The 57671-nt window shown below is 29.2% G+C and carries 44 protein-coding genes, 1 pseudogene and 3 riboswitches (1 of these 48 running past the window's edge); of the genes and pseudogenes, 33 read left to right on the top strand and 12 right to left on the bottom strand.

Features of this window, described 5'->3' with window-relative positions; all coding sequences use genetic code 11:
• Nucleotides 1-348, bottom strand: partial view of a putative sulfate exporter family transporter gene (locus CDLVIII_RS20270; RefSeq protein WP_009171344.1) — the beginning only. 984 nt of this gene lie to the left of the window's left edge; the window shows 348 of its 1332 coding nt (coding positions 1-348); it begins with the start codon at nucleotides 346-348; its stop codon lies beyond the left edge, outside the window.
• A gap of 608 nt (nucleotides 349-956) precedes the next feature.
• Between CDLVIII_RS20270 and CDLVIII_RS20265 the strand changes: the two genes are divergently transcribed.
• From CDLVIII_RS20265 to CDLVIII_RS20245, 5 genes are all read left to right on the top strand, one after another.
• Nucleotides 957-2399, top strand: a complete 1443-nt coding sequence (locus tag CDLVIII_RS20265; RefSeq protein WP_009171343.1) for a HAMP domain-containing sensor histidine kinase — start codon at nucleotides 957-959, stop codon at nucleotides 2397-2399.
• A 314-nt stretch (nucleotides 2400-2713) separates the two neighbouring features.
• Nucleotides 2714-2802: riboswitch (cyclic di-GMP riboswitch) on the top strand.
• Nucleotides 2803-2878: 76 nt separating this feature from the next.
• On the top strand, nucleotides 2879-3241 hold the full coding sequence (locus tag CDLVIII_RS20260; RefSeq protein WP_009171342.1) for a response regulator: 363 nt from the start codon (nucleotides 2879-2881) through the stop codon (nucleotides 3239-3241).
• 29 nt (nucleotides 3242-3270) lie between these two features.
• Complete coding sequence (locus CDLVIII_RS20255; RefSeq protein WP_009171341.1) at nucleotides 3271-5424, top strand: chemotaxis protein CheA; 2154 nt, start codon at nucleotides 3271-3273, stop codon at nucleotides 5422-5424.
• A 21-nt stretch (nucleotides 5425-5445) separates the two neighbouring features.
• Nucleotides 5446-5940: a chemotaxis protein CheW gene (locus tag CDLVIII_RS20250; protein WP_009171340.1), complete on the top strand. Its 495-nt coding sequence runs from the start codon at nucleotides 5446-5448 to the stop codon at nucleotides 5938-5940.
• Between the two features lie 36 nt (nucleotides 5941-5976).
• Entirely contained in the window at nucleotides 5977-7809 is a 1833-nt protein-coding gene (locus tag CDLVIII_RS20245) for a HAMP domain-containing methyl-accepting chemotaxis protein (protein ID WP_009171339.1), read from the top strand.
• A 67-nt stretch (nucleotides 7810-7876) separates the two neighbouring features.
• Here CDLVIII_RS20245 and CDLVIII_RS20240 read toward each other — a convergent pair whose 3' ends face one another.
• Together CDLVIII_RS20240 and CDLVIII_RS20235 are read right to left on the bottom strand one after the other, a co-directional pair.
• On the bottom strand, nucleotides 7877-8167 hold the full coding sequence (locus CDLVIII_RS20240; protein WP_009171338.1) for a hypothetical protein: 291 nt from the start codon (nucleotides 8165-8167) through the stop codon (nucleotides 7877-7879).
• A 4-nt stretch (nucleotides 8168-8171) separates the two neighbouring features.
• Nucleotides 8172-9755 carry a glycosyltransferase family 39 protein gene (locus tag CDLVIII_RS20235; protein WP_009171337.1) on the bottom strand — a complete coding sequence of 528 codons (1584 nt, stop codon included), beginning with the start codon at nucleotides 9753-9755 and terminating at the stop codon, nucleotides 8172-8174.
• Nucleotides 9756-10005: 250 nt separating this feature from the next.
• Here CDLVIII_RS20235 and CDLVIII_RS32630 point away from each other — a divergent pair, with 250 nt between their 5' ends.
• The 3 genes from CDLVIII_RS32630 to CDLVIII_RS20225 all read left to right on the top strand — a co-directional run bounded on the left by CDLVIII_RS32630 (nucleotide 10006) and on the right by CDLVIII_RS20225 (nucleotide 11940).
• Nucleotides 10006-10134: a hypothetical protein gene (locus CDLVIII_RS32630; RefSeq protein WP_009171336.1), complete on the top strand. Its 129-nt coding sequence runs from the start codon at nucleotides 10006-10008 to the stop codon at nucleotides 10132-10134.
• 121 nt (nucleotides 10135-10255) lie between these two features.
• Nucleotides 10256-10942: a YukJ family protein gene (locus CDLVIII_RS20230; protein WP_009171335.1), complete on the top strand. Its 687-nt coding sequence runs from the start codon at nucleotides 10256-10258 to the stop codon at nucleotides 10940-10942.
• Between the two features lie 71 nt (nucleotides 10943-11013).
• Nucleotides 11014-11940 (top strand): exonuclease domain-containing protein, encoded by a 927-nt coding sequence (locus CDLVIII_RS20225; RefSeq protein WP_009171334.1) that lies wholly within the window; start codon nucleotides 11014-11016, stop codon nucleotides 11938-11940.
• A gap of 312 nt (nucleotides 11941-12252) precedes the next feature.
• On the opposite strand, the gene CDLVIII_RS20220 is transcribed toward CDLVIII_RS20225, so the two are convergent.
• On the bottom strand, nucleotides 12253-14595 hold the full coding sequence (locus tag CDLVIII_RS20220) for an ATP-binding protein (RefSeq protein WP_009171332.1): 2343 nt from the start codon (nucleotides 14593-14595) through the stop codon (nucleotides 12253-12255).
• 598 nt (nucleotides 14596-15193) lie between these two features.
• Between CDLVIII_RS20220 and CDLVIII_RS20215 the strand changes: the two genes are divergently transcribed.
• From CDLVIII_RS20215 to CDLVIII_RS20205, 3 genes are all read left to right on the top strand, one after another.
• Complete coding sequence (locus CDLVIII_RS20215) at nucleotides 15194-16264, top strand: HD domain-containing phosphohydrolase (RefSeq protein WP_009171331.1); 1071 nt, start codon at nucleotides 15194-15196, stop codon at nucleotides 16262-16264.
• Nucleotides 16265-16281: 17 nt separating this feature from the next.
• The gene (locus CDLVIII_RS20210) at nucleotides 16282-19119 is read left to right on the top strand and encodes a response regulator (RefSeq protein ID WP_035301862.1); all 2838 of its coding nucleotides are present in this window, start codon (nucleotides 16282-16284) and stop codon (nucleotides 19117-19119) included.
• 63 nt (nucleotides 19120-19182) lie between these two features.
• Entirely contained in the window at nucleotides 19183-19545 is a 363-nt protein-coding gene (locus tag CDLVIII_RS20205; RefSeq protein WP_009171329.1) for a response regulator, read from the top strand.
• 280 nt (nucleotides 19546-19825) lie between these two features.
• On the opposite strand, the gene CDLVIII_RS20200 is transcribed toward CDLVIII_RS20205, so the two are convergent.
• Nucleotides 19826-20461, bottom strand: a complete 636-nt coding sequence (locus CDLVIII_RS20200; RefSeq protein ID WP_009171328.1) for an aldehyde dehydrogenase family protein — start codon at nucleotides 20459-20461, stop codon at nucleotides 19826-19828.
• A gap of 568 nt (nucleotides 20462-21029) precedes the next feature.
• Here CDLVIII_RS20200 and CDLVIII_RS30150 point away from each other — a divergent pair.
• Together CDLVIII_RS30150 and CDLVIII_RS20190 are read left to right on the top strand one after the other, a co-directional pair.
• A pseudogene (locus tag CDLVIII_RS30150) lies at nucleotides 21030-21359 on the top strand (spore coat protein).
• 588 nt (nucleotides 21360-21947) lie between these two features.
• The gene (locus tag CDLVIII_RS20190) at nucleotides 21948-22478 is read left to right on the top strand and encodes a 3D domain-containing protein (RefSeq protein ID WP_242835775.1); all 531 of its coding nucleotides are present in this window, start codon (nucleotides 21948-21950) and stop codon (nucleotides 22476-22478) included.
• 160 nt (nucleotides 22479-22638) lie between these two features.
• On the opposite strand, the gene nrdJ is transcribed toward CDLVIII_RS20190, so the two are convergent.
• Complete coding sequence (gene nrdJ / locus CDLVIII_RS20185) at nucleotides 22639-24732, bottom strand: ribonucleoside-triphosphate reductase, adenosylcobalamin-dependent (protein ID WP_009171325.1); 2094 nt, start codon at nucleotides 24730-24732, stop codon at nucleotides 22639-22641.
• Nucleotides 24733-25521: 789 nt separating this feature from the next.
• Nucleotides 25522-26280 carry an IS630 family transposase gene (locus tag CDLVIII_RS20180; protein ID WP_035301713.1) on the bottom strand — a complete coding sequence of 253 codons (759 nt, stop codon included), beginning with the start codon at nucleotides 26278-26280 and terminating at the stop codon, nucleotides 25522-25524.
• Nucleotides 26281-26381: 101 nt separating this feature from the next.
• Between CDLVIII_RS20180 and CDLVIII_RS20175 the strand changes: the two genes are divergently transcribed.
• The 5 genes from CDLVIII_RS20175 (at nucleotide 26382) to CDLVIII_RS20155 (ending at nucleotide 34120) form a co-directional block, all read left to right on the top strand.
• Complete coding sequence (locus CDLVIII_RS20175) at nucleotides 26382-27509, top strand: SGNH/GDSL hydrolase family protein (protein WP_009171324.1); 1128 nt, start codon at nucleotides 26382-26384, stop codon at nucleotides 27507-27509.
• Between the two features lie 245 nt (nucleotides 27510-27754).
• Nucleotides 27755-28606, top strand: coding sequence for a 4Fe-4S binding protein (locus CDLVIII_RS20170; RefSeq protein ID WP_009171323.1), 852 nt, complete (start codon nucleotides 27755-27757; stop codon nucleotides 28604-28606).
• 165 nt (nucleotides 28607-28771) lie between these two features.
• Complete coding sequence (locus CDLVIII_RS20165) at nucleotides 28772-29581, top strand: DUF2935 domain-containing protein (RefSeq protein ID WP_085959803.1); 810 nt, start codon at nucleotides 28772-28774, stop codon at nucleotides 29579-29581.
• A 797-nt stretch (nucleotides 29582-30378) separates the two neighbouring features.
• Complete coding sequence (argS, locus tag CDLVIII_RS20160) at nucleotides 30379-32142, top strand: arginine--tRNA ligase (RefSeq protein WP_009171321.1); 1764 nt, start codon at nucleotides 30379-30381, stop codon at nucleotides 32140-32142.
• Nucleotides 32143-32359: 217 nt separating this feature from the next.
• Nucleotides 32360-34120: an HD domain-containing phosphohydrolase gene (locus CDLVIII_RS20155; RefSeq protein ID WP_009171320.1), complete on the top strand. Its 1761-nt coding sequence runs from the start codon at nucleotides 32360-32362 to the stop codon at nucleotides 34118-34120.
• A gap of 148 nt (nucleotides 34121-34268) precedes the next feature.
• Here the strand turns inward: CDLVIII_RS20155 and CDLVIII_RS20150 are convergent, their stop codons facing one another.
• Entirely contained in the window at nucleotides 34269-36011 is a 1743-nt protein-coding gene (locus CDLVIII_RS20150) for an FtsH/Yme1/Tma family ATP-dependent metallopeptidase (protein ID WP_009171319.1), read from the bottom strand.
• A 195-nt stretch (nucleotides 36012-36206) separates the two neighbouring features.
• Entirely contained in the window at nucleotides 36207-37112 is a 906-nt protein-coding gene (locus tag CDLVIII_RS20145; RefSeq protein ID WP_009171318.1) for a LysR family transcriptional regulator, read from the bottom strand.
• Nucleotides 37113-37292: 180 nt separating this feature from the next.
• On the opposite strand from CDLVIII_RS20145, the gene CDLVIII_RS20140 reads away from it, so the two are divergent.
• The 7 genes from CDLVIII_RS20140 (at nucleotide 37293) to CDLVIII_RS20110 (ending at nucleotide 44939) form a co-directional block, all read left to right on the top strand.
• Nucleotides 37293-38267 (top strand): ABC transporter ATP-binding protein, encoded by a 975-nt coding sequence (locus CDLVIII_RS20140; RefSeq protein WP_009171317.1) that lies wholly within the window; start codon nucleotides 37293-37295, stop codon nucleotides 38265-38267.
• A 78-nt stretch (nucleotides 38268-38345) separates the two neighbouring features.
• Entirely contained in the window at nucleotides 38346-39383 is a 1038-nt protein-coding gene (locus tag CDLVIII_RS20135; RefSeq protein WP_009171316.1) for an ABC transporter substrate-binding protein, read from the top strand.
• A gap of 23 nt (nucleotides 39384-39406) precedes the next feature.
• On the top strand, nucleotides 39407-41071 hold the full coding sequence (locus CDLVIII_RS20130; protein ID WP_009171315.1) for an iron ABC transporter permease: 1665 nt from the start codon (nucleotides 39407-39409) through the stop codon (nucleotides 41069-41071).
• Nucleotides 41071-41676 (top strand): HD domain-containing protein, encoded by a 606-nt coding sequence (locus CDLVIII_RS20125; RefSeq protein WP_009171314.1) that lies wholly within the window; start codon nucleotides 41071-41073, stop codon nucleotides 41674-41676. The genes CDLVIII_RS20130 and CDLVIII_RS20125 overlap by 1 nt, the downstream gene beginning before the upstream one ends.
• A 147-nt stretch (nucleotides 41677-41823) precedes the next feature.
• Complete coding sequence (locus CDLVIII_RS20120; protein WP_009171313.1) at nucleotides 41824-42741, top strand: ComEC/Rec2 family competence protein; 918 nt, start codon at nucleotides 41824-41826, stop codon at nucleotides 42739-42741.
• 287 nt (nucleotides 42742-43028) lie between these two features.
• A complete protein-coding gene (locus tag CDLVIII_RS20115; RefSeq protein WP_009171312.1) occupies nucleotides 43029-44141 on the top strand; it encodes a tetratricopeptide repeat protein in 1113 nt (370 codons plus the stop codon).
• Nucleotides 44142-44327: 186 nt separating this feature from the next.
• A complete protein-coding gene (locus tag CDLVIII_RS20110; RefSeq protein ID WP_009171311.1) occupies nucleotides 44328-44939 on the top strand; it encodes a sugar O-acetyltransferase in 612 nt (203 codons plus the stop codon).
• Between the two features lie 338 nt (nucleotides 44940-45277).
• On the opposite strand, the gene CDLVIII_RS20105 is transcribed toward CDLVIII_RS20110, so the two are convergent.
• Entirely contained in the window at nucleotides 45278-46036 is a 759-nt protein-coding gene (locus CDLVIII_RS20105; RefSeq protein WP_035301713.1) for an IS630 family transposase, read from the bottom strand.
• A 273-nt stretch (nucleotides 46037-46309) separates the two neighbouring features.
• On the opposite strand from CDLVIII_RS20105, the gene CDLVIII_RS20100 reads away from it, so the two are divergent.
• Both CDLVIII_RS20100 and CDLVIII_RS20095 read left to right on the top strand, forming a co-directional pair.
• The gene (locus CDLVIII_RS20100) at nucleotides 46310-46783 is read left to right on the top strand and encodes a hypothetical protein (protein WP_035301860.1); all 474 of its coding nucleotides are present in this window, start codon (nucleotides 46310-46312) and stop codon (nucleotides 46781-46783) included.
• A gap of 160 nt (nucleotides 46784-46943) precedes the next feature.
• On the top strand, nucleotides 46944-47243 hold the full coding sequence (locus CDLVIII_RS20095) for a SoxR reducing system RseC family protein (RefSeq protein WP_035301859.1): 300 nt from the start codon (nucleotides 46944-46946) through the stop codon (nucleotides 47241-47243).
• Nucleotides 47244-47294: 51 nt separating this feature from the next.
• Here the strand turns inward: CDLVIII_RS20095 and CDLVIII_RS20090 are convergent, their stop codons facing one another.
• Nucleotides 47295-49010, bottom strand: coding sequence for a methyl-accepting chemotaxis protein (locus CDLVIII_RS20090; protein ID WP_009171308.1), 1716 nt, complete (start codon nucleotides 49008-49010; stop codon nucleotides 47295-47297).
• Nucleotides 49011-49417: 407 nt separating this feature from the next.
• Here CDLVIII_RS20090 and CDLVIII_RS20085 point away from each other — a divergent pair, with 407 nt between their 5' ends.
• Nucleotides 49418-50017 (top strand): tyrosine-type recombinase/integrase, encoded by a 600-nt coding sequence (locus CDLVIII_RS20085; RefSeq protein ID WP_035301858.1) that lies wholly within the window; start codon nucleotides 49418-49420, stop codon nucleotides 50015-50017.
• 342 nt (nucleotides 50018-50359) lie between these two features.
• Here the strand turns inward: CDLVIII_RS20085 and CDLVIII_RS20080 are convergent, their stop codons facing one another.
• Complete coding sequence (locus CDLVIII_RS20080) at nucleotides 50360-51910, bottom strand: nitrite/sulfite reductase (RefSeq protein WP_009171306.1); 1551 nt, start codon at nucleotides 51908-51910, stop codon at nucleotides 50360-50362.
• A gap of 248 nt (nucleotides 51911-52158) precedes the next feature.
• Here CDLVIII_RS20080 and CDLVIII_RS20075 point away from each other — a divergent pair, with 248 nt between their 5' ends.
• The 5 genes from CDLVIII_RS20075 to CDLVIII_RS20055 all read left to right on the top strand — a co-directional run bounded on the left by CDLVIII_RS20075 (nucleotide 52159) and on the right by CDLVIII_RS20055 (nucleotide 57380).
• Nucleotides 52159-52740, top strand: a complete 582-nt coding sequence (locus tag CDLVIII_RS20075; RefSeq protein WP_009171305.1) for an NUDIX domain-containing protein — start codon at nucleotides 52159-52161, stop codon at nucleotides 52738-52740.
• A 186-nt stretch (nucleotides 52741-52926) separates the two neighbouring features.
• On the top strand, nucleotides 52927-53526 hold the full coding sequence (locus tag CDLVIII_RS20070) for an ECF transporter S component (RefSeq protein ID WP_009171304.1): 600 nt from the start codon (nucleotides 52927-52929) through the stop codon (nucleotides 53524-53526).
• 400 nt (nucleotides 53527-53926) lie between these two features.
• Nucleotides 53927-54031: riboswitch (purine riboswitch) on the top strand.
• 19 nt (nucleotides 54032-54050) lie between these two features.
• A complete protein-coding gene (locus CDLVIII_RS20065; RefSeq protein WP_009171303.1) occupies nucleotides 54051-55457 on the top strand; it encodes an FAD-dependent protein in 1407 nt (468 codons plus the stop codon).
• A gap of 105 nt (nucleotides 55458-55562) precedes the next feature.
• Entirely contained in the window at nucleotides 55563-55748 is a 186-nt protein-coding gene (locus tag CDLVIII_RS20060) for a hypothetical protein (RefSeq protein ID WP_009171302.1), read from the top strand.
• Nucleotides 55749-56782: 1034 nt separating this feature from the next.
• Nucleotides 56783-56866, top strand: a riboswitch (cyclic di-GMP riboswitch).
• A gap of 130 nt (nucleotides 56867-56996) precedes the next feature.
• Nucleotides 56997-57380 carry a response regulator gene (locus tag CDLVIII_RS20055; RefSeq protein ID WP_009171300.1) on the top strand — a complete coding sequence of 128 codons (384 nt, stop codon included), beginning with the start codon at nucleotides 56997-56999 and terminating at the stop codon, nucleotides 57378-57380.
• Nucleotides 57381-57671: the final 291 nt, after the last annotated feature.

Raw genomic sequence — 57671 nt, 5'->3', positions numbered from 1 at the left:
CCAAGCACTAAAAGAATTGATTAAAACACTTAAAATAAATAAAACTATAAAGCCTAGGAAAAATTCTTTAAATTTATAGTGCAAAAATAAATTTGATATAGAAAACAATATTAAAAATGTGATAAACAAGAGAATAATTGAACCAATATTACCTCCTAGTGCAGAAAACAAATCATTTATGTTTGTCCATTTTGGTATTTTAGCAGTAATGATCTTAATTGAATTACCAGATAACCAAAGAAGAATTCCAGCAACTACTAAAATTAATCCAATCCATACTGCCCACCAATCTTCCTTTCTTACTAAATCTGTCAAACCATTTTCTTTTGAATAACTTTTACTACCCATTATAACAACTCCTTTTATTAATTTTAATGGTTATTAGAAAAATATAAGTTCACCTCCAAGAATTAATAGTGTATATAAAAATAAAAAGACCACTCTCTCTTTAAGAAAAGCAGTCTTTATATATAAAAGATAATAAAGAGGTCGCTTCCTAAGTAGAATATTTAATTTTTATATGAATCAATCCTAATATATTTAATATTGGTCGAAGAACTTAAAGAAGTAATTATGATTGTTTACAATATATACTGAAAACATGACTATTATTATAGGAATTATACAATTATAATATTACCATGGTTTTTTACTAAGTCAATAGGTTTTATCGGTTATTTTGAAGAAATTAGATGGCATTGATTATTTTTCTTATGAAATTATTCATTTTGGAAAATTGCATAAATTTTATGCATTATTATAATAAAAAATAGATTTTTTATGTCGTAAAAAAAAATAATTTGCAATTCTTTTTTTATTTTAATAAAATAAATACTTAAAAAGACAAAATATGATATAATTACAGAAACGTAATTGTAGAAAAAAGTGAAAAAATAGACAAAATCTTTGATGGATTTTGCATTTTAAATTGATTTTCTTTTCAGGAGGTAAGGTATATGTTTCAACATATATTCGAGCAAGAAGCAGATTATATTTTAGAATCGAAAAAAAGATGTAAAGAGGCAGGTATGGATCCGGATGTGCCTAGAATGCCTCAAAGCATTATGTCAGAATTAGAGTTGGCCCAAAAGAAAGAGACTTATAAAGAAATTTTAGATGTTGTAAAATTTTTTAGTAATAAAATGATTGAATCCTTAAAAGGAACTTCGATATTAATTGCTATTTCTGATGAAAACGGATATTTATTAGATACATTAGGAGATGAAGATGTAAGAGGAACGATGTCTCAATTAGGAATTAAGCCGGGTATCCAGTTTAATGAAGAAGATATGGGAACAAATGTAGTTAGTTTAACTCTCAAGGAAAATCATCCAGTGCAGTTAATAGGAACTAATCACTATCATACATATTTACATAATAGTGCTTGTTATGGAGTACCATTTCACTATTCAGATGATGATAATCTGCTTGGAAGTATATGTATAATGACTACTGTAATACTTCATAATCCATTTTTTTTGATGACATTAACTACTGTGGTTGATGCTATAGAACGTGAGCTTATACTTAGAAAACAAAATCGCAAAATTAGCAAGCAGCAAGAATTATTATATCAATCTGAAAAAAAACAGAGAGAGCTTCTTGAAAAAGATCTTATTATGAAGGATGAGTTTATAACACTTATAACTCATGAGTTTAAAACACCAATAAATGTTATATATTCAGCCCTACAACTGATAGAACACGTATACGTTGATGAGGTATCTCAGCCTGTTGAAAAACTTTTAGGAAGTATAAAACGAAACACTTTCAGGCAATTGAGACTCGTTAATAACTTATTAGATATTACAAGACTACATTCCAATCAGTTTAAATTAAATTTAAAAAAGTTTGATATTGTATTTATAACGAAATTAATTACTGAGTCAATAAAAATATATGCAGATCAAAAAAAAATAAAGCTTCAATTTAAAGCAAATATAAGTAGCAGAGAAATTGCATTAGATGAGGAAAAGTATGAACGGATTATTCTTAATCTTTTGTCAAATGCCATAAAATTTACTCCTGAGGGAGGTACGATAGATGTTGAAGTAAAAGAAAACAAAAGGAAAAAGACAATATCTATTGCTGTAAGTGATACTGGAATAGGAATTCCAAAGGAAAAGCATGAGATGATATTTAAGAGATTTGGACAGGTTGAAAACAACCTCTCAAGGCAGGCTGAAGGCAGTGGTATTGGGCTAGCACTTGTAAAAATGCTGGTAACAATTTTAAATGGAAGCATAAATCTAGATAGTGAGTTAGGTGTTGGCAGTACATTTACTATAATATTACCTATTAAAGAAAATGCGAATTACGATGAAAATAAAGTATTTATAGCTTCTGATAATGGTTTGGTAGATGCCATTAATGTTGAATTTTCAGATATATATTTTTAATATTTTTATATGAAATTATTATTAATACATAAAGGTAAGAAGCGTGGTACTGAATATAATATTCAGTATTGCGTTTTTTTTGAAAAAATTATTGTGAATATAATTACAAACGAACTTGTTGTTGGAATAATTGTAAATATATATAATTATTCATAAAAATTTTAAATTATTTACTATATACTTCATAATTAGTCATGAAATTTATTGATTCGACTTTTACGATATGTTATCATGATGATAGTGAATATAATTAGTGGTTTAAATGCTAAAGTTTTCAATAATAAGAATTATGTGGAATTAAAATTAAATATATAAAATGTAAATAGCAAATTCATTGAAAGGTGAAGACGCAAAGCCATGAGTCTAAAGTAATTTCGATTGCCATGATAGTCAGGTTGCCAAAATAGAAAGTGATTTATTCATGGCAGGCAATATTTTTATTGTCTGCTTTTTTATAAATTTGAAAGGGGATTTAATTAATGAAAAGAGTTTTAATAGTTGATGACGCAGCATTTATGAGAGTAACACTTAAGACGATGCTTGAAAGAAATGGGTTTGAAGTAATTGGTGAGGCAGAAAGCGGAATATCTGGAGTACAAAAATACATGGAATTAAATCCGGATGTTGTAACTATGGATATTACAATGCCTGAAATGGATGGAATAACAGCTTTAAGAGAAATTAAAAAAGTTGACCCAAGAGCAAAGGTAGTTATGATCTCAGCAATGGGTCAGGAAGAATCTATTCGTGATGCCGTAATAGCTGGTGCGAAGTCCTTTGTAGTAAAGCCTTATAAAGAGGAATTTGTTGTAAAGATATTAACGCAAGTATTAGGGCTTTAATTTATGTATTTTGGAATGGGGTGAAGTAATTGTCGGATAATTTTAGTCAAGAGCCAATGCTATTGGATATTTACATATTTGAAACTACGCAGCTTATTGAGCAGCTTGAACAAGTCATAATAAATAATGAAAAAGCCGGATCTTTCACAATAGAGGCTATTAATGAAGTCTTTAGAATAATGCATACTATAAAAGGATCATCGGCTATGATGATGTTTAACAACATAACAACCGTATCACACTCAATAGAAGATTTATTCTATTTTCTCCGTGAAAATAAACCTGAGAATACTGATTATTCAAGACTTTCAGATATTGTTTTAGATGGAATTGATTTTATTAAAACAGAAGTAGATAAGGTTATTGAAAAGAAGAATCCAGATGGAGATGCCTCAGAACTTATTTTAGATATAAAAAAATTTTTGGAAGAATTGAAAGGAAATAATGAATCCTCAGAGGAAAGAGTAATTAACGAAAAGATTATTGAAAGTATTAATGAAACTGAAAATTTAATAGATATAGAAATGATTAAGGATTTAGGAAAGAATAGTTTTAAAGCTAAAGTTTATTTTGAAGAAGGCTGTGAAATGGAAGATATTAGAGCCTTCGGAATAGTAAATAGTATGCAAGAGTTATCAGAAAATATTCACCATATTCCTAAAGAACTTTTCGGGGATGATAATTGTGTAGAAACTATTCGTAAGGATGGTTTCATCATATCTTTTACTACAGATAGAGAATATGACGAAGTACGTAAATTTTTAGCTGAGACAATCTTAGTCAGAGATGTAGAACTTACTGAAGTTAAAGATGATAATGAATCTAATAAGGCAAGTGAAAATACTCTAGAAGTTAAAGAAATTTCAGAAGATTTAAAGAGCAAAAGTGATAAGGAATATTTAGAGAATAAAAAGGTTTTAGATAGTCATAAAATTTCAGAAAATCAGAAGGTTACAGAAGCTGTAAGCAAAGATAAAAAAGATGGAAAAACGGATAAAAAATCTGGATCTTCTCATCAGAGCATTATTAGTGTAAATGTATCTAAACTTGATATGCTCATGGATATGATTGGAGAATTAGTTATTTCAGAAGCCATGGTTATTCAAAATCCAGATCTAAAAGGGTTAAATCTTGGAAATTTTCAAAAGGCATCACGCCAATTAGAGAAAATTACTGGTGAACTACAAGATATTGTTATGTCAATAAGAATGGTACCATTAGTTGCGACTTTCCAGAAAATGAATAGAATTGTCCGTGATATGTCAAAAAAGCTGTCAAAAGAAGTAAAGCTAAAAATCATAGGAGAAGATACTGAAGTTGATAAAAATATAATAGAACATATATCAGATCCACTTATGCATTTGGTAAGAAATTCTATAGATCATGGTTTAGAATCTCCAGAGGAGAGAATAGCAAAAGGTAAGCCTGAAATTGGGACAATTACTCTAGAAGCAAAAAATGAAGGCGGCGATGTATTTATAATTGTTAGAGATGATGGTAAGGGATTAAAAAGAGAAAAATTACTTACAAAAGCAAGAGAAAATGGGCTTATAAATAGACCAGAAGAAGATATTACTGATAAAGAAGTCTTCTCATTTATTTTTTTACCGGGTTTTTCCACTAAGGAAAAAGTAACAGAATTTTCAGGGCGTGGTGTTGGAATGGATGTAGTGGCAAAAAACATAGGGTCAGTTGGCGGAATTATTTCAGTAGACAGTGCTCCTAACATAGGAACTACTATGACATTAAAAATACCCTTAACTCTTGCCATTATGGATGGAATGATAATAAAAGTAGGTAAAGCGTCTTATACAATACCGATTAAAAGTATTAAAGAATCTTTTAGAGCAAAGGAAGAGGAAATAATAACTGATCCTGATGGCAATGAGATGATCATGATAAGAGGAAAATGTTATCCAATCTTAAGATTACATAGTTTGCATAAACTGAAGACTGAAGTGGAAAACATTCCAGATGGAATCATAATAATGGTTAGCAGTGATGATAAGAGTCTTTGTATATTTGCAGATGAACTAATAGGGCAGCAGCAGGTAGTTGTAAAGGCTCTGCCAGAATATATTAAGAAGTTTAATAAAACAAACAATGGACTATCAGGTTGTACACTATTAGGCGATGGAAGCATCAGTTTAATACTTGATGTTGCAGAACTAGTTAAGTATTAGGGAGAAGGAGTGAATAGAAGTATGGAGAATATGTACGAAGAAAATTTAGAATTTGAAGAAGATACTCAAAAAAGCAGATATTTGACATTTTCAATCGGTAAAGAAACATATGGCGTGGAAATTAAGTATGTTATAGAAATAATAGGTATTCAGACAATAACAGAAATTCCTGAACTTCCAGAGTATATTAAAGGAATCATAAATCTTAGAGGTAAGATAATTCCTGTGATGGATGTAAGACTACGTTTTAAGAAAGAGCCTATTGAATATAATGATAGAACCTGCGTTATAATTGTAGATATCAATAATACTTCTATTGGGCTTATAGTAGATAAAGTGGCCGAAGTAATTATAATTCCGGATCAAGATATTGTAGAACCGCCACAGATGAATAAAGGTATGAAAAATAGGTATATAAAAAATATGGGTAAGGTTGGTGATGATGTGAAGCTGCTTCTTGACTGCGAAAAGCTTTTAACAGAAGATGAGCTTGGGGAGCTAAACGAAGCGTTGTAAGAATAACAAGCAAGCATATTGTGGGGGGATTAAATAATGAAATGGTTCTATAATTTAAAGATTGCAACAAAATTGATAACTGGTTTTATTATTGTAGCTTTTATTGCAGGAGTAGTAGGAGCAGTAGGAATTATGAATGTTCATAAAATTAGCAGCCTTGATACTGAATTATATGAAGATCATACTGCAACGATGCCAGATTTAACTAATATAGCAAGTGATTATGAAATGGAAAGAGGGTTAATAAAGGATTTATTAATAGTAAAGGATGGGAATAAAAGACAAGAAAACACAAATAAATTGAGAAGTCTAGATGAAGAGATAGACAGCAGCTTAGTTCATTTTGAGAATAATGCACATGAGGATGAGGTGGTTAAAGAACTAGCGGATTTAAAAAAATTAATAGCTTTATTTAGACAATTAAGGGATAAAGAACTAAGTTTTATAACAGCAAATCAAGAACAACAGGCAATTGATATTATGTATAATGAAGGAGCAGCAACTTCTGATAATGTACAAGAAGCCATCGATAATTTAACAAAGCTAACGACAGATTTAGCAAAAGAGGCATCAGATACCAATTCAGCTTCTGCAAATACGGCAACTGTAACAATGCTAGTTGTAATAGTTATTGGAATAATTATTGCGGTTGGTCTTGGTATACTTATATCAAATATTATAAGCAGGCCTATAAAGAAAATGGTTGAGGCGGCAGATAAGCTTTCGATGGGCGATATAAATGCTAATGTTGAAGCAGATACGAAAGATGAAATAGGAAGTCTTGCAGAATCTTTTGTAAGAATGATAGAAAATATCAGGGAACAGGCTCGTGCAGCTGAAAGAATAGCTTCTGGTGATTTAAGCTTTGATGTTAAGATTAAATCAGAACAGGATCTTCTTGGTAAGAAGTTATCTGAAATGATTGAAAATAATAATGAAATCCTAGGGAGTATTAACGATGCATCAGAGCAAGTAGCCTCAGGTTCGAAGCAGATATCTGATTCAAGTATAGCACTTTCTCAAGGTGCAACAGAGCAGGCAAGTGCAATTGAAGAATTAACTGCATCTCTTGAAGAAATATCGTCTCAAACGCAATTAAATGCTCAAAATGCGAACAAGGCAAATGAATTAGCTGAAGGAGCTAAGGCAAATGCTATACAAGGTAATGAACAGATGCAGGAAATGCTTAAAGCCATGGAGGAAATAAATAATGCATCTAGCAATATTTCAAAAATCATTAAAGTAATTGATGATATTGCATTTCAAACTAATATTCTAGCACTTAATGCTGCTGTTGAAGCTGCAAGAGCAGGACAACACGGTAAGGGATTTGCAGTTGTGGCTGAAGAAGTGAGGAATCTTGCTGCACGTTCAGCGAATGCTGCAAAGGAAACAACTGATATGATTGAAAATTCTATTAAGAAATCTGAAGGTGGTACAAAGATAGCAATGGATACAGCTACTGCTCTTAGCGAAATAGTAACAGATGTCGAAAATGTAGCTAATCTTGTCAATGAAATTGCTATTGCATCAAATGAACAGGCTTCTGGTCTTGGTCAAATTAATCAAGGGATTATGGAAGTATCACAGGTTGTTCAAAGTAATTCAGCTACTTCTGAAGAAGGGGCTACAGCAAGTGAAGAACTATCAACTCAAGCTGAATTGCTTAGAGAAATGGTAAGCAAATTTAAATTAAAACAAAATGTTAGATCTTATAGAAATTTGTCTGAATTAAATCCAGAAGTAATAAAGTTGCTTGAGGAAATGGCAGAAAATAAGGGTAAATCATATGTAAATGATACATACAAAGAAGCTTCTATACCAAAGACTAAGATTGTATTAGATGACATGGATTTTGGAAAGTATTAAAGAAAAGGCTTTAGCAGAAATTGCTAAAGCCTTTTCTTTGTTAATAGAATTCAGAGCTCTGAGATTATTAGGAAACAATTTTACCCTTCATGAAGCTTCTATTTGCATTTCTGTTTGATCCTGATCTATCAGCATTAATGCCTGGATTACTGTTTCTACCTGGACTAGCATTCATTCTTGGATTATTATTTATTATTCCCGGTCGCAGATCACCATTTATACCTAAAATGCCGCCATTTGCTCCAGAAAAAGAATTGGGATCTATATTTTGAGCTGTAATTGCCGTGCATGATACAAATAACATGGAACATGTAATGAACGATACAATTACAAACATAGTATAGAATATTTTCTTCATATTGTTATGCCTTCTTTCTGAATGGTGATATAAATTGTAGGAAATTTTTCTTTAATATAAATTCATATACATCTTTAAATCCTATATAAGATAATATTATCAATAAAGGATATATTGGATAAAGATATCTAGACTTAATCTCCCACAAGATATAGAAACCTATAAAGCCTAAAATAACTAAGTTTAAGAATATTTCGTCATATCTCTTTGATCTTAAGGAACTTATCAAGCGTGTAAAAATAAAACAATACATTAAGAAGTTAGTTACATACAATATCCAATTTAATCCGCTTCTATATTTTGAATCTCCTTTAAACAAATTGGTGGCAAAAGTAGGATAGCTATACCCAGTATTTTCTCTCGCTATTCTTTGTCTAGAATTAGATGACGCTCCATTACCAATTCCATAGGTTTCAATTTGGTAGGTACCTTCAGTCCAGGTCCAGATTAATTTATTATAGTATAGATTTACTAGATCACTAAAGGACATACTGGATAATTTATTACTAATTTCTGATTTAAACAATTCTGTACTTTTTTCTTTATCATAGTCTCCCTGCCTTTGGTATATGGTGTAGCTTTTCATATTATCCCAATAACCAAAGGTATCTTTATTCATACCCATATTTAGCCACATATAAATAGGAGCAGAATTTTTTGTGACTGATTCACTTACAACACCAGTAGCCTTTAGAGAAATATTTTGAATTAAGTTTGGAATGTTAAATAACAGAACTAGCACACAAAGGGCTTTTAAAACTTGCTTACGGCCAATTTCTGTTGTATTTAGTAAAATGTATATAACTCCAGCTATTAAAATAAGAGCACCTATACTTCTGAAATAATTTCCAATAGATAAAAGGATTGAAGAAATAATAATATATTTAAAAGCTTTTTCTTTTACAAATCTTATTAAAAAGTATATAGCAGTGGTTAATAGTGTTGTTGCTATAATATCATTATATATGTAATTGCTCATAAGTAAGGATGGTATATATGCTGCAGCAAATATTAATATACCATAGTCATTGTCTCTTGATTTATAATTTATCTCTTTATATATTAGGTAAATCATAAAAGTTGTAACAAGTGTAAATATTATATTGAAAATTTTTATAACTAAATAGTTATTTGGAAATATTGATAACAATGCCTTTAAATATAATACAGTGGAATAATTAAAAGGGAACATATAAAGATATCCACCATGTTGAAATGAAGAATAATCATTTTTATATAGCATATTTAAAGCTAATGAAAGTACTGTCTTGGAATCAGCTTCAGGTAATTTTGTAAATAAAAATATAATAATTATTTGAATGAAAAAGCTAAAGAGCAATGTTAATGAAATTACAAATTTTTTTCTATATTTATTCAATTTTAAGGATAATTTATATAGGATTATGTTTAATATAATTATTACTGTTATAAGTAATATGAAAATACCAAGATTCTGTCTTTGAAGAATAGGTCTATCACCATAAACATAAGAATTGTACTTTGCTCTGACAAAAAATGAGGATACTATAAAAAGTCCCATAAAAAAAATAAGTATTACATATATTGTTTTTTTTATAAATGCTAGCATATGATGAACTCCTTTATAACAATGTAATTTTAGTTAAAGACATTTATATATTACTCCTTAATTATCACAATTTTGTTACAGATAAATATTATTATTTCTTGTATATAATGTATCAATATGGTTGTAAATTGTAGATAATATGAGTTCAGTTTTTAAGTAAAGCTATAATTTATAAAATTTTAATGAATCGATACTTAAACTATGAATATAAAACATATAAAATGCAAAAAGTAAAATTGAGGTGAAAAAAATGACAAAATACAAATTTATTACATCAGATAATGATGAGAGTGAAAATAATTCTTCAGACACATCAATGCCAGCAAAAAATAGAAAAAGACATAAGCCAATAAGGGGACTTCCACGTCTGGAAAAATAATAATTTAATAAATCTATATAATACTATCAAGTATTAAGCACAATATAATTACCAAACATATAGTTATTATATTGTGCTATTTTATTATTTTGGTGAAAATTTCTATTAGGGAGTGATTTGATTGTCATTAAAAAACTATGGAGTACTCAAAGCGAAAGCTATTAACTCACAAATGGGTAAATTTCATTATCAAGTTCTTGTCAAAGATGAAAATGATGTGAAGTATAGAATTGCTATTAATGTTAAATCAGAGGAATACCCATCAGAGGTATTGTATTTTATTAATGAAGATTTTAAGTGGAAAAATATTGATAAATTTCTAAAGTTGAAATCCGGATTTACAGAAATACAAAGTAATTCTTTAAACATGGCATTAGATTATATAAGAGGGGATTTATTCGAATCATCAAAAATGATACCTCTTGCTTCTAGGGTGACTGGTCCTGATAATGATTTAAATGAAAAAATTGATTTCTATATAAAAAAGGCTATAGGTAATGAATCAGTAATTTATGCATATGGAGAAAAGTGGGGACCAGAAAATAAAAGTGATAAATATTTTAAGTTTGAACCAGGAAATGGAATGCATGATATTCATATGAATCAAGGGAGTACAGATAACTGGAAAAAAGACAATGGTATATGGCAGGATGGAGGAATACTTATTTACTTCGAAAAAACTAATAGATGGGTAGGAATATTTTTGGCCTTCCAATCACAGTCTTGGTGCACATGTGACAATGGTAATGCAATAAAACCAGTGTCAGAATGTAATCATATAAATAGTAAAGCCTGTAGAAATAAATAAAATACAATGATGAAAGTGTTATAAATTATAGTGTATAATAATTTATCATAGTATGAAGCAGGAGAAAATAAATGAATTTTGTAAGTATAGATTTTGAAACGGCTAATGAGAAGAGAAATAGCCCATGCTCTATAGGAATAGTAGTTATAGAAAATGGAAAAATGATAGAAAAAGTACATTACTTAATAAAACCTAAGGAAATGAGATTTATGCCAATAAATATTGGAATCCATGGAATACGGCCAAGTACGGTTCGAGATGAATTGGAATTTGATAAAGTATGGGAGAAAATTAAGCATTATTTCAATGATAATTTAGTTATAGCCCATAATGCATCATTTGATATATCAGTATTAAGAAATACATTAGAACTTTATAATATAAAAGCACCAAGCTTTCAGTATATATGTACAATGAAGCTTTCTAGAAATTTTTATAGCGAACTTGATAATGCAAGGCTTAATACGGTAAATAAATTCTTAGGTTTTGAATTTAAACATCATGATGCTTTAGCTGATGCAATAGCTTGTGCTAATATTCTGATTAACATAGCAGAAGAATTAGGAACAAAAGATATTAATGAAATATCAATAATGACTGGAGTAACTTTAGGAAGTGTTGATAAAAATGGATACATACCCTCGTCAACAAAAGGAAGAATCATAAGTAGATCAATCAGGTGTCCGTCAAAGAAAAATGAAGAAACAGGGAAATATCTCAATTATATCAACTTTGAAAATGAAGTCGTTGTATTTACAGGTGGTTTAGCCTCTATGACAAGAGATGAGGCAATAGGGCTAGTAAAAAAGCTTGGGGGAGCAGTAGGGAGTTCTGTGACAAAGAAGACAACCTGTTTAATTACCAATACTAAAGAAGTGTATGATTTGACTAGAGAAGAGATGAGCAATAAGCTTAAAAAAACTATGGATTTAAAGAAAAAAGGACAAGATATAAGAATATTAAATGAAGAAGAATTTTTGAAGTTATGTTTTAATTAATGTTTAGCTTCTTGTTGATAATAATACATAAATTAAATAGGGAAGCATTTATAACTCTTTTGAAAATTATTGCTGAGTTATTCAATATAAATAGAAGTGCCCTAGGAAAAATATTGTTTAGTATTATTGCATATATTAATAGAAGTACGGTTAACATAATAATTCAAATAATGAAAAGTTAGATATAAATCAAGGAACCAAATTATACGATTTAAAGTAAATTTAAATGTTTATTGGAATGTTAGAATAATATTTTTTCATTTATGAATTGAGAAATATTTATAACAAAAAAGGGCTTACTTGCCCTTTTTGTTATAGATATACGTCTGAAAATTCAACGTTTAGTGCATTAACTAATGTATTATTTCCGTTATTAAATACTTCTGAGTTATCAGCATCCAAATATTGATTTGCTGGTAAAGTTATTCTAAAAGTGCTTCCACTATTGGGCTCACTTTCCAATGATATTCTCCCATTTAAAGCATCTACTAATTTCTTTACAAGAAATAATCCAATTCCTGTTCCTTCAGCAGGCCTTGATAAGTTGTTTTCCACTTGGCCAAATCTTTCAAATATAAGCTTTTGTTTATCTTTAGGAATTCCTATTCCTGTATCAGATACCTCGACTATTATAGAATTTGTATCAATATTTTCACCAAGGCTTACAGAAACAGTACCGCCCTCATCTGTAAATTTTATTGCATTAGAAAGAAGGTTTAACATAATCCGTTCGAATTTTTCATCATCAATAGCTATTTCTCTATATAATAAACTACATTTAAAGAGTAATTTAATATTTTTTTGATTTGAATATAATTTTACGGAGTGGGAAATTTGTTTTGTTAAGGATACAATATCAATATTTTGTATATGTAATTTAAACTGTCCTGAGTTTAATCTAGTAATATCTAATAAATTATTTACAAGTCGCAACTGCCTAAATGTATTTTGTTTTATATTTTTTATTAAACTCTTCACTTTATCAGGTATATCATTTATGTATGCACTTTCAATTAATTGAATTGCAGAAAATATTACATTTAATGGCGTTTTGAATTCATGAGAAATTAGGCTTATAAATTCATCTTTCATTACAATGTTTTTTTCAGCTTCTTCTAACTTTTCATGTTCTGCTTTAAGAATGAGAAGTTGTTCTTCTTTTAATCTAATATTATTTTTTATAATATGTGATATATCATGTGAAAGAATTATACCACACTGAAAGTTTTTATTTTCATCAAAAATAGGAATTCCATTAAAATCAAGATAAGTTTTTCCGTACTTCTTTTTTAGTATTACTCGTTGGTCTTTTACAATTTCGCCTTTCAAAACCTTATATGATGGCAAATCTTCTATAGTTAGTTCTTCATCATTTTCATTATAATATTTTTGTCCTTTAATCAAAGTTTCTCCAATTCTATCCAAAGTTACCAGGCTGTTATCTGCAGTTAGGACGTTCGTAAAAAATTTATTGGTTTTTGTGTATTTACCACTTTTGTTTATTATTGCTATTCCATCGTATATGTTATCAAATATTACTTCAAGTTCTTTTTTTTGATTGTACATAAGCTTTGTGTTTTTTACGAGTTCAGTAATATCTTGTGTCACTATAATCCCTGTTTCGAATTTATTATTGTCATCAAAAATAGGTATTGTAGTACAGGAAAAATAATATTCTTTATTTAATGATATATATTTTAGCTTTTGATCTTTCATTTTTATTCCTTTTAATAATTTATTAAAACATAGATTATCTGAAGATAATGGATTGTTATGTAAATCATAATAGATGCCAGATTTAATTAAATGTTCTAAATCATCATCCTTATTATCAATATTATCAAATAAGTTTTTAAATATGTTGCTTTTAGTTATGTATTTCCCATGTTTATCAACTATTGAAATTATATCTTCAACACCTTCAATAATAGCCCCTAATTGTTTGTTTTTTGCTTGTATATGTTTTCGGCTAAGGACTCTATCAGTAACGTTTTCTAACATAGACATAACAAATTTTACTTCTCCATTTTCATAAATTGGAGTAATAGTGTTGTCCCAGTAATCATTATGGTCTAAAAGAAATTCTGGCAATTCGGTTAAGTATGTAGGTTTATTATTTTTTATAGCTTTAAAAAAAATATTCCTTGTACCATATTTTTCAATGTTATCTATAAATTCATGTATGCATTTTCCATAAACAAGTTCCTTTTTATTAAAAGGTTTTGGCATGTAATCTAAGTATTTTTGATTTGACTTAATAAGTTTTAAGTCATTAGCAGTATAAATTCCTATACCTATTTTATTATCGTTTATTAAGTTTTCAATGAAAAGCAGTTTATTGTCTAATCTTGAGTTTTCTAATTCATTAAAAATATATAAAGTACTGTTATTGTTAAAGTTTTTATATTTTTTTACCTTGATAAATCTTACATCAAAGCTTTTAGTAAATATTACAGAATCAAATTCCTCCTCAGTTATGTTGATTTTATAGTTACCCCTAAATAACGTTTGTAAGACATCAGTAATGTTTTTTCCACATAATTCGTTCTTACTGAACTGTGTTAGATCTAAAAAATTGTCATTTACATCTAGTATAATGTCATTCCTTTCTTTAATTATAGATTTTCGTACATGATATAATAAATCATTATTCAAAGTACTCCCCCCATTAGTATAGAAATAGATTTAAATTGCATTTTAGTATAAAAATATAATACCATATAAGAATATGCTTTACTATATTTTGAATTAGAAGAAAAATAATGAAAACTGTATAATTCATAAATATAATCATAATTTGTTATAAAAAAATAATATTTTAGAGGCAAATTAAGTAGAAATGCTTGATTTGCCTCTGTTTTCAGTTAATTGCAAAATAATTATATTAATATTACAATATAGATTATATGAAAGGAGTTTGATACATGTCAAAATTAATAGTGTATTTTTCTATATTTTCAGTATTTGCTATATTGATTTATGTATTCATATATTATACTGCACTAAAATTTTAGAATAAGGTTAGAAGAGATATTTGATTTTTATAATTTTAAGTCATTAACTTGGCAAACCTTTTAATTCATCCCTTTATTGTAGCCAAATGTGTAATAATATGCTAATATAATTAAAGAAGTATTAATCTTAACAATATGCTATTTTTGGCTTAATTGGTAGGATAATACTGGACTTAATATAATGATAAAATAATTTAAATTGTCTATTAGATAAGGTAATTATTCATTTGGAGGTTTCTATGAGAGTTGTTAATGTCTCCAGCCTAAAAGGAGATGAAATACTTGGAAAACAAATTTTCGATGAATCAGGCAGAGTCTTACTTAGTGTTGGAGTAAAACTTAAACCCTATTATATTGAAAGAATTAAAGAACTTGGAATCATTTCTGTATATATTGATGACGAAATATCAAAGAATATAGAAATTGAGGAGAGTATTTCTGATAAAACAAGGCAAATGAGTAAGCATGCGGTAAAAGAGATGATTCAAATATATTGTCGTGAAGGAAAAACTGATAATAAAAGTGTCATGAATTCAGTAAACTCAGTTATTGAGGATATACTTTCAAATAAAGATGTTTTAATAAATGTTGCAGAAATAAGTGCAAGCGACAATAATATATATACTCATTCTGTGAATGTTTGTGTATTAGCTACAATAATAGGAACGCATATGGGGTATACCATGTCAAAGCTTAAAGATGTAGCAGCAGCTGCAATGCTGCATGATATAGGTAGAATAAAAATAATGAATGATAAGAAAATTATATCAGAATTTAAAACTAGGGAAGAATTGGATTCATATATTGAACTTCATCATCCAAAAGTCGGCTATGATTTTTTAGGTGAGCAGCATCAATGGAATGCCTATGTAAAGGTAACTGCACTAATGCACCATGAAAGAAGTGATGGCAGTGGTTATCCGTTAAAATTAAAAGGTAATGAAATAAACGAAATTGCAAAAATAGTATCAATATGTGATGCGTTTGATAATTTGATAACTGGTAAGAATGGATCTGGGCCTAAAAGTGTAAATGAAGTTATTGAATATCTTGTAGGAATGAGTAATATTTATTTTGATGGGGAAATTGTAAAAAAATTTACTAGGAATATAGCTGCATTCCCAACAGGAAGTGCTGTAATTTTAAGCTCAAACGAAAAGGGCTTAGTAATAAAGCAAAATACTTCTATGCCGCTGCGTCCAGTAGTAAAAGTTATATATGATAAAAATGGAAATACAATTTCAGAACCGTATGAAGTTGATTTATTAAAAGAATTAACATTATTTATTTCAAAGGCTTGTGAAATTTAGATTAGGGGAAGAGTTTTATGGGGGATAAGGATATGTATGAAATTATTAGGGATTCAGATGAATATGAAAAGTTAATTTATAATACTTTTCAAAAGTTCTCATATATACATAGCACTAATTATCAAAGTGAGTTTAAAAGATCATTTGAAGAAATAGGTAATCTCTTTGATCTTGATAGGATTTATATTTATTATTTTTCTAAAGATCCTACTTTTATGCGGATAGATTGTCAGTGGAATAAAGAAAGTGTAAAACCTAAAAGAGAAGTAGAAGAAGAAGAGGCGGTTTACGCATTTCCTTGGCTTATTCGAGAAATTAAAAACAATGGATTTGTTGCAATAAATAACAAAGAGGATATTCCTGATGAAGCCATGTTGGAAGCAGAGGCTTTTAGGATGGAGGAAATAAAATCTTCTCTTACAATTCCATTAGAAGATGAAGATAAATTAGTCGGTTTTATAGGTTATGAAAGTTTGTCTAGATATATAATATGGGAAAAAAATAGTATGAAGGCATTAAAAGACATTTCGAAAGTTTTTTCATATACGAAAGCAAGAATAGAGAAGGAAAAAACTTATAAGTCGACAATTAATGGACAAGCGATTTTACTTAATAATTCTGAAGCACAAATATGGGCATTGAAAAATGTTACTTCATATGCAACTGTTAATGAGGCCCATGCAAAGTTTTTTGGAAAGAACAAAAGTGATATGGACTTTCAGGATTTATATGATGTATTTGACATAAATACTGCTAATAAACTTTCAGAATTTAATTGGGAATTGTTTCAAAGTAATATGCCTATTAAAAAGGAACTTGAGATCAAGAATTGGAAAGGCGAAAATAGATTATTAAAAATAAAAAGTAAGCCTCAATTAGATGAAGCGGGAAATATAATGTATCTAATTTGTACAGCTAATGACATTACAGAACAAAGGAAAGCTGAAACTGAACTTTATAAAGCGAAAGAACAGGCTGAAGCTGCCAATATAGCAAAGAGTCAGTTCATTGCTAATATGTCTCATGAAATAAGGACGCCAATGAATGGAATATTTGGTTTTCTTGAATTGCTGCAGTCAACTGATTTGTCAACGGAACAAAGAGAATTTATACGTGAAGCTAAATCTGCGTCTGACATATTATTAGATATTGTTAATGATATACTGGATTTTTCAAAAATCGAAGCTAAAAAACTTACTATGGAGAACATAAAATTTAATTTAAGGACTACAATTGAAGATGCTGTTTCATTAATAGCGCCAAAAGCTGCTACAAAAGGAATCGAACTTTATGCGATGATTAAATCAGGTGTGCCAGAAGAAGTTATTGGTGATCCGTCAAGGCTTAGGCAAATATTAAATAATCTTATAAGCAATGCTGTGAAATTTACAACGGAAGGTGAAATTTCTGTTTCTGTAAGTTATTTAGAGGAAGAAAATGAGATGGCGCTATTGAATTTCGAGGTAAAAGACACTGGAATTGGAATACGTAAAGAAGATATTAATAAGATATTTAAATCCTTTAGTCAAGCAGATGCATCTACAACAAGAAAATATGGAGGGACAGGACTTGGACTTGCCATATGTAATGAATTAGTTAAAATGATGGGTGGAGAAATTTGGGCTCAGAGTGTATTTGGGGAAGGTTCTACATTTAAGTTTAATGTGAGATTAAAAATAGCGAAAAGAGCTAATAAACAGAAATTTGACTTTGAAAAATTTAAGAATATTAATGTTCTAATTGTAGATGATAATGAAAATAATAGGAATATTTTTAGTTCACACCTAGAAAAGACAGGTTTAAATATATTTCAAGCTGAAGGTGCCACTAGCGCCATTACTGCAATTATTTCAAAGGCAAATACAGAAAATAAAATAAATATTGCTCTTATAGACTATCAAATGCCAGGAATGAATGGATATGAACTTGCAACAACATTAAGAACAATGCCATTTGCAAAGGATATTCAGTTAATACTTTTAACATCTGTTACGCAAAAGGTAGATATAAAGTCTATAAAAGAATATGGATTTTCAACTCTTTTAGCTAAACCTGTTAAGAAAGATGACTTGTTAAGCTGCATTGCTAAAACACTAGGCTTGGAAAATGAAGAAGAGCAAGCCATAATAAAACATAATATTAAAAATTTTAATAATGCACTAAACCCAAAGATCTTATTGGTTGAAGACAATGAAGTCAATCGTAAAATAGTTATAAGGATGCTTAAATCTCGTAATATGACTTGTGATGTGGCGATAAATGGAAGTGATGCGTTAGATGCAGTGTCTAAAAAAGATTATGATGTTGTTTTTATGGATTGTCAGATGCCAGTTATGGATGGTTATGAAAGCACGGCAAGAATAAGGCACCTTGAAGGGGATAAGAAACATACTACAATTATTGCGATGACTGCTAATGCAATGGCTGGAGATTGTGAAAAATGTATTAAAGCTGGAATGGATGCTTACATAAGTAAACCGATTGATTTTGATAAAATGTTTAAGATGATAGAAGAAAATATGAAATATGGAAATGATGAGCCCAATTATAATAAGATAATAGATGATAATATTGATCGCTTTGTTGAAGTTACGGGATTGGATAAAGATGATGCGATGGAAATATTTGAGGATTATATAAAGTGTCTTCCGGATTTAATATCAGGTATTGATGAAGCTATTAAAAATAATGAATTTGAGAAGTTGGCAAAATTGACGCATGAATTAAAAGGCTCTTCCGGAACTTTGAGAATAACTTCCATTCATGAATTGGCAATAAAACTTGAAGTAGAGGCTTTGAATCATGATATAAAAGGATGCCATGAGTTTTTCAAACAAATCAATGATTTATTTTAGTAAACAGATATTAAAAATTAATAAATAGATTTAAAAATTAAAAGGTACAAAGGAGTTTTTAATATGAAAAAGGTATTAATAGTAGATGATTCGTCGTACATGAGGATGTTTGTAAAAAAGATAGTTAAAAAAGGTGGTACATATATAATGCTTGAAGCATCCACTAAGGATGAGGCGATTGAGACATTTAACAGCGCAAATCCAGAAATTGTTATTTTGGATCTAAATATGTCTGAGCTTAGAAAAGATGGGATTGATGTATTAACAGAAATAATGAGAATAAATCCTGAAGCGGTTGTAATTGTTATTTCAGCAGTTGGATATGAAGATGTAAAAGATGAGTGTCTAGAGCTTGGAGCAAAGAGTTACCTTAAGAAACCTTTTGAAACTGAGGAATTATTACAGTTGTTAGAAAAATATAAATAATTAGAACAGTGTTTTAAATAAACTTCATACATAATAAGTAGTTGCGTACATAATTAAAGATGATAAACGAAAAGCTATCCCTGAGAGGATGGCTTTTTATATTAAAAAACATAATTTCTAACTTGGTAAAAATGTAATTATTTAAAAAAAGTGAAAATATAATGGATAAAGTAAACTTTTTATATCATTATCTATGATATGATTTTCCATTATATATTTCACTCAGAGTTTCAAAGGTGAATTAAATTTCCTTGTGAGAAATTTAATTATTGTCATCATATTAAAGCGCTACCTTTTCTTCATTACAACTATTTATTGCTGAGATTAAGGTTACCTTTTCGTTTTCAATTAAGATATTAGTACTTTCGTTACTAGGTTCTTTCACTGTAACTACAAGATTTTTAGGGCCACCTATAGCTTCTATGGCATTATTGATGAGTTTAATAGCGTAAGAAAACACATTTTTCATATTTTTATTTGATGAAAATACAATCGCATTTCCAGATTTAAGAGTTAAAATGCTATTTTGAATTATAGTTTCAAGTGAATTTGAAGATTCAATAATTATTCCGCTAACTAAGCAAGAATCATTATAAGCATTTAATTTATTATTCGTAGATAGTATTGAATAGTTTTTGTAATTATTCAATGCAGCAATGTTATCATGAAGAATTTCATCATATGAATCTTGTCCTATTTCTTTGCAGAACATGGTGCTGAGTTCCTCGAGGTGATTATTTAGTGTGCTAATAGCTGCATTTGTGATATCATTCCTTTTGTTAGTATCAAGATTAGAGTATTCTTCTGCGGCTACACAGGCTAATCTAATGGCATCATCCATAGTGTCAAATACACCGCAGTCCCCTTGACGATCTATTACAGTTGCATATTGGAGTGGCTTCTTTATTATCATCATTTTTATCTCCCCTTTTCCCTAATTAATAAATATAATTTTTATAAAAGTTATAGTATTGCGAAAAAATAGAATAAAGTTAAATAATTAACGTTAATATTTTAACAATTATAAAGAAAAAATATATATTGATTTCTCTATATCTTATTCAATATTATAACAATATGTTACTATTAATTCAATAGGATATTTAGAATTTTCTGAAATTTTGTTAGGGCTTGTTAAAAAACTAACCAATCAGAGGGAGTGTTTTAGAGCAAAGCTACCATTATTGATATAATAATCAATGTTTTAACAAAGTCTGTAAGTTATTTAAATTAGACTGTGAAAATGTTTTATTATATAATATTATCGGAATAATAATTTTTTATAAATGATTTGAAATTAAAAATGCAGTTCTTTTAGTCACTGCACCTTATATTTCTATTCAATATAATAATTTCGCCATGATGGCGATTGGTTAGGATAGTATATAATACGATATTGTAGATAAATAATAGTATAAAAATAATCTCCTAGTGGCAAATTATTTGTTGTATAAACAATAATATTAAATTAGGAGGTAATTGTTATGCAATTAGGTGGTCACGAAATGCATGATTTACATGAATTAACTATAAGTTGTGTAAATTCTATAACAAACATGGCTATGTTTATAAATGCATCCCAAGATATGAAATTAAAAGTAATGATATAATCTCATTTTCCAGCACATATTCAAGATTATAATATGAAGGTTGAATTTTTGAAGGATGCTTTTACTATGAGCTGTAATCATGCATATGAAGTTTGGCAATATATGGTCAGAAAGGGATATTACCCATTAGATCCGGCACCCCAGAATACACTTGGCACCATTTCAGCTATATATGGTGAGGTTCGTGAGCCAGAATTAGTTTAGAAAAAATTTATATATTGAGATTGATTAGTTAATATATAGTATAAAAACGACAAGCGGCTAGTAAAGTTTATATTTCCTAACACATATATTTTACATAGATATAAATTTATAAGGAATGAAAAAATATGTTCGGTCTAGATATGAAGGTGTTTAATTATATTTATAGTAATTGTCGTCAGATTGGGAGTATATTTGGCTACGGGGCTTTTGAAGGGTTTATAATGTATGGTGGCTTAATTTCAATAGGGGTATTGAAATTCTTTGAATATACCAAGAAATTAAAAAAGTGATTTCTTAGTGATATTTTGGGTTTTGTTAGTTGTATGTTTATTACTAAAATACAAGTATTAAATTTAATATAATTATAACTTTTTTCTATATATAACAAAGTTTACCCTTGACTTAAAAAAAATATTAGATTATAATAAGTGGAAATGCCATATCGGTGACTAATGCAGTCGAAAAATGTATAAGTTTGCAAACTGCAAATAAAACACAAGGAGTGGTTGTTTGATAAAATTTAATTGAAATTTACTAAAAGTAATATTTCTTTTAGTAGTATTTCATATGAATCTCGGAGCAGATTATTTGAATGTTAAACAAAAAGATTTTATTATAAATAAAACTGTTACAAGCAAATATGTCGATAGTTCTGAGATGGAAAATGCTGAAACAGAAAGGCATGAAGATCCAGCGAAGGAAAATACTGAGATTTCAGCGAATGACATAAATGAAACACCAGCAGAAACTGAAAAGGTTGAAGCTGCACCGACAAAAGCTCAAGAAAACCAAAAACCGATAGGTGTGCCAATAAAGGCTGAATTAACTGCATACTCTAATGATCCAAAATGTTCAGGAAACTGGGGAGCACAAACAGCAATGCAGACGAAAACTAGGTTAGGGGTTATTGCAGCTCCATCGAAAATACCACTTGGAAGTAAAATTTACATTCCAGACTTAACAAATTATAAAGCCGATGGTATATTTGATGTTGAAGATAGAGGTGGAGCAATTAAAATAAAGAAAGATGGTACATACGTAATAGATGTATGGGTGCCAACTTATGAAGAAGCCGAAGAATTTGGAAGAAAATATACAACAATCTATTTATTAGAATAGTATCTACAATTGAATTGAGAGGAATATAATTCTTGAGTAAAAATTCGTAATTCCATGCAGGAATTTTGATTAACGTTGGATTAAGATGCCTAAAGATTATTTTTAATAATCAAATGTGAAAGCCAGCACCGTTAAAAGGTGCTGGCTAAAATTATATTTATTATCGTACAGGACAAACTCCATTAGCACATTCTTTATCAATAATTTCATGCTCTTCATCATCATCTAGTTCTGCGAGCAGTTCATAGTCTATAGGTTTAATATTTTTTACACGTTCCTCATAATCTTCTTTTGTTGTAGATTCATAAGGTAAAAGCGGATAAGTTTCATCCATCAGCGGAAGGAAAGTTATACCAACGACATAATCAAAGTTTTCATATAACCAATTTGCAACAGCTTCCCATTCATCATCTCTTACATGTACAGTTATTGAAGTGTTATGATCAGTCCAATTTATCATTGAAAGTTTATAAAGTTCGAGTTGTTCTATAGCTCCAACATCATATTTTGTTTTTCCGTCAGGAGCTTTTATTGGAAACTCTATAACTTTTGTTGTGCAGTTTTCATCGCTTTGCCCATTTTCATTATAAATAGGATAGCATTTTAATTTTTCTATCATTTTGTATAATGGATCAGATACAGAAATTCTAACTCTTCTAATATAATAATTAGAATGTGAATAATGTATTCCAGAACTTACACATGGAAGTGTTGAAAGTGAACCTTCCGGTTTAATTGTAGTCATAAGTTCTGGTGCTGAAATTCCAAGCTCGGCGCAATATCTATTACCTTCATTTTTTACAACTTCTCGGAGGTGCTTTAATAATTTTCCTAACTCTTCATAGCTCATATTAGTTTTGTTTATCATATCCATCATGCCAGTTAAGGAAATTCCGACTATCCTATCAGCCTGCATAATCTTATCCCAATCTGGAAGTTCAACATTTACTAAGGTCATTCTTATAGCCACTCTTGCAGATAATTTTATTATTTCTTCCAAGTGTTTAATATCTAATTCATGATCGTTATTTACAAAGGCCACTAAATTATTTGTAGATAAGTTGCAACATTGATGTGAATTGAGTAAAATTTCTCCACATGGGTTGCATCCTTTAAAAGTAGATTTTCTTTTTTTGGCTTCCATACCATTAATAAAGCCCGGTTCACCATTAATTTTTATGGAGTTTAATATTTCCTTTATTTTATCTAATGAAGGTTTCTCTTTGTACAATACAGAATTGTTGCTCATTTTTCTATGAGAAACTTCTGAGTTCTCAATCCAATTTCCATCAACTATTTTGTAAAGATTACTTTTAGCATTTATTACATCATAATCATCCTCATCACAGATAATCATCATGGCACTACGACGTACACCACCAGAAACTACATTTTCACTTATTATTGTTGCTATATCTAAAACATCAAGTGACTTTAAGCTGCCATCTGTGAGCTTATTGCAGACTTTATTAATCTTTTCAAACATTCTTTTTAATGAATTGTGCCCAGACGCCCTACCACCAAATCTCTTTAAGCGTTCACCTTCTGGTCTGACATAACTATAATCAATTATGATTTTATGTATGTTTTCATACTCAGGAGCTGTAACTAATTGAAAATATGTTTCTAGAGCAGCGCACCAGCCTTCTTTACTATCACCAACCTTAATGGCAGCAACAGATGAATCTTTATCATCTATAATAAGCTTTGTGTCTTCCATATATTCTTTTGGCATATATTTATGAACATCTTCAGTATATTGTCCAAGCAATGCTATTTTTCTTATTTTAGGCATCTTAGAGATTAAGTCACTATCAATTCTAACTCCTACACCAGAGCCAACCATAAGAAGATAAAATACATCTACAAAATCATGGAACTTTTCAATCATTGTAAAAGAGCAGTTATAATTTGAAAGAGGGTATTCCTTTACTATATCTGTTCCACCCATATAGAGAGTTCTTCCTGATGTAAAAGTTCTTAAATTGTATAAGTTATCAAATAAAAGTTCAGCTTCCTTTGTTTCATTTTGTAGATTTATATCTAATCCATGCTTCTTTTTAAATTCAATACCAAGTTCAATATTATATTCTGTTGTTCTAAGAACTGTTTCAAACCAATTTTCTCTTCTTTTTTTGTCATTTAAATATCTTGAGTAAGTTCTTAAATATACGAATTCACCAATATTACTTAAAGGTGTTTTTTCAACCTCTCTATATTTACTCAAGAATTTTTCCGATAATATTTTACTCATGTATATTCCTCCAAGTATAAGTTTTTATAGAGTCTAAGAATTTCTTATAAAACCTTATATTATTTCTAGTTATAATATTTTCATATGAAAAAGATATTATTATTTTAAAACATTTATTTGATAAATACAATATGTTGTGTTGCAAAATATTTTTAGCACTATATATGGACATGTTCTCCGGTTTGATTTATGCAAGGATTCACGAAATTTATAGAATAAAATAAAATTTATGAGAAAACTATATCCATATTTTGAAAGAAAATATAGATATTTATCAAAAAATAAATCTAATTAATTAAAGAAAAAGCATGTAGTCAATAAGGATTAGTGGAAGAAGCTGTAAGAAAGTATTATGATATGTATTAGAGTAATAAGAAATGTAATTATATATGAAAACTTAACTGTGAATTTTTGTATTAATAAAATTAAATGATCGATAGTATAAAATAAATTATATAAATTTTAATAACTAACTGCTAATATCATACGGGGTAAACCTACTGTATAAAATAACAAAGCTTTTTTAGTTTACCCTTGTCCAAATTTAATGCATCTAAATGTGACTTAATTTGTTGAATTAACTGAGAAAAAACTTCAAATACAGTATTATGAATTACAGCTTGGCGTAAGTTTTTCCAAAGGTGCTCAATTGCATTTAACTCAGAACAATATGGTGGAAGGTATAAAAAAGAAATATTTTCTATACCTTCTAAGAAATCATCTATACCTTTAAAATGATGATATCTAGCATTGTCCGCGATGAATATAACCTTTTTATTTTGATAATTTTCAGAGACCGTATTTTAAAAAAGACTTAAAATTATCTGAATTTCCTTTATCAGAAATCTTATAGATAAGATCACCGGTCTCAGGGTTAGTAGCACCAAATATAACAGCTCTTTTTCTTGTGCCACCTGGTAAAGTTTTAACTATAGGCTGAACTCCGACTTTAGTCCAAACGGCAGTCGCAGACGGCTCTGATGTTATAATAGCTTCATCTTCATAGAGAATCACAGTATTTTCGTCTTTTGATATTATCAAATTCGATAGTTTTTCTCTAAAATTAGTTAAAGTTTCTTTATCAATTTTATTACTTAATCTTTTAGCTCTAGTTTTTGAGTAGTTAAGTCTAGAAAATATATTATAAGCTGTACCAAGTGAAATTTTTTTATTGAAGTTTAAACTTACCCAATTTACAAGAAGTTCACCAGTCCAATTATTATAATTGAGACCGGAATTATAGGGGGATTCTTTTAAAATATTATCAACAATAGCAAGTTCATCTGATGTTAAAATTGTTTTCTTTGGGGCGTGCTCTAAGTCTTTCAAGCCTTCTAATCCAAATTTATTATATCGATGAATAGTCGTTCTAATCGTAGCATCAGATTGTTTTAAAAGAAGAGAAATTTCAACACTAGATTTTCCTTCAAATAAATGCAATATAGTTAATAATCTAGTTTTAATTTTTGGATTTTTCTCACTTTTATATAGCGCTTTTATAGTTTCATAAGATGCATGCTTTGTATTAACAGTTAATCTTTTTCTCATATGGACCTCCTGCTTAAATATTTGATATTTTAGTATGTCCATATATGAGAAATTTAAATAGCAACCTGTAATTAAAATTTATATAATAGGAGGAAGAGAAAATGAAAGAAAATGAAAGATTAAAATCATATAAATTATCTGATATTAACAATTTAAAAATTCATGGAAGAACAACTGGATGCCTTGAGCCATTAACATTATTTTGGACTGGAAGCGCGATTGAATTAAATGCAAAAGGTTCCGAGTTATGGATTGAAGTAGAGTCGGATTATGATATATTTGAACAATGGATAAGTATAAGAATTAATTCAGTTCCTGTAAGCAGGCAAATGTTAAACAGAGGAAAATACTGGATTTGTGTATTTAGAGGTATGGATGAAAATGCTATGAAAAATGTCCGTATAATAAAGGATGTTCAGCCTATGAGTGAAGATATAAACTGCTATATGAAGATACATAGAGTAAAATTTGATGGGGAATTTTTACCTATTGAAGATAAGGCATATAAAATTGAATTTATAGGAGATAGTATTACTTCAGGAGAAGGAGCGATAGGGGCTAAAGAAGAAGAGGATTGGATTCCTATGTTCTTTAGTTCAGTAAATAATTATACAGCAATAACAGCAGAAGCATTAAATGCAGAGTACAGAATTATTTCTCAAAGTGGCTGGGGAGTACTAACCAGTTGGAATAATAACCCACATGAAAATATTCCTGAGTATTATGAGAAAGTCTGTGGAGTTCTTAAGGGTGAGAAAAATAAAGCATTAGGTGCCTTAAATGAAAATGATTTTAGTTTATGGCAGCCAGACATCATCGTAGTTAACCTCGGAACAAATGATGCTGGTGCGTTTGATTATCCAGAATGGAAAGATGAAATAACAGGAGAGATTTATAAGCAAAGATTAAATGATGATGGAAGTTTTAATGAAGAAGACATAGAAGCCTTTGAAAGGTCAGTAGAAAACTTCATTGTTAAGCTTAGAAAATATAATAAGAAAGCACATATTATATGGGTGTATGGAATGTTAGGTTTGGAGCTTATGCCATATATTTATCGCGCGGTAGATTCTTATGTGAAAAGTACAAATGACAGGATGATTTCTGTTTTTCAACTACCTAATACAACAAGTGAAACAGTTGGTGCTAGAAGTCATCCGGGACTTTTAGCTCATGAAAAGGCGGCAAGGGAATTAACTGAATTTATAAAGGAAATTTTAATAAGATAGCTGAAGATTAGAATAGCTAATATCAATCTCTGTAGAGTGTATAAATTAATAGCTTAACTATATAAATAGCAGAACTTCTTTTTATTATTTAAAGGTTGTGAAAATTATATTTTCTATTAAACAAATGTATAATTACAGAAATCCTTAGGACTGTGATTAAAATCACAGTTATACATATGAAAGAGTGATATTATAACTTTTTGAGTGTATTATATATTTTTTATGGAGAAAGGATTGAAAAACAATTGAATAAAGAAGAACTTAATTTACTAAAATTAGAAGGTTATATGCAGCAGCAGGATAAAGAGTATTTTTCACTTAGAGTTCTCACTTCAGCAGGAAACTTAAATTCAGACCAGGTACGCTGTTTATCGGATATAGCTGACAAGTATGGCAGAGGATATATTGGATTTACAACAAGACAGTGTATAGAAATTCCATGGATAAAAGAGGAGTCTATTCCTGAAGTTAAAAGAGCCATTGAAGGGGCACATATTACAACTGGAGGGACAGGCTATAGGGTTATTGCTGTAGCAGCCTGCAAGGGTACACTTTGCAAGTATGGATTAATAGATTCACAGGAATTATCGAGAAAACTGGAGGAAAAGTTTTTAGGAATGGATGTTCCAGGTAAATTTAAAATTGGAATAAGCGCATGTCCTAACAATTGCGTAAAAGCGCCACTGAGTGACTTGGGTTTTATGGCTCAAAATAAACCTAGAGTTGAAGAGGATATTTGTAAAGGATGCAGAATATGTGAACGCACTTGTAAGGTAGATGCAATTGAAGTGATAGAAAAAAAGGCTAAAATAAATTATGATAAATGTGTTTCTTGCGGTCAATGCATAAAAGCATGTCCATTCAAGGCGATGGAGCTTGAGAAGGAAGGAATAGCAGTATTTATAGGCGGCAAAGGCGGAAGGCAATTAAGAATAGGGGAAAGGGCTCAGAAACTCTTTAATATAGATGAATTAGTACAACTTACTGAAAAAGTTATTAATTATTCTAAAGAAAATTCTCAAAAGGGTGAAAGGTTAGGTAGCACAATAGATAGGTTAGGACTTGATCATTTAAGAAAATCATTAGATATTAAATAAAAACTAAGTGCATTTTCTCATAGTTAAAGAAAATGCATTTTGCATATAAAATATTTAGTGGAAGTTACCAAAGCTATAGAATTATTATATTGGTTGAATATTTTAATGTATTAAATTATGAATGATTAGCATACATATAAATAAAAATTTTTTAGGAGGATTATCTTGGTGGAAAATGGTATCAGGGAAATTACTCTTTTCGAACACCGATTTTGGTTACAAATTTTAGGAGATCATTCTAGATTTATTTTAAATTCACTTTCACCAAAGGAAAACAGCTTTGTTCATAAAGCTAATGAATTCATTAATTTATTTGATGATTTATTGGCAAGATCACGTAAGTCAATTTCAAATGAAAATCTTCATGAACTAAATTATAAGTCATATTCTGCTGCAATGAAGATAAGAGAATTTAAATTAGTTATTCTATGTAAACAAATTGAAGATAAAATTTACATTAATCTTCCACCTACATTTATAAATCATATGCTTAACGAACTAGAAGAATATCTTACCATTTTAAATGATTTAATTAAGGGAAATATACCGCCAATAATAGATTTACATCTTCATTTACTTTGGCTCCCGGATGGAAGTGGACATGCAGAAACTATAGCTAGCACTTTGGATATGACACAGAAGGAATTAATAAAAATCAGTAAGGAATATTCAAAAATATTTACTGACTTATACTTAAGAACAATAGAGTATAAAGGATATACAAGAACTAATATTTGCGAGTTCGAAGCATTAAGAAAGCATAATATTTATGCTTATGAGGTAATGAATTGCTTTAAAAAGTTCTTGAAAGAATTGGAAGCAGCAGTTCAAGAGAAAAAAGTTTTAGGAACCATATATCCTTTAATGCTTGACCACATGTATAGAGAAGAATGCTATTATCTTACAAAGCTTTCAATGATATCTAACATTGAAGCTCCAAACTGTAATCCAACAAAACCTAGAATTGAAGCTTGAATATAAAAAAGGTATTAGGAACAAGTATTTTTATTCAAATTTAAAAATAAATATAGTGAAAATTTTTATTAAGACAGTAACTAGTTGTTTTATGAGATTAGCTACTGCCTTTTTGTTGTACATGGCACTTCATATGACATAATTGGTATCTAATTCCAAAAAAGTGAGAACTATTCATTATTTTATAAAAATTAGATAAAGAAGAAGCTGAAAGTATAAATAGAGAGCTTGAAAAACATGATAAAAATAAAGAATGAAGACTATTAGACAACTCAATTATTGACAGAAATGATTCCCAGCATTACAATAAAAATATTGTAAGGCAGATTCATTTAATAATGAAGCGAAGTAATAAGAAGTTTTCGCCTTTGTTTTGTCTCTTATATTATAATAAGGCACAATCAAATAAATAACAAGTTCATTTGCCAGACTATTTTCCATCATAAAGGAAGCTCGACTCACATACGCTCCCTGAGTAAGCGATTCACACAAAATCAAAGATTTTGGTTCTCTGCTCATCGGCAAAATACCATAATAGACCCACTATGATGGCACTTTGTCTCCTTGCCTGATAAAAAATATCCATGGCAACTTTGAACCTGTTATTTATTTTCATGTGCCTAAGAGACTTTTTAAATTTCTAATAAATTGTAGGGTTTTGAAGCCTCACGGGCTCATTAATCTAGAATTTAAATATTGCACTGAAGCTACGTGCATTTTGGTATAGAATAAAATAACGAATTATTGTGATCGTTATTTATTATGTATTTTAACATCAATAACATTAGGAGGTTTCAATGAAAAATTTAGTTATTCAATTAACGGAATTAGTTCAATCAAAATTTGAAAGTTTAGGGTATGATAAGGAATACGGAAGAGTAGAGATATCTAATAGACCTGATTTATGTCAGTATCAATGTAACGGAGCATTAAAAGCAGCAAAGATTTATAAAAAGGCACCTATAGCAATAGCAAATGAGGTGGCTGAAATTTTAAAACAGGAAGAAATTTTTGGCGATGTTACAGCAGTTGCTCCAGGCTTTATTAATATAAATATAAAGGATAGTTTCTTAACTAAGTACATAAATGAAATTTATAAGGATGAAAAGTTTGGATGTACAGCTTCAGAAAAGCCTATGAGTATAGTAGTTGATTATGGTGGCGCTAATATTGCTAAGCCGCTGCATGTTGGACATTTACGTTCAGCTATTATTGGTGAATCAATAAAAAGAATTGGTAGATTTTTAGGTCATACAGTAACTGGAGATGTTCACTTAGGAGACTGGGGACTTCAAATAGGTATGGTTATTACAGAAGTTCAAAGAAGAAAACCAAACCTTGAATATTTTGATGAAAGTTTTACTGGTGAATATCCTACAGAAGCACCATTTACTATTGATGAACTCGAAGATATATATCCAGCTGCAAGTAAGCTTGCTAAAAGTGATGAGGAAGCTATGGCACTTGCTAAGAAGGCTACAGCAGAGCTTCAAGAAGGAAGAAGAGGCTATATTGCTCTTTGGAAGCACATAATAAATGTTTCGGTTTCTGATTTAAAGAAAAATTACGCTGCTCTTAATGTTGAATTTGATTTATGGAAGGGTGAAAGTGATGCGAACCCTTATATAAATGATATGGTTAAATATTTTAAAGATAATAATTATACTCATTTAAGTGAAGGCGCTCTTGTTATAGATGTTGAGGAGGAAACTGATAAGAAACCAATGCCGCCAATTATAATACAAAAATCAGATGGTGCAGCGCTTTATGGGACTACTGATTTAGCTACTATAATTGAAAGAGTTAAGGATTACAATCCAAATGAAATAATATATGTAGTTGATAAGCGTCAAGGTCTTCATTTTGAGCAGGTATTTAGATGCGCAAGAAAGACTAAATTAGTTTCAGATGATATGAAATTCGAGTTCGTAGGGTTTGGAACTATGAATGGTAAAGATGGAAAGCCATTTAAAACAAGAGAAGGCGGAGTTATGAGGCTTCAAGACCTTATCTCTATAATTAAAGGTAATGTAAAAGAAAGAGTTAACAATAATGATAAGATATCAGCTGAAGAAGGCGATGAAATAGCAAGAATAGTTGGATTAGCTGCATTAAAGTATGGAGATTTATCAAATATACCTACAAAGGATTATATATTTGATATTGATAAATTTTCTTCATTTGAAGGAAATACAGGTCCGTATATTTTATACACTGCAGTTAGAATTAAATCCATTCTTAATAAAGCAAAGGAAGAGCTTAAAGATTTTGCAGGCGATATAAAAATGCCAGCTACCAGCGTTGAAAGAGATTTAATGCTTGCATTTATAAGATTTAATGATGTTGTTGAAGGTGCATTTAGAGATAAAGCACCTAATAGGTTATGTGAATTTATTTATGAAGTTTCAAATTTATTCAATAGATTTTATAATGAGAACAGAATATTAAGTGAAGAGGATAAAGAAAAGAAACTTTCATGGTTAAATTTATTGGCTTTAACTGTAAGTATACTAGAAACTGCTTTAGATTTACTAGGAATGGAAATACCTGAAAGAATGTAATCTTAAAAAAGTAAATAGTTTTTATATAATAACTTTCCTCCACATTATTCAATTAAATAATGTGGAGGATTTTTTAAAAGTATTAAATATATATTGAAATATTAAAATAAAACATTAAAGAATATAGCATAATTAGTCGAAAAAACTAATAGACTCTATTAAAATATTTTATGACTTTAATAATTACATGAATTTTGAATAGAATTGAGGAACAAAGATGTCTAGATTAACTAAAGAAAAAATTACTTCATTACTAAATGGAAATAGATTAAGATATGCAACCTTTAAAATAAGTTTAATATATTTAATATGTGGATTTATTTGGATTTACTTTTCAGAAAGAATTACGTATTTATTTTTTTGTAGTGGAAATAACCTTCTCACAGCAAATATGTATAAAGGATACATATTTATAATTATAACGTCATTTATTCTTTATTTCTTGATGAAAAAGTTTTTAAGTATAATTATTTTAAGGGAAAAAGAACTTAAAAATAGTAATATGGAACTTGAAGCATACATACAGCAATTGGCTATAAGCAAAGAAAAATTGAGAATTCAGTATAAGAAGATATGCAAAGACGAACAACAACTGATTAAAAGTGAGGAAAAAAATAGAGCAATAATTAAAGCAATGCCGGATACGCTATTTATTATTAACTTCGAAGGTATTCTTATGGATTATGAAGTAAATGAGGAGAATATATTAGTAAATAATAAAGAAGAACTTATTGGAAAAACAATAGCTGAAATCATACCTAGAGAAGTTGGAGAACTTGCTTATAAAAATTTAGAGCTAGTCATCAAAAGTGGTAATTTATGTAGCTTTGAATGTAAATTGACTAATGAAAATATAGTGAAACATTATGAATGCCGAATGGTGATTAAAGGGGAAAATGAAGTTCTGGCAATAGTTAGAAATATTACTAGGAATAAAGAATTAGAAAGAAACCTGGAGTATTTAAGTTATAATGATCAGCTTACAGGAGTAAAGAGCAGAAGGTTTTATGAAGAAGAATTAAAGAGGCTAGATGTAAAAGAGAATTTACCATTAACTATTGTTTTAGGTGATGCAAATGGATTGAAGCTAATTAATGATTCTTTTGGACATATAGCTGGAGACGAACTTATACATAAAATTGCAGAAATTATAGAAAAAGAATGCAGACCTAACGATGTTGTTGCTAGATTAGGTGGAGATGAATTCGTTATCTTGCTACCTAATACAGATGCAGATGAAACAGAAAAAATAATTAAAAATATTAATAAATCAGCATTAAAGGAAAAAGTACAAAATTTAGACGTATCAATATCTTTTGGTTATGAGACTAAGAGGTATGAAGAAGAAGATATTCAAGATATATTTAGGAAAGCTGAAAACTATATGTATAAGAGAAAGCTTTTTGAAAGTTCATGTACAAGGGGAAAGACGATAGAAACAATAATTAATACTCTTAATGAAAAAAATAAAAGAGAAGAGCAGCATTCAGTTAGAGTTTCAGAACTATGTAGAAAGATGGGAGAAGTTCTTGAGCTGCCTGAAAGAAAGATTCATGAACTTAAGACAGCAGGATTACTTCATGACATAGGAAAAATAGCTATAGAAGAAAGTATACTTAATAAAGCTGGTAAACTAGACCAGGAAGAATTAAAAGAGATCAAAAGGCATCCAGAAATAGGTTATAGAATATTGAGTACAGTGAACGAATTATCTGAAATAGCAGAATATGTGCTTTTACATCATGAGAAATGGAACGGAGAAGGGTATCCTAAAGAATTAAAAGGAGAAGCTATACCACTTGAATCAAGGATAATAGCTATAGCAGATGTATATGATGCTATTATTAGTGATAGAAGTTACCGCAAAGCATTATCAAAAGAATTTGCAGTAGAAGAAATAAGAAGAAATGCAGGTATTCAATTTGATCCTTATTTAGTAAATGTATTCATAGAAAAAGTCTTGGCTCAAGGAAAATGATAAGATAAATAATTAAAAATTTTATACAATGATTAATAGTATTATGAGATTTGAGGCTTAGAGTCTGGAATAGTTTTGTGCCCATTTATTTATGTTCTTGAAATTAATTCAAGATAGATGAATAAATGGGCACAGCTTTTAATTTATATTATCTACATAGTAACTTTTTTAGTCCATCTTCATATAAAGTTTCTTCTTCCAATAGCTTTAAGGCTATCTTCTCAAGAGAAGTTATATTTTCTTTTAAAAGCTTTAAGGTTTCTTCATATAATTCATTAACAAGGTTTTTACATTCTTCAATAACAGGGTTTCCATAACTGCTATATAAAGAGCCAACACTTGAAAGTTTTATGAGACCTAAGGTTTCTCCCATTCCGTATTCAGTAATCATTTTTAATGCAATATCAGTAGACTGAGAAATATCCCCATATGCTCCAGTAGAAATCTTATCTTTTCCAAAAATAATTTCTTCAGCAGCTCTTCCTCCAAGAGAAACTTTAATCTTATTTTTTAAATAATCAATTCTATGGTAGCTATGGTCTTCGGGAATAGTTAATGTATAGCCGCCAGCACCTTTTGTGGTTGGTATAATTGTTATTTTTGAGACCTTATCTTGAGGGAGCAGCAGCATATTAACCAATCCGTGCCCAGCTTCATGATAGGAGGTTAGAAGCTTATCTTCTTCCTTAAGGTAACTTCTTTCTTTCTTTTCATGCCCAGCCAAAGTTATTGAATAGGCAGCTTCAATATGATTAGAGGTAATAGAATTACTATTATCCTTTGCAGCTAAAATAGCGCTTTCATTTACTAAACTTTCTAATTTTGCACCGGAGAAATAGGCAGTTTTTTTAGCAAGCTCCTTTATATTAATATTTTCATGAGGCTTATTTTTAAAATGCAGAGATAATATTTTTTCCCTAGCATTAACATCTGGAAGTGATACTTCTATATGTCTATCAAATCTTCCGGGTCTTAAAAGAGCACTATCTAGCATGTCCAATCTATTTGTAGCAGCAATTACTACTATACCTTCTTCTTGTCCAAAACCAGACATTTCAGTTAAAAGAGCATTTAGAGTTTGATCTTTTTCATCATTTCCAGAACCATTTTTCCCATTACTTCTTGCTTTACCTATAGCATCAATCTCATCGATAAATATTACTGCTTTTCCATGAGATTTTGCTTTTTTAAATAGATTTCTTACTCTTGCGGCTCCTACACCAACGTATACTTGAACAAAATCAGAACCACTAAGAGCATAGAATGGTACGCCAGCTTCACCTGCTACAGCTTTTGCAAGTAAGGTTTTACCTGTACCAGGGTCACCATAAAGAATTACTCCTTTAGGCATTCGCGCACCATATTTTTGATATTTTTCTGGATTCTTAAGAAAATCAACAATATCCATTAAACTTTCTTTTGCTTCTTCATTACCAGCAACAGCATCAAAATTTAAAGCAGCTTTTTTATCCTTACTAAAATCTTGCACATCCATAGCTGTTATTGAAGAGGTCCCTCCTCTAAATTTTTGTGCAGTCATAACTGCTATTGCAACAATTGATAGCATCAAAATTCCAGTAGGTATAGATTTAGTAAGAGGGGGAGTGGTTTGGTCTTTAACTTCTATTCCGTTAAGTAATAATTTCTCTTTTAAGGTATCTGTATGAGGATTATCTGTATAATATTTATCGCCATTATTTAGGACTATAGTCATTTTAGGAGAAGAATCCAATATGACTGTAGATACATTTTTAGAATTTAGATCCTCTGTAAATATAGAATAACTTTTAGTAACTACATTAGTATTAAAAGTTGAAATCATCAGAAACGTAAGTGATAGTAATGCAGTAATTATAGGAATTACAATGTAATATTTTTTAATTTTATTCATTAAATACCTCCTATATCTTAAAAGATAACTTTATTTTGATTATACATGATTAAATATAGAAGTCTAATTTCTGTCTGCGTTTTTACCAATGTAATTTCTGGAGGATTAAGAATTTAAATCTTTAGGCACATTAACGATATAAATAGGTATTTCAAAGTTTTAAGCATTAAAGTAGATCATACATTAATTATTTTTTTACTTTGCTATAGCTGTATTGGATAAATAATCAATAAAATTTGTTAAAGAAGAAGAGCTTTTTCTATCTGAATTAACAGCATAATATATATTTCTTTGAGTAATAAAAGCTTCGTTAGAAGGAATTTCATGACATAATAAGCTGCCTTCAATAAGTTCACTTTTTATTGCAAGCTTTGATATAACAGATACATGTTGTCCAAGAAGTACTATATGCTTAATTGCTTCGAGAGAATCTAATTCAATAAGAGCATCAATTTTAATTCCAAGGTAATTTAGCAACTTTAAGGTTATGTTTCTAGTAGTGGAATTTTCACCATGAATAATAAAGGAACTTTTCTTTAGTAATTCTGTATTTAAACAGGGCTCTCCTGCCAGAGGATGGTTTCTTGAAAAGAATACGACCATATCATCTTTTAATAAAGCTTGACTAATTATATTGGGAAGCTCAAAGGGTTCAGAAGATATAATACAAACATCAATTTCGTGATTTTGAAGCATATCAAGAACTGTTGGAGCAGTTTTTACCTTTAAGGAAAATGAAAGTTTTGAATTTTTTTGTGAATAATTAGAAAGTATGTGTGGTAATAGATATGTTGCAGGAACGTAACTAGCACCTATATTTATAGTTCCTTTACCATGTTCATATTCTTTCACAACTCTGGCAGCTTCTAAGGTTAAAGCATTAATTTTAACTGCATAGTGATAAAGAGCTTCGCCAGCTTCAGTAAGAAAAATCTTTCCATACCTATTTTCAAATAATTTAACTTTGAACTCTTTTTCCATTGCCTTTAAATGAAATGTAATAGTAGGTTGCTTAAGATTTAATTTTTGTGCAACAATGGTTATTTTTTGTGATTTGTATAGTTCCTCTAATATTTGAAATTTGATTAAATTAATATTCATATTTTTCTCCTTGTAATTTTAATAGATAATTATGTATTCTCAAAAACATTATAGAAAAAATCTATAGCATATAATAGTTTTTATAGAAAAACTTAACTATATATTTACCTATTCATAACATTAAGATAAATTTTGGAATTTATACTGAAAAAGTAGAAGTTATTAGATAAGGAGATAGATATGCAGTTAAGAATAGATGGGATTAAAAAATCTTTCAATAAGGTACAAGCATTAGAGTCAATAAGTTTAATTATAAATAAAGGAAGTTTTACTACTCTTTTAGGGCCATCTGGATGTGGAAAAACAACACTATTAAGATGCATTGCGGGACTTGAAGAACCGGATGAAGGGGAAATATATATGGGAGAGGAATGTTTGTTTTCTAGAGAAAAGAAAATAAATAAAGCCATAAATTTAAGAAACTTTGGCATGGTGTTTCAAGATTTTGCATTATGGCCTCATATGACAGTATTTGAAAATATAGCGTTTGGACTTAGGGCCACAGGACAGCAGAAGGATTTAAGGAAAAAAGTTATGGAAGCAATAGATATGGTAAGACTTCAGGGAATGGAAAAGCGTTTCCCTCACGAGTTATCTGGAGGACAGCAGCAAAGAGTAGCTTTTGCGAGAGCTGTTGTTTTAAAGCCACAGTTAGTTCTATTTGATGAACCCCTTAGTGCTTTAGATGCCATATTAAGAGAAGAGATGAGAGTAGAAATAATTAATTTAGTACATAACATAGGATCTACTGCTATTTATGTTACTCATGATCAAAATGAAGCATTAACTATGTCAGATGAAATTGTAGTTATGAATAAAGGCACGATTCTTCAAAAGGATGCACCTGAAAATATCTATAATAAGCCGATGAAACCTTTTGTAGCAAGATTTATTGGGAAATCAAATTGGCTGATTAAAAACAAAAGATTAGTAAGGCCTGAGCATATATATTTAAAATCCGATGGCTTAGGCGAAGAGTTTGAAACCTATGATGGAGTGGTGAAAGCTTTAAGTTATTTTGGAGATAGGTATGAAATATTAGTAGAAGTTATGGAAGATAAAAAATTCTTAATATACAGTTCATATAGGATTAGGCAGGGAGAAAAGATAAAGCTGTTTATTAAGAAAAAAGATATATATGAGATTGAAGGTTAGAAAAGATGTACAAGTTGTTAAATGGTTTGTAATTGTAAGCAGCAAAATTATATAAAAGAAGAAAAAGGAGTGTTGAAAATGAAATTAAAAAAAGCTTTAGCAATAATTTTAGTTATGGCAATAAGCGGTGCTAGTTTAGTAGGCTGCGGTAAAAGCGCGGTACAGGCTACTTCTGCTGAAAACAATGGAGGAACACCAAAGTTAAATGGTAAGCTCGTAGTATATAGTGCAGGCCCAGACGAGCTGTCTGAAAATATTCAAAAAGGTTTTGAAGAGAAAACTGGAGTTAAAGTAGAATTGTTTAAAAGTACCAATGGAAAAATATTATCGAGATTAGAAGCAGAAAAGGATAAGCCTGTGGCAGATGTTTTAGTATTAGCATCTTTATCTTCTGCACAAGGTTTAATGAAGGATGGTATGACTTTGCCATATAAGGAAGCAAAAAATGCGGATAAGCTTTTCCCACAATGGGCTGAAAAAGATGGAAATTATTTTAATTACAGCTTATCAGCACTAGGGATAGCTTATAATACAAAATTGGTAAAGGAACCACCTAAAAGCTGGGATGAATTAACTAAGGAAGATTTAAAAGATAAAGTTAATATTCCAGATCCATCACTTTCAGGCTCAGCAGCAGAATTTGCTACAGGTTTTGTAAATGCAAAAGGTGATGCAGGCTGGGATTTCTTTAAAAAGTTAAAGGATAACGGAGGTTCCATGGCAGGAGCAAATCAAGAAGCTTTAGATCCAGTTATCACAGGAGCTAAAACCATGGCTGCTGCAAGTGTAGATTATATGACTTATCAAGCTAAGGCTAAAGGAGAGGCTGTTGATTTAGTATATCCGTCTGAGGGGACGATAATAAGTGCCAGACCAGCTTTGATTTTAAAGTCAAGCAGTAATGTTGAAAATGCAAAAGCCTTTATAGATTACTTGTTATCTGATGAAGCTCAGAAGATGGTTTCGGATGCATATTTACTTCCAGGAAGAAGTGATATAAAAACAGAAGGAAGACCAAGTGGAAGTGAAATTCCAACCTTTAAGACTGATTCTGACTGGATGAATTCAAACCAAAAAAATGTTATTGATAAGTTTACAAAAATGTTTAAGAATTAATAGAGTAAATGGAGTTGATTTCTTTGAAAAATTTAGAAGGCATAAGTAAAGCATTAATAATTCTACTTCTTGCAATACTGATAGTTATGCCTGCAGCCCTTGTTATATTAACCAGCATATATCCAGACAGTAAACTGGATATATGTGCACCATTTTTGATTTTATCTGATGGAGAAATAAAAAAGGTTTTCATAAATACAATATTATTGGGTTTTCTAGTTGTGATAATGTCTACTGTATTTGCTCTGCCCCTTGCAATGATAATGGTTAAAACATCTATTAGAAAGCACAAGTGGCTTGAAGTTATATTTATGATTCCTTTCATGACACCTCCCTATATAGGAGCTATGGGATGGATCTTATTTATGCAGCCTAATGGCTATTATGATGAATTTATTAAGCTTCCAATTAATTTGAATGAACATTTCTTTAGTTTATCAGGAATGGTTATAATAATGAGTTTGCAGACATTCCCATTTCTTTATTTAATCTTAAAAAATGCTTTGGTAAAGATAGGTGGAAGCAGAGAAGAAGCTGCATACATTCATGGTGGAAAAGGCTTCTATACATTTAGAAGAGTTATTTTACCTCTGCTACTTTCAAGTTATGCCTTAGGTGCATTGTTAGTTTTTATAAAAGCTATAGCTGAGTTTGGAACGCCTGCTACCTTTGGCAGAAAAATCGGATTTTTCGTTTTAACTACAGAAATACATCAATATATATCAAGCTGGCCAATTGATTTTCCTAAGGCTACTTCTGTTGCCTCAATGCTTTTAACAATTTGCATAGGTATCTGGTATGTAAGTTCTTTAGTTAATAGAAAGTATTCCTATAATTTGGTTAGTGGAAAGGGAATGAGAGAAAAAGTATATAAGCTGAAATTTTGGCAGAGCTTATTGGTTTGGTCATATGTAATAGGAATTTTAATTATATCCATAGGAATTCCATACTTTTCTATTTTAGCTGCATCTATTATGAAGCTTAGAAGCGGTGGACTTTCCATAAGTAATTTTACCTTTGAGTATTATACAAAACTTTTAAGTTTCGACTCTGAAGGGATGGAAGCACTTTTAAATACTCTTGGCTTGTCTACTATAGCGACTTGTATCTGTGCTATTTTAGGGACAGTTCTTGCGATTTCTATTAATAAGTCTAAAAGGCTTTCAGAAAAAATAATAGACTTATGTAGCATCCTTCCAAATACAATACCTGGAATAGTTATGGTAGTCGGATTAATATTATTTTGGAATTCCTCATGGATGGCAATACCTATTTATAACACCTATGGAATGGTCATATTAACCTATATAGTATTGTTTCTGCCATATACAGTTCAATATGTTAAAGCGAGTTATGTACAGCTTGATGAAAGTTTATTTAATGCAGGAAAAGTATTAGGCGGTAGTAGAATTTATGTTTTAAGGAGAATTACTGTGCCCTTATTGATACCTGGAATTCTAGCAGGCTGGATGATGACGTTCATGATTTCAATTAGGGAATTAGTGGCACCTTTAATGATATTGCCTCCTTCAATGGCAACAGCCTCAACTTATATATATTCACAGTTTGAGCAGGGAAACCTATCTTTAGGAATGTCTATGGCTGTGATTTGTGTCATAATTACCTTAATCATGTTAATAGCAATAAATAAGGTAAGCGACATGCTAAAGCTTGGAGGAACAATTTAATGAAACTAGGAATAAAAGAAGCAGAAGAAATTTTAAGAGAAGCAGAAGGATTAAATCCTGGATCATGGATAGAACATTCAAAAAATGTTGCGCTAGCTGCAAGATTAATAGCAGATAAAGACCAGGGGCTAAATAGTGAAAAAGCTTATATATTAGGATTATTACATGATATAGGAAGACGGAAATACATAAGTGGGATGGAGCACGTGTTATATGGTCATGCTTTTATGCAGGAAAAGGGTCATGAAGAGATTGCAAGAATTTGCATGACGCATACATTTCCGTATAAAGATGTGAATGCAATTTATGGTGATTGGGGTTACCAAAGGGAAGAAGCAGAAATCGTAGAAAAATATATTAAAGATATTGAATATGATGATTATGATCTTCTCATACAATTATGTGATTCACTTTCAATGCCTGATGGATTTACATTAATTGAAAAAAGATTTGTGAATACGGCTTTGAGATCTGGAATTAGTAATTTGATTGTATATAAATGGAATGCGGTTATGGATATAAAAAAATATTTTGAAGGTAAAATTGGATGCTCGGTTTATAAGCTGCTTCCCAATATAGTCCAAAATACATTTGAGACTTTTTAAAGTAAACTATAATAAGAAATAGAGATAGTATATAAAAACTAAGACTATCTCTATTTGTGGTTGAGGAGTTTTCCATATTCTATCATTGACAAAATATAGGGAAAATATGCAATAATAGTAGTATTATTTATACTAGGGGGAAATCAAATGAAGAATAGCAAGAGGATATTAAGTATTTTTCTAACTGTTATACTTTCTTCATTATTAATTTCATGCGGAAAAACTAATCAAGATAATAGTAAAAATACGCAAGTAAGTGGAGTGAAAATACATTATATTGATGTTGGACAAGGAGATAGTGAACTAATTCAAATAGAGGATAAGAATATATTAATTGATGCTGGAACTAGCGATAAGAAAGCTCTAGATTATCTTAAATCTATTGGGGTCACTAATCTAGATTATGTAATAGCAACTCATCCACATGAGGATCATATAGGAAGTATGGATGACGTTATTAAGGAAGTCAATATTGGAGTATTTTATTCTCCAAAGATTACATACACAACAAAAACATATGAAAATATGGTTAAAGCTTTGAAAGATAAAAATTTAAAAATTACTGTACCAAAGGTAGGGGATTCTCTTACAATAGGAAATGCAACACTAACGTTTTTAGCTCCTAATAGCACTGGATATGAGGACATTAATAACTATTCAATTGTTTGTAAGCTAAAGTATGGAAATACAAGTTTTATATTTATGGGAGATGCTGAAGATATAAGTGAAAGTGAAATACTTAAAAAACAGCTTGATATTCAAGCCGATGTTTTGAAAGTGGGGCATCACGGCAGTAGTTCCTCAACTACAAAGGCATTTTTAGATAAGGTAAATCCAAAGTATGCTGTAATAAGCTGTGGGAAAGCAAATGACTATGGACATCCTCACAAGGAAACTTTAGATAAACTTAATGCAAAAAATATTAACGTATTTAGAACTGATTTGGAAGGGACAATAGTAGCAACTTCAAATGGTAAGGATATAAAGTTTAATGTCAATCCAGTAGAAAAAAATTCAGATGTACCAGGAAGCCAAGATAAAAAAACTATTAAAAAAGAAAATTAAGCAATATAAATGTAGAAAAGCAAGAATGCCTAAAGATAGAATTTTTAGGCGTTTCTTTACGTGAAAAATATGTAAAATTATAGATTTATCATACCATTAAGAATAAACTGTAAGTTTGATAATAATTTTAACAATATGACTTTATGTTGAATTTTATGTCACAATTTGCTAGTATGAGTATATACTTCAAAATAATTTTATGTAAATATTAATTAACATTCAATTATCATTTATACGATGTGTGTATAAATTAATATTTTTATATAAGCTTTTAAGGGGGAAACTACTTGCTTGATTTTGATATAGAAATTGAAAAGATGCAGCCAATCAATATAAAAAATTTTGAATTTACTTCATATAAAATAGATGAAAAGATTAAAAAGTCTATTATTTTATATAATACGGCAATTGGAGAGATGAAAAAAAATAAGTTAAATTTAGCAATAGATGATTTGAAAAAAGCTTTATCATATAATAAAAGTTTTTTTGAAGCAAGCAAATTTATTGGATTATGTTATGTTAATATTGGAGAATATAGAAAGGCTAAAAAGATATTTAAAAAATTAGCTAAAAATGAGATGTTTAAAGAGCTAGCAAAAGAATACCTAGAGAATATAGAATTTAAACAAATTGTATCTAAAACTTCAGGAGATATAGTAGAAGTTAATCATATCTATAATGAAGCAATTAATAAAAAGAGCACACCAGTAAAAGGTATCATTCTTGCATTATCAATTACTGTGATTGCTATAGCAGGAGTTTATATTGATTATTTTAATCCATTAAATATTAAAGAAGTTTTAGGAAAATTTCAATATGGAAATGAAGCAATCTCTTCTGATGAAAAAGATAATGAAAACTTAGATGAAAATAATAGTTCACCTGAATCAGAAAAAAAAGATTTTACTTATGAAGAAAATGAAATCCCTACAAAAGATTTGGATAGTACAAAGTCTAATGTAGGTGGTAATAAGGATGAAAATAACACTATCAATATGATAAGTGAAGCAGAGACATATTTTAATGACGGAGATTATGAAAAATCAGCTAATATATTAATAAGCATGAGAAATATGAATTTAGATAATGAAACAAAATTAAAGTTTGATAGATTATGGCAGGATATAAGTACTAGTAAGGTATGGAGTATATATAATGATGGAAATCAATTATATAAGAAAGGGAATTATGAGGAGGCATTACCTAAAATTAAAATAGCTTCTGAAATCAATCCTGATTTAGATATTATACCTTGGGCTACTTTCCAAGTGGGAATGTGTTATAAGGAAACTAAAGATTATGAGAATGCTCTTATATATTTTCATAAAGTAATAGACAACTATCCTAAATCAACATATGTTTCAAATGCTAAAATGATGATAAGTCAAATAGGGAATTAGATTAATTGTAAATAAACAATAAGTAGAAGAGACAGCAGATAAATGCTGTCTCTTCTGCTTATGGCATAATATTAATAATTGATTTTATAGTTAGTTAATGGTAAAAATAGTATAAGATATAAATTTAAGATAAGGATTATAATAAAAATCTTTAAGTTGAAAATATAGGAGGAAGGGAACTTTATTATGAATCAAAAAGAAAGAATGTTATTGGGGCTTCCATATAAAGCATGGTTAGATGGATTGACAGAAGAACGAATGAAAAATAAGCAGAAGATATATGAGTTTAACTTGTGCAGACCAGATGAAAAAGAAAAAATAGAAAAGTTGACAAGAGAAATTCTATATAAGGTGGGCTCTAATGTTCATATTGAAGCACCATTTCACTGTGATTATGGTAAAAATATTCAAATTGGAAACAATTTCTTTGCAAACTATAACTGCACTATTTTAGATGTGGGAAAGGTAATCATAGGAGATAATGTGCAATTTGCACCTAATGTAGCATTATACACTGCAGGACATCCAATCCATCCTGATTCAAGGAATTCAGGATACGAGTATGGAATAAGTATAACTATTGGTAATAATGTTTGGCTTGGAGGAAATGTTATAGTTAATCCAGGAGTGCATATTGGTAATAATGTAGTTATTGGTTCAGGAAGTGTAGTTACTAAAGATATACCTGACAACATGATTGCAGCTGGCAATCCATGCAAGATTATTCGTGAAATTACAGAAGAAGACCGGAAATATTACTATAAAAATAACATTTTCGATGTTGACGATTACAAATAGCTATATAAATTTTAATAACTAACTGCTAATATCATACGGGGTAAACCTACTGTATAAAATAACAAAGCTTTTTTAGTTTACCCTTGTCCAAATTTAATGCATCTAAATGTGACTTAATTTGTTGAATTAACTGAGAAAAAACTTCAAATACAGTATTATGAATTACAGCTTGGCGTAAGTTTTTCCAAAGGTGCTCAATTGCATTTAACTCAGAACAATATGGTGGAAGGTATAAAAAAGAAATATTTTCTATACCTTCTAAGAAATCATCTATACCTTTAAAATGATGATATCTAGCATTGTCCGCGATGAATATAACCTTTTTATTTTGATAATTTTCAGAGACCGTATTTTAAAAAAGACTTAAAATTATCTGAATTTCCTTTATCAGAAATCTTATAGATAAGATCACCGGTCTCAGGGTTAGTAGCACCAAATATAACAGCTCTTTTTCTTGTGCCACCTGGTAAAGTTTTAACTATAGGCTGAACTCCGACTTTAGTCCAAACGGCAGTCGCAGACGGCTCTGATGTTATAATAGCTTCATCTTCATAGAGAATCACAGTATTTTCGTCTTTTGATATTATCAAATTCGATAGTTTTTCTCTAAAATTAGTTAAAGTTTCTTTATCAATTTTATTACTTAATCTTTTAGCTCTAGTTTTTGAGTAGTTAAGTCTAGAAAATATATTATAAGCTGTACCAAGTGAAATTTTTTTATTGAAGTTTAAACTTACCCAATTTACAAGAAGTTCACCAGTCCAATTATTATAATTGAGACCGGAATTATAGGGGGATTCTTTTAAAATATTATCAACAATAGCAAGTTCATCTGATGTTAAAATTGTTTTCTTTGGGGCGTGCTCTAAGTCTTTCAAGCCTTCTAATCCAAATTTATTATATCGATGAATAGTCGTTCTAATCGTAGCATCAGATTGTTTTAAAAGAAGAGAAATTTCAACACTAGATTTTCCTTCAAATAAATGCAATATAGTTAATAATCTAGTTTTAATTTTTGGATTTTTCTCACTTTTATATAGCGCTTTTATAGTTTCATAAGATGCATGCTTTGTATTAACAGTTAATCTTTTTCTCATATGGACCTCCTGCTTAAATATTTGATATTTTAGTATGTCCATATATGAGAAATTTAAATAGCAACCTGTAATTAAAATTTATATAAATAAACTCTAATCTTATTAAAGAAGAACGTTTATTTTCGATTGTATAAGATTTAGTTAGGTTGATATAGTGTGTAATTATATGAGGTTACAGGCGATGTAATGTTATTCTCGAATATTTATTTGTTTTTTAGAAAATATAATATAAACGAAGTAAGAAATAGTATAAATATTGTAGGAGTATTAATTATGGATAGCTATTTAATGGATACTAATGTAGTAATATACCTTTGGAAGTATTGCCCAAGCATGATTGACAAATTGATACAAGATACTAAGATTAAAATATTAGAGGAAGTTAGTCAAGAATTGGCTTTAAAAGAAATACAAGAATATAATGGACAACGTGTATTGTCTGAAAGATTCTGCAAGTTGTTGCCTTTGATTATAAAGGTAGATAAGAAAGATATTAAAGAATTCTATGTATCGCTAAATATAAAGTATTCTAAAAAGGAAAATGCATATTATAATGATACAGAAAAGCTGTCGGAAAATGATTTAATACTTCTTTATACTTGCAATATATATGATGATCTTATACTTGTAACAGAAGATAAATATTTATTTAATGCTGCAATTCATATTTTTGGAGTAGAAAGGGTGATCAGCATAAGTGCATTGATGAAAAAATATAATATTAACATAAATTTAAGTAAAGGATAAAGTCTTTTGCTCCTGTATATTTGTAGTTTTATAGAAAAGCAATTAATTGGGTTTTACTTAAAGCAATTGTAGTTATATGTTATAATGTAAAATAAAGGGTGGGGTGAAAATAAAATATTTATTAGATCTTAAAATAATTATTTTTAGGAAGGTGATCGGTATGAAGGCAGTGCAGCAAAAAGAAATTAACAGTAAAAATAATGAAAAAATCGTGCAGAATAAAAAGAATACCAACATGATATTAGCTGCATTCATGATTTTTATTTTGCCTATAATAATCATATTTGTTGGAGTGCTTATAGGAGAAAGTATAGGGGAAGCTGTTAATGGCTCAATTATAATCTTTCAAGTTATTGGAGGAATAGTAGGTCTTATAATAGATGGAATTATAATAAAGATATTTGACAAGTCTTCTAAAATAGATAAAAATGCTGAAAAGATTCATTGGGATGATTTATAAAAGAAACAGGCTGCCTCAAAATTAAATATAGGGCAGCTGTTTTTTAGAAAACTATATTTTAAATTTTTGAATCATTTCACTAAGTTTTTGTGAAAGTTCAGCCTGACTTTGAGATGATTTTGCAACATCACTTACAGCAACAGTTACTTCATTAACGCTGCTAGAAATTTCTTCAGTACCACTTGCGGATTCTTGAGCTACAGCTGATACATTTTGCACTGCACTACTTACCTGCATGATTAATTCATCTATTTGTTTGGAAGATGAGGCAAAGTTTTTTATAATATCATTCATAAACTCGGAATCTTTTTCATATTGCAGTCCGGTATTCATAAGAAGTTCATAATTAGGCTTTACATTATTAGACATAAATTCAAGAACATCTTGTCCACTTTTCGAAAGTCTTTCGAAAGCTGCTTGGACTTGTGATACCATATTTTGAATGCTACTTACAGCTTCAGAAGATTGCTCGGCGAGTTTTCTAACTTCATCTGCAACAACAGCAAAACCTTTGCCTTGTTCTCCAGCTCTTGCAGCTTCTATAGCTGCATTTAAAGCTAATAGGTTAGTTTGTTCTGCAATACTTCCAATGGAGTCAGCCATAGTCTTAACCTCTTCAACTACTTTGGCGTCTTTTATAGCATTTAAAATATTTGAACGATTTTCTTCATAAATTGAATTACCTTGCTTAATATTTTGTGATGCCTTCATTTTTATATCAATGGCACGATTCTTTATCTCAGTTATAGATGTTATTGCCTTATCAGCTTCTTTAGCTAATATGCTGGTAGTAGAAGTTATTTCCTCGGTTGAGGCAGTTACTTCTTCGGAGGTCGCACTTAGATCTTGAACACCTTTAGATATTTGTTCTGTAGATTCGCTTACTACTTCCATTTTTGAAGAAATTTCTTCAGTGGTAGCGGAAAGTTCTTCACTGGTTGCGCTTATATCACTTGAGCTATTCATTATTTCCAAAATTAATTTTTGGATATTTTCCTTTGCTGAATTTAGTGCTTTTGAAAGATTTCCTATTTCATCATTAGTATCAATAGCTATAGATTTAGTTAAATCACCTTGTCCAAGCGCTTCGGCAAATAAGAGGACTTTATTTACCTGCTTAGAAATCATCAATGATATTAATAAACCTAATACAATTGCAAGAACTAAACCTATTATTATTATCAAAGTTATACTAATAAAAGAATTTTTATATGTTAAATTATTTTTATTGTAAGCATCATCTGACTGAGAGATATTATTCTGTATTAATTTATCCATGTCATCATATATTTTTTTTCTTATCTCAGTAATTTTATCAAAATTTGCATCCGCTGCCTCATAATCATTTTTATCGATTAATGATACTATTGTATTTATGTTAGAAGAATATGAATCTCTATTTAATTTTAAGTCTGAAAAGGCAGATTCTTCTGATTTTGAAAGTAGAGAAGTCTCATATTTACTAATTAGGTCATTATTTTCATTAAGTAACTGAGATATCTCTTTTTTTATGCTTTCATTTTGATTATTTTTATTCTGTTGATAAACAAGCTTTAATAAATCTGAACGAATATCTCCGAAATTTAACTTTATGGTATTTAATGCTTTAATTGATTCTAAATTATAATCATGCATGCTGCCAGCATTGGAGTTTATTGTATTCATGTTACGAAGTCCGTTAACTCCAACTAAGCATATCAATAATGCAACTAAGATGAAAGATGATATTAATTTAGGGGCTATTTTTAGATCTTTAAACCATTTCATAAATTTTACTCCTTAAATTCATATTATGTAAGCCTTATTTTAGTAAATATTTATATTGTAAGATATGTAAGTTGAATTTGTTTCCACCTCCTTCTAAGTTACAAGGGAAAAGTTCATTTTAAGTTAAGAATTATAATGGCATATATTCTCTTTGACAGTTATTTTGATTGAATGTATCATGTATATGGACAATATAAATATTTTGTCTTATTAGATAGCATGTATCTTAAATTTAAATCAATAATTTTAATAAAAAAATCCACATCAAGGAAATCAAACCTAAAAAGTCACAAATTATTATCCTATAATATGCAAAAAAATATCAAATGTTGGAATCCATATACTATTATGCTATAATAAATTAAACAAAATATTTATATTGTCTAATTTTTACGAAGGAGAATATTATTGTGAGAAATGATGATACTAAAATTAAATATTTCACTCAACAAGAGACTAAAAGACTTTTTGACGCTATAGAAAGTTTAAAGAGTATACATATAGTTAGGGATTTGGCAATTTTTAGAGTTGCATATAGATGTGGTTTAAGAGCATCAGAAATTGCATTAATAACATTACAAGATTATAACAAGGCTAAAGGTGAAATATATTGTAAAAGATTAAAGGGCAGTAAAAATAATACAATAAGACTTGATGATAAAACAAAATTTGTATTAGATAAGTATATTGAAGAAAGTAATATAATAGTTGATAATGAACCAATATTTAAAAGTCAAAAAAATAATCCGATTTCCAGGCAGACACTTGATTATTTAATAAAAAAATACTGTGAAATTGCTAATATTGCTGATAAGAGTAAGCATCACTTTCATGCGATTAAACATACTACAGCTGTACATTTAGCAGAATCTGATATGGATATTAAAGAATTACAGTGGTGGCTTGGACATAAATCTGTTACTAATACTGAAATATACTTTCAATTTACTACAAAGCAGCAGGAAAGAATGTATCTAAAGCTTTCTCATAAAAGTGAAATGGTTTAAGTAAAAGTTTACCAATGTAGTATTTATATCAAAAATTTAAATAGATATTGATGTTTAGGCACATGAAAATAAATAAAAGGTCCAAGGTTGCCTTGAATATTTTTCATCAGGCAAGGAGGTAAATTGACCTCATAGCGGGTCTATTAGGTCAATTTGCCGACGTAGAATGATGGAAAATAGGCGGGCAAATGGACTTGTTATTTATTTGATTGTGCCTTATAGTAATGAAGATAAAAATATAGATAACTTTTAGCTATGTTTTTAATTATTTTATTACAATAAAATGGGAAAGTATTAGAAAGTACTTTCCCTCTTTACTATATTAAAAATGGTTTCGTATATTTATTTAGCGTATTTATTTATTAGATCCATCAATTCGAGTTTATTGGTTTGTAAATAATTATTAAAGTTAGTGTCTTTTTCATCTAAAATTAAAGCAAGCTCATATAAAAATTCTGGAATTTCGCGTGCAAGGATATCACCATAAACAATCCCAAGCCTTGCATTATTATCTTCAAAAGACCCATTTATATGAAGTTCAAAAGCATCTTCAATAGTATCATTCACTTTTTTACGTTTTCCTGTGAATCCAATTGCTCCAACTTCATGAACACCACAAGAATTTGGACATCCTGAGAAATGAAGTCTTGGAAGTACATCTTTTTTAAAGCCTTTGTCTTTAAAATGATTTATTACTTCATTTAAGGTTTTTTGGCTTTCTAAAATTCCAACTTGGCATATTGGAACTCCAATGCAGGAAACACTTTGTTCAAGAGCAGTCTCACCGCCAAGACCTTGTGTAATTTTTAAGAGCTTTTCGGCTTCATTGCCATCTAAATTTCTAAAATAAATTCCTTCTGTCATAGTAAGTCGTATTTCTAAGTCCTCAATGGATTTTAATTCATCTAAGATTTTTCTTAACTCTTTGATATAAATTTGTCCTCCAATTGGATGGAAATAAACGCTATATAAACCAGGTTGTTTTTGTTCATACAATCTTTGATGCTTTAAGTCTGTCTTTTTTCCGTTTTTAATATATTCTTTTTGTATGATGTTTAAATCTAAATTGTCCTTACTTATCACTTCTTCTAAATGCTTTTTATAAGTTTGGATAAATGTATCTTTACCCATTCTTTCAACAATATATCTTATACGAGCTTTATTTCTGTTCTCATAATCACCTTCGGCTATGAACAAATTAGTTATAGCTTCAACGTGATATAAGATTTTACTTGGTTCTATAAGCTCATCGTATTCAACACCAATTTTAGGATCTCTTCCAAGGCCACCGCCAAGATAAACTTTAAAGTATTCCTTATTATCCTTAACAATTGCTAGAAACCCTAAATCAGCGATATTACAATGTCCAAGATCTTCAGTGCTGCTTGAAAAAGATACCTTAAGCTTTCTTGGTAATTTATATGAAGTTATTTTACTTAAAAAGTGTTTGTTTACAGCTAAAGCATATTGAGTAACATCAAAAGCTTCTAATCTATCAACTCCAGAAAGTGGAGATAAAGCAACGTTTCTTGGAAAATTCCCGCCGCCTCCCCTAGAATATATGTCATTTTCTATTCCAGCTTTCATTATGCTGCAAACTTTATCTATTGATAAATTATGATATTGAACAGCTTCCCTTGTAGTTAAATGGATTTTATCAAGTTCATGTTTTTCTGCTGTATCACATAACCAACTCATTTGAGAGATGTTTGTTATTCCTGAAGGTATTCTAAGTCTTATCATGAACTCTTTTTTGCTACGTTCAGAATATACACCCATTCCACCAGAAACCTTTTTGAAGTCGTTAGCTGAAACTTCGCCTTGTAAAAATTTATTGCCTAATTCTCTGAATTCTTCAATTTCGTCTAATAATTGTTGCTTTAAATTACTCAACAGTATTCCTCCTATTAGTGATATTTTTATTTGTAACATATTATATCATAAGTTTTATAGGAATAGTAAGATATAAAAGATTTTAATTAGATTTTGTTGTTTATTATAACCTAATAATTGAAATATTATATTTGCAATGAATTTCTAAATCAATTTTTAATGGATAACATTTTAAATCTGTAGAGTATTCAAAACAGAAAAAATAAAGCTATGATATAATTAATATAAAACTTATGGAGGAAATATATATGAAGGAACTGTTAACCATATATGATGAAAATTTAAAAGAAATTGGTTCTATGTCAAGAGATGAGATTCATAAAAGAGGATTAAAACATAAAGTTGTCCATTGTTGGATAATAGAAAAAGAAGTTAATGATGTATTTATCTATTTGCAGCAAAGATCTTATAGTAAATCAGATTTCCCAGGTATGTATGATATTGCTTGTGCAGGGCACATTGATGCTGGAGAAGAAGCAGAAAATGCAATGTTACGTGAATTAAAAGAAGAAGTTGGATTAAAAATAAATAAAGGTGACTTAAAATATATAGGAAGAAAGTTTGAAACTTTCCAAAAGGATTGTTTCAAAGATGATGAAATATGTGAAATGTATCTTTTGGAAGTAAATAATAGTAACATTTTTATTTTGGGAGAGGAAGTTGAAGATGTAGTAAAAGTATCGCTTAATGAATATAGAAAATGGATTAATGGCGAAATAGAATTATTGAATTCACAATCCATCATTCATGAAAAAAACACTAAAATCCAAAATGAAAATATATGTCCGCATATAAAGGAATATAATGAGCAATTATTTATGTATATATAAATTAAATAAATGTGAAAACTGCACATTGTGAATATCTTTAATTGATATCATGTGCAGTTTATATTTTGATCAAGTATTCTGCTATAAGAATTAAGTGTATCCATACAATTGCTATATTAACTCTCTGATGTTATAATTGTCACAATATTTTCATATAAAAACAAATAATGAAAGAGGGGATACTATATGGAAAATAAAAATTCAAGAACAGTAAAGTTGATGCAGACTGGACTGCTTGCAGCATTATGCTTCGTATCATTTACTTTTCTTCAAATTAAAATCCCAGTACCAGGCGGAAGTGCAACATCATTTCACGTTGGAAATGCTTTTTGCGTGTTGGCAGCGTTACTTCTTGGCGGATGGTATGGTGGGTTAGCTGGGGCTATAGGAATGACTATCTCGGATCTACTTGATCCTGTATATGCAATAGGTGCACCAAAAACGTTTATATTAAAATTGTGCATTGGTTTAATAACAGGACTAGTTGCACATAGGTATGCTAAAATAGATAAAAGCAATGATAAGAAATATATATTGAAGTGGAGTACTATTGCTGCAATTTGTGGATTGGGTTTTAATATTTTTTCGGATCCTACATTAGGATACTTTTATCAGCAATATGTTATTGGACAACCACAGAAAGTAGCAGATGTTTTGGCAAAATTAAGTGTGGTTACTACTTCTGTTAATGCAGTATTATCTGTAATATTAGCAAGCATCATCTATAATGGTTTAAGACCAATTTTAAAAAGATCAGGTTTATTATTACCCGTGGGAAAAAATTAATTAGAACTAATAAATAGTTGTTAAAGAATTTAAAATATAAATTACAGAAGCAAAAAAATCCATCAAAATAATTATTGATTTTGATGGTTTTCTTTGTTTGTGAAAAGATAGGTTAGGCCCTGATAATATATTTATAGATAGTTAATATATTAGGTTCTATCATTTTATGCAACTTGGTAAAGCGGTAATTAGAAAGCTCAAGGTATAAAGCTTATATAATTTCATAAACTAAATCTATATATTTTGATTTAATTTATTTAATAGAAATTTACTCTTTGATATACAATTCTAGAAAAGTAATGTTCGTGTTTATACGAATGTTAGAAAAAAAATCTAGCTTTTTCTTGATTTTTTTCAATATATAAGCTAAAATTACGTAGTAATATGAACTATTAAATAAAAAAAACGAATAATATTCACTTGTATAAATTCAACGATAAGGGTTGAATGTTTCTACCAAGCTACCGTAAATTGCTATAGGGCTATAAGTGTCTACTAAAAAATTATATCAAGGAGAGATGAGTATGAATTATGATTTAATAATAGTAGGTGCTGGACCAGCTGGAATATTTACAGCGTATGAATTAAAGAAGCAGAAGCCGCAAGCTAAGATTCTTTTGATTGAATCTGGAAAAAGCATTGATAAGAGGCATTGTCCAAAGGATAAAACTAAAAAGTGTGTATCTTGCAAGCCTTATTGTCATATCACCACAGGATTTTCTGGAGCAGGAGCATTTTCAGACGGAAAGTTATCATTAAGTCATGAAGTTGGTGGAGATTTACCAGAACTTGCAGGTGTTGACTTAGTACAAGAATACATAGATTATACAGATTCAATATACTTAAGCTTTGGTGCGGATACTAAAGTTGAAGGTGTAGGGAATAATGAAGCAATTAAAGAAATAAGAAGAAAAGCCATTCAAGGTGGTTTAAAACTAGTAGATTGTCCAATAAGACATTTAGGGACTGAAAAAGCTCAAGAAATATATTTAAAAATTCAAAATCACTTATTGGATGCTGGAGTGGAAATTAAATTTGATACTACAGTTAAAAATCTTTTAATAAAGAACAATGAAATATATGGAGTTTTAATATCAGATTCCTTAACTAGAAGTAAGGATGAGGAAGTCTTTTCTAATAAAGTTGTGGTTGCAGCAGGAAGAAAGGGGGCTGACTGGTTAAAGGAAATGTGCGTTGAACATGATATAAAGCATAGCGCAGGACCAGTTGATATTGGAGTTAGAGTAGAACTTAGAAATGAAGTTATGGAAAGCGTAAATAATGTACTTTATGAATCTAAGCTTATAGGACATCCAGCACCATTTAAAGATAAGGTTAGAACTTTCTGTCAAAATCCAGGAGGCTTTGTCAGCCAAGAAAATTATGACAATAACTTAGCTATAGTTAATGGTCATTCTTATAAGGATAAAAAATCTGACAATACCAATCTTGCAATATTGAGTTCGCATAATTTTTCAGCACCATTTAATGAACCTATCGAATATGGTCAAAAGGTTGCAGAACTTGTTAATATGCTTGGAAATGGAAAAATATTAGTTCAACGATATGGCGATATATTAGATGGTAAGAGAACTTGGGAAAAAGAATTGTATGAATCAAATGTTAGACATACTTTGCCAGATGCAGAAGCAGGGGATTTAACATCTGCAATACCATATAGAACTATGACAAATATTCTAAAGTTTATTGAAGCTATGGATATAGTAGTTCCAGGTTTTGCAAGCAGAGAAACGTTATTATATGGTCCAGAGATTAAATTTTATAGCAATAAAATTAATTTAGACAAAAATTTTGAGACGAATATAAAAGGTCTGCACTGTCTAGGAGATTCAAGTGGTTGGACACGAGGCTTGATGATGGCCTCAGCAATGGGTGTAATCATGGGAGAAAAGCTTTCAAATATTGAATAACACTGGGTTTAAATAAACTACTTTTGAAATTTATATATTAATGCTTTGTGATAACATACATTATAAAAACACTGACTCTATTTTTTGAAATGGAGAAGGTGTTTTTTGTTATTTAAAGATATTTTAAATGAATTTATTGAATTTATTTATGAATTGAAATTAAAAAATTATAGTAATAAAACTATTAATTCTTATATATCCGATATGAATTTATTTTTTTATGTCATAAAAGAAAAATATACAATAACACAATTAGAGGAATTAACTTTAATAATAATGAAAATATTTTAGTTGTAAAAGAATAAATAAAAAAAGAATGACTTATTTAGGGGAATAAGTCATTCTTTTTATTTGATAAGGGTAAATAATAATGCTTTAATTACTTTATGTTTTAAGTATATAAGATTATTGTGACAGTATTATGTCAATTATATTAACTCAATATAAACTATTAGTAAATTAAATACAAAATAAAAAGGATAACCATTTAATAGTTATCCTGAATACTGTGTTATATATATTATTATTATTATTTTAGGGGAAATAATAATGCTTTAACTATCATCATAGTTTTATTATATTACTGGTTTGTGACAGGATTATGTCAAATATATTAAATCAATATAAATTATAAATAAATATAAATAAAAGATAGAACGAGCCACTCGGTAGATAATAACAATTGTACATGCTATAATTAAATTATTAAAATACAAGATTTTGAAAGACAGAGGATTAAGTTTATGGAAATAAAAAATCAAATTCCAATATTTAAAATATTGGCAATATTATGTTCGGGGTTATTAGGGTATATAGCGGGTTTGTTTGTATACAGTTAAATATAAATATTATTATTGATAATAGACTAAGGAACTATAAAAATTTCTTAGTCTTATTTTTTATAACAATTAACCCAAAATGGTTATCCTACAATATAAGACGTAATAAGCAATTGAGTAAACAAATTGAACAGTGGAAAATTGCCTAAAGCATTAATAGTAAATAATTCCGGAAATGCTGTAGGCGACACATATATTATTTTTGCGGTACACTACGGTAATTATACATGTTTATTGTGTATGCAAACTGGATATACAAGAATTGCATACAAGTCTTTAACTAACAGCTAGTACAAATGATAGTGCTGAAGAAATTTCAAATTCTACTGATTCGATTAAGTTGCACAAATAGCCATATAAGGTAGATTCGGATAAAAATGTTTAGTCTGCTTTTATTTTTCATAATCAATAATTTTAAATTTATTGATTTTTTTGCATTAATGTAATAATATATACATACAAAGATATAAAATTATACAAAAATATAAAAAATGTGGAAACGGTGAAAAATTCTCTCTATATGGGCACTTTGAGAATTTGGAGTTAATAGTGCAACCGACCAATTTAAGCTAATATTTTTTGATTAGTTTAAGTTGTTTTTTTTTGTTCATATTATGAAAATGGTATTAATATTAGAAAATTAAGTATTAGATTTAGTATGGAATTTATATTATAAAATGAAAAAGAGAGGTTGAAAAATATGAATGAAAAGCAAAAAAATATATTAGTAGTTGAGGATAATTCAAGTGTTAGAAAGTTTATAAGGCTTATTTTAGAAAAGGCAAATTATAATGTATATGAAACCTGCGATGGCGAAGAAGGCACTGAGATATATAAAAAATTAGGTAACATTGATTTGGTGATTACGGATATATATATGCCAAAAAAAACTGGATTGGAACTTGTAGTAGAACTAAGAGAAGAAAATAAAGACATAAAAGTAATTGTCCTTTCAGATGGTGGGGAGAATAATTTTTCTAATGAATTACGTGTTTGCGAAGCATTAGGTGCTACTTATTTTATAAAAAAAGACATGATTATTGATGAGCTAACTAAACTAGTAAATAAAATACTTTCAGAATAATATATAATTATGAATATAAGCATATTGAAGAACTTAGTTATAAAAGAGTGTAAGCTTTGCCGGGCTCTTTTTATCTTTTAAAATAATAATTATTATTAGTATATATTGAATATTTAGTAATAATGTGTTATTATATAAACAAACATAATAATACTAATAGATATTCCCAAGTCTATTAGAAAACATCTATATTTACAAAATAAGAGTAGTAGAGAGGAATCTTTATTGCTCTTATTTTTTGTTTAAATTTTATATTGAAATATATGAATTAATATGCTCTACAATATAATA

The sequence above is a fragment of the Clostridium sp. DL-VIII genome (assembly GCF_000230835.1).
In the GTDB taxonomy this organism is placed as follows: domain Bacteria; phylum Bacillota; class Clostridia; order Clostridiales; family Clostridiaceae; genus Clostridium.
Note: the sequence above shows the minus strand (reverse complement) of the source record. Positions and strands in the feature narration are given on the sequence as shown.

Coding starts and splice junctions, on each gene's coding strand:
- CDLVIII_RS20265 (WP_009171343.1), top strand. CDS start 957: ATGTTTCAACATATATTCGAGCAAGAAGCAGATTATATTTTAGAATCG.
- CDLVIII_RS20245 (WP_009171339.1), top strand. CDS start 5,977: ATGAAATGGTTCTATAATTTAAAGATTGCAACAAAATTGATAACTGGT.
- CDLVIII_RS20125 (WP_009171314.1), top strand. CDS start 41,071: ATGAAACTAGGAATAAAAGAAGCAGAAGAAATTTTAAGAGAAGCAGAA.
- CDLVIII_RS20235 (WP_009171337.1), bottom strand. CDS start 9,755: ATGCTAGCATTTATAAAAAAAACAATATATGTAATACTTATTTTTTTT.
- CDLVIII_RS32630 (WP_009171336.1), top strand. CDS start 10,006: ATGACAAAATACAAATTTATTACATCAGATAATGATGAGAGTGAAAAT.
- CDLVIII_RS20140 (WP_009171317.1), top strand. CDS start 37,293: ATGCAGTTAAGAATAGATGGGATTAAAAAATCTTTCAATAAGGTACAA.
- CDLVIII_RS20150 (WP_009171319.1), bottom strand. CDS start 36,011: ATGAATAAAATTAAAAAATATTACATTGTAATTCCTATAATTACTGCA.
- CDLVIII_RS20155 (WP_009171320.1), top strand. CDS start 32,360: ATGTCTAGATTAACTAAAGAAAAAATTACTTCATTACTAAATGGAAAT.
- CDLVIII_RS20100 (WP_035301860.1), top strand. CDS start 46,310: ATGGATAGCTATTTAATGGATACTAATGTAGTAATATACCTTTGGAAG.
- CDLVIII_RS20250 (WP_009171340.1), top strand. CDS start 5,446: ATGGAGAATATGTACGAAGAAAATTTAGAATTTGAAGAAGATACTCAA.
- CDLVIII_RS20135 (WP_009171316.1), top strand. CDS start 38,346: ATGAAATTAAAAAAAGCTTTAGCAATAATTTTAGTTATGGCAATAAGC.
- CDLVIII_RS20075 (WP_009171305.1), top strand. CDS start 52,159: ATGAAGGAACTGTTAACCATATATGATGAAAATTTAAAAGAAATTGGT.
- CDLVIII_RS20215 (WP_009171331.1), top strand. CDS start 15,194: ATGAGAGTTGTTAATGTCTCCAGCCTAAAAGGAGATGAAATACTTGGA.
- CDLVIII_RS20260 (WP_009171342.1), top strand. CDS start 2,879: ATGAAAAGAGTTTTAATAGTTGATGACGCAGCATTTATGAGAGTAACA.
- argS (WP_009171321.1), top strand. CDS start 30,379: ATGAAAAATTTAGTTATTCAATTAACGGAATTAGTTCAATCAAAATTT.
- CDLVIII_RS20180 (WP_035301713.1), bottom strand. CDS start 26,280: ATGAGAAAAAGATTAACTGTTAATACAAAGCATGCATCTTATGAAACT.
- CDLVIII_RS20175 (WP_009171324.1), top strand. CDS start 26,382: ATGAAAGAAAATGAAAGATTAAAATCATATAAATTATCTGATATTAAC.
- CDLVIII_RS20120 (WP_009171313.1), top strand. CDS start 41,824: ATGAAGAATAGCAAGAGGATATTAAGTATTTTTCTAACTGTTATACTT.
- CDLVIII_RS20225 (WP_009171334.1), top strand. CDS start 11,014: ATGAATTTTGTAAGTATAGATTTTGAAACGGCTAATGAGAAGAGAAAT.
- CDLVIII_RS20240 (WP_009171338.1), bottom strand. CDS start 8,167: ATGAAGAAAATATTCTATACTATGTTTGTAATTGTATCGTTCATTACA.
- CDLVIII_RS20205 (WP_009171329.1), top strand. CDS start 19,183: ATGAAAAAGGTATTAATAGTAGATGATTCGTCGTACATGAGGATGTTT.
- nrdJ (WP_009171325.1), bottom strand. CDS start 24,732: ATGAGTAAAATATTATCGGAAAAATTCTTGAGTAAATATAGAGAGGTT.
- CDLVIII_RS20095 (WP_035301859.1), top strand. CDS start 46,944: ATGAAGGCAGTGCAGCAAAAAGAAATTAACAGTAAAAATAATGAAAAA.
- CDLVIII_RS20090 (WP_009171308.1), bottom strand. CDS start 49,010: ATGAAATGGTTTAAAGATCTAAAAATAGCCCCTAAATTAATATCATCT.
- CDLVIII_RS20055 (WP_009171300.1), top strand. CDS start 56,997: ATGAATGAAAAGCAAAAAAATATATTAGTAGTTGAGGATAATTCAAGT.
- CDLVIII_RS20110 (WP_009171311.1), top strand. CDS start 44,328: ATGAATCAAAAAGAAAGAATGTTATTGGGGCTTCCATATAAAGCATGG.
- CDLVIII_RS20070 (WP_009171304.1), top strand. CDS start 52,927: ATGGAAAATAAAAATTCAAGAACAGTAAAGTTGATGCAGACTGGACTG.
- CDLVIII_RS20200 (WP_009171328.1), bottom strand. CDS start 20,461: ATGATGATAATAAAGAAGCCACTCCAATATGCAACTGTAATAGATCGT.
- CDLVIII_RS20065 (WP_009171303.1), top strand. CDS start 54,051: ATGAATTATGATTTAATAATAGTAGGTGCTGGACCAGCTGGAATATTT.
- CDLVIII_RS20105 (WP_035301713.1), bottom strand. CDS start 46,036: ATGAGAAAAAGATTAACTGTTAATACAAAGCATGCATCTTATGAAACT.
- CDLVIII_RS20145 (WP_009171318.1), bottom strand. CDS start 37,112: ATGAATATTAATTTAATCAAATTTCAAATATTAGAGGAACTATACAAA.
- CDLVIII_RS20210 (WP_035301862.1), top strand. CDS start 16,282: ATGGGGGATAAGGATATGTATGAAATTATTAGGGATTCAGATGAATAT.